We start from the raw sequence: 43068 nt of genomic DNA, 5'->3' as shown, positions 1-43068 counted from the left end.
GCAGCCCCCTCCCCCTACCCCCCTCCCGCAAGGGGAGGGGGGACAATAAAAGAAAACGCCTCAGCACCAATTCTGGTCGTCCGCGACCTCAGCGTGCCCGGCCAGGGCGCCGCGGCCGTGGCCGATGTCGCGCTGGAGGTGGCACCGGGCGAAATCCTGGGCATCGCCGGGATCGACGGCAATGGCCAGGCGCAGCTGGCCGAGGCGCTGGCCGGGCAGCGGCCCGCGAGCGGCGGCACCGTCCTGCTGGATGGCCGGCCGATCGACCGGCTGGATGTCGGCGCGCGGCGCCGGCTGGGGCTGCGCTATGTCACCGACGACCGGCTGGGCGAGGGCACTGTCGGCCCCTTCCCCGTCTCGCTGAATCTGCTGCTGAAGCAGATCGGCGAGGCGCCCTTCTGGTCGCGCGGGCTGGAGCGGCCGGACGAGATCGACCGCCATGCCCGCGCCCTGGTCGCCGCCTTCGACGTGCGCACCCCAGGCATCCGCACCCCGGTCAGCCGCCTGTCCGGCGGCAACATCCAGAAGGTGCTGCTGGCGCGCGAGCTGTCCGGCGCCGCCCGGGTCGTGATCTACAGCAAGCCGACCTACGGGCTCGACCTGCAGACCACGCTTGCCGCGCGGCGGCGGATCCGCGACGCCGCCGATGCCGGGGTCGCCACCATCCTGATCTCGACCGACCTGGAGGAGTTGCTGGAGCTGGCGGACCGGATCGCGGTGATGTCGCGCGGCCGCATCGCTGGCACTGTCGCCAATGACGACCGGGCGCGGCAGCGCGTCGGCGAGCTGATGATCGGGGCGGCGTCATGACGGCGGACGCGGTGAACGGCACGGCCCCCGCGCAGAAGCCGCCCGCAACCCCCGGCGTGGCCGCAGCCGCGCTGCATTGGGCGCTGGTCACACTGGTGCCGATCCTGGCGGCGCTGCTGCTGTCCGGCGGCGTGCTGCTGGCGCTGGGGACGGACCCGCTGGCCTATTACGGGCTGGTCCTGCAGCGCGGCCTTCTCTCCTGGCTCGGGCTGCAGGCGTCGCTGTCGCGGATGGCGCCGCTCTTGTTCCTGGCCGCCGGGCTGATCGTCGCCTTCCGTGCCGGCATCTGGAATCTCGGCACCGACGGCCAGTTCCTGCTGGCCGCGGTGATCGTCGCCGCGGCCGGGCCGCCGCTGGCGGCGGCGCTGCCGGGCTGGATCGCCCTGCCGCTGTGCCTGGTCCTGGCCGCGGCGGTCGGCGCCGCCTGGTCGCTGCTGCCGGCGCTGCTGCGCGCCTATCAGGGGGTGAACGAGATCATCACCACGCTGATGATGACCTTCCTCGGCACCTCCTTCGCCAATGTGCTGGTGAAGCTGGCCTTCCGCGACCCCGCCACCACGGTGCCGCAGACCCGGACCCTGGCGGTGGACGACCGGCTGCCGCGGCTGTTCGGCAGCACCATCAGCGGCGGGCTGGTGCTCGGCCTCGTCGCCGTCGTACTGGTCCATCTGATGATGACCCGCACCGCCTTCGGGCTGAAGCTGCGGGTGGTCGGCGCCAATGCCCGCGCCGCCGTGCATGCCGGGCTGCCGGTGCCGCGGTTGACCGTCGCCGTCTTCGCCATCTCGGCCGGGCTCGCGGCCATGGCGGGAGCGGTCGACATCATCGGCGTGCAGGGCAATGTCCGCGCCGACTGGAACCCGGCCTATGGCCTGGCGGTGATCCCGCTGGTGTTCCTGGCCCGGTTCAACGGCTTCGCCAGCATCGCCTTCGTCTTCCTGTTCTCCGTCCTGTCGATCGGCGGCGAGAGCGCGGCGCGGCGGCTGGGCGTGCCGCACTACTTCACCCTGGTGGTGATGGCGATCCTGCTGATCGCGCTGGCGCTGGTCGAGTTTGTCGACCACCGGCGCCGCGAGCGGATGAGGGCCTGAGCATGGACGGGCTGCTGACCCAGGCCTTCCTGACCTCGCTGGTGCTCGGCGCCATCACCGCCGGCGTGCCGCTGCTGCTGGCCGGGCTGGGCGAGCAGATCTCGGAGAAGGCCGGCGTGCTGAATGTCGGCATCGAGGGCATGATGCTGGCCGGCGCCTATCTCGGCTTCCTGGTCGCCTATTCCAGCGGGTCGATCTGGCTCGGCTTCCTCGGCGGCGCCGGCGGCGGCCTGCTGGTGGCCCTGCTGATGGCGCTGCTCTGCGTCCGGCTCGGCCTCAACCAGATCGTCATCGGCATCGCCCTGACCCTGGGCGCCGAGGGGCTGACCGCCCTGCTCCACTTCTTCCAGTTCGCCCAGAGCTATCCGCGGCTGGAGGGTGCCGCCACCCTGCCGATCCCGCTGCTATCGGCGATCCCGGTGATCGGCCCGGCCCTGTTCGATCGCCACCCGGTGGTCTATCTCGCGGTCGCGCTGGTCTTCGTCCTGGCCTGGGTGTTCCGGCGCACCGCGCTCGGCCTCGACCTGCAGGCGGCGGGCGACAAGCCGGCGGCGCTGGATGCCGCCGGGGTCGACGTGATCGGCATCCGCACCGCCGCGGTGCTGGCCACCGGTGCGCTGGCCGGCATCGGCGGCGCCTTCCTGGCCAATATCGGCGCCGGGCTGTTCATCCCCTTCATGACCAACGGCGCCGGCTTCATCGGCATCGTGCTGGCGATGCTGGCGCGCGGCCGGCCGGTCTGGGTGCTGCTCGGCGCCCTGCTGTTCGGCGCCTGCCTGTCGCTGACCACGGCACTGCAGGTCGCCGGCGTCGACGTGCCGACCGACGTGATCCAGATGCTGCCCTTCGCCGCGGTGATGGTGGTGCTGGTGCTGTTCGGACGGCGCGCCAGCCTGCCCGCGGCGCTGGGCCTACCCTACGTCCGAGGCGCCCGCTGACCCTTCCGGAGGAACCCATGACAGACACCAAGGTCTTTCTGCTCGACGGCGGCTCGCTCGTCCTCGACGGCTACCACGTCTTCTGGAACCGCGGTCCCGGCGGCGAGATCCGCTTCCCGGTCTATTCCATCCTGGTCGAGCATGCCGAGGGCCGCTTCCTGATCGACAGCGGCTTCGACTACGACCATGTGATGAAGGTGCTGCCCTTCGAGAAGCCGCAGCAGACGAAGGAGCAGACCATCCCCGGCGCGCTCGGCCTCTTGGGGCTGGAGCCGAAGGATGTCGGCACCGTCGTCAACTCGCACTTCCACTTCGACCATGTCGGCGGCAACAAGTACTTCCCACATGCGAAGAAGCTGTGCCACCGGGACGAGATCGCCCAGGCGGCGACGCCGCAGCCCTTCGAGGTGCTGGGCTATTCCGACCTGAGCTTCTCGGCCGAGGCCGCCGCGGCGCGCGGCAAGAGCGACCAGCTGCTGGCGGGCACCACTGACGCCAATTCCCGCTTCGAGACGGTCGAGGGCGATGTCGAGCTGGCCAAGGGCGTGCACCTGCTGTTCACCCCCGGCCACGCCATCGGCCATTACAGCCTGCTGGTCGAGTTCCAGACCCGGCGGCCGATCCTGTTCACGATCGACGCCGCCTACACCCAGAAGAGCCTGGAGACGCTATGCCAGGCCTCCTTCCACATCGACCCGGTCGCGGGCGTCGCCTCGATGCGCCGCCTGGCCAAGCTCGCGGAAGAGCGGGAGGCGGAGCTGATGTTCTCGCACGACCCCGCGAACTTCCCGAACTACCAGACCGGCCCGAAATTCTACGGCTGAGGTCATTCCCATGCCCGACCAGACGATCCGCGAGCCCGTCTTCACCCTCACCTCCGGACCGGTCGACGCCTATCCGGCGGTGCTGCGCGGGCTGTCGCGCACCATCCACTACGACTACGACCCGGTGTTCCAGGCCTTCTACGAGCAGGTGACCGAGAAGGCCCGGACGGCGATGCGCCTGTCGACGCCGCCGGTGATCCTGCATGGCGAGCCGGTGCTGGGGCTGGAGGCGGCGGCGGCCTCGCTGATCGCCCGCGACGACGTGGTGCTGAACCTCGCCTCCGGCGTCTACGGCAAGGGCTTCGGCTATTGGGCCAAGCGGTACTGTGCCGAGCTGGTCGAGATCGAAGTGCCCTACAACGAGGCGATCGACCCGGACGCCGTCGCCCGCGTGCTGCAGGCCCGGCCCGACATCCGCATCGTCTCCGCCTGCCACCACGACACGCCGTCCGGTACGATCAATCCGGTCGACGCGATCGGCCGGATCGTGGCGGAACACGGCGCTTACCTCATCGTCGACGCGGTGTCGTCCTTCGGCGGCATGGACGTGCACCCCGAGGCCTGCCACGCCGACATCTTCGTCACCGGCCCGAACAAGTGCCTGGGCGGTGCGCCGGGCCTGAGCCTGCTTGGCGTCAGCGACCGCGCCTGGAGCAAGATGAAGGCCAACCCCGACGCGCCCCGCGCCTCGATGCTGAGCATCCTGGACTGGGAGCACGCCTGGAAGCACGACCGGCCCTTCCCCTTCACCCCCTCGGTCGCCGAGGTCAACGGCCTCGACGCCGCGCTCGACCAGTATCTGGCGGAGGGGCCGGAAGCGGTGTGGGCCCGCCACGCGCTGACCGCGCGGGCCTGCCGGGCCGGTCTGCAGGCGATGGGGCTGGCGCTGTGGCCGGCGCACGAGGCCATCGCCTCCCCTACCACCACGGCGGTCCGGGTGCCCGACAGCGTGGCCGACGAGGCGCTGCGCGGGGTCGCGCGCGACCGCTACGGTGTCGCCTTCTCCTCCGGCCGCGGCGAGACACTGGGGAAGCTGGTGCGCATCGGCCATATGGGGCCAACCGCCCAGCCGCTCTACGCCGTGGTGGCGATCAGCGCCCTCGGCGGGGCGCTGGGCGCACTCGGCCACAAGGTCGATATCGGCCGCGGCGTGGCGGCCGCGATGGCGGCCATCGACGCCGGCTGACTCACCAACCAACAAAGGAACAGGGACATGGCTTCGGATCTTTCGGGCAAGGTCGCGATCGTGACCGGGGCGGCGCAGGGCATCGGTCGGGCGATCGCGGAGCGGCTGGCGGCCGACGGCGCGCGGATTGTCGTCGCCGACATCAATGCCGACGGCGCCGCAGCCGTGGCCGCGGCGCTGGGGAACGACAGCTTCGCCGTCGCCTGCGACGTCTCCGATCCCGCTTCGGTGGCAGCGCTGCACGAGACGGTGGCGGCGCGGGCCGGCGGGGTCGACATCCTGGTCAACAACGCCGCGATCGTGCCGTTCATCGCCTGGGACGAGGTCGACCTGGCGCATTGGAACAAGATCGTCGCGGTCAACCTGACCGGCGTGTTCCTGATGTCCCGCGCCTCCTCCGACCTGATGCGGCGGGACGGACGCAAGGGCCGCATCGTCAACATCTGCTCGAACACCATCTTCGCCGGCACGCCGAACATGGCGGCCTATGTCGCGGCCAAGGGCGGCGTGTTCGGCTTCACCCGGGCGCTGGCGACCGAGCTGGGCAAGCACGGCATCACCGTGAACGCGGTGACGCCGGGGCTGACGGCGTCGGACGGGGTCATGGCCAGCCCACACGCCCAGGCCTTCGGCTTCGTCGAGATGCTGCAGGCGATCCCCGGCCAGGGCCAGCCGCGCGACATCGCCCCGGCGATCGCCTTTCTCGCCTCCGACGAGGCGCGCTGGATCACGGGGCAGACGCTGAATGTCGACGGCGGGATGGTAAGATGGTGAGAGCACCACCCGGGTCCACGACGGGACCCGGGTGGTGCGGCCCGTTCAGGGCTTCTTCGTGTGCATGTGCCCCTGCTGGAGCTGGAGCGGCGGCGCCGCCGCAGCCGCCGCCGAAACATCCCCGTCCGGCAGCACGATCGCGACGTTCTGCATCATGCCCCCGTCCTCATGGTCGAGGATGTGGCAATGCAGCACGAACTCGCCGATGTAGCGTTCATAGCGGGTCCGGACCGTGATCGTGTAGAGGCCCTTCTTGGGATCGGTGATGTCCTTATTCGGGAGCAGGCTCTTGATCCAGAGCGTGTCCTTCCACACGCCCTTCAGGCCCGGATATTGGGGATCGGCCACGTCCGGCTTGCCGCCATCGTTGTCGAGGGCTCCCGGGAGGCTGACGTCGTGGCCAGCCGGATCGATGATCGAGACGATCTGGAACGGATTGACATGGATGTGGAACGGATGGCTGACGAAATGCGATTGCATCGTCCACTCGTCCACCCCGCCCAGCTTGAGCACCCGGTCCAGCCGGTCGGGCTTGTAGGGCTCGGCCTGGGCCTCGCTCAGGGTGTTGCTCACCTCGAACTTGGTATTGTCGGGGTCGCTGACATCGATGAAGAAGGTCAGCTCCTGATGGCCCGTGACCTCGCCGTCCGCGATGTCCGGATGGGGGACGAAGAGGGAGAATCTGAGGCCGTTCCTGAGGTCGGCGACCACCGCCGGTGCGATATCAGCGGGCATCTCGGCTTCGGCCGCAGCCGCCAGGGTATTGACCACATAGCTGGTGAGGTTCGGGACCTCCGTGCCCGGTTCGACATCCACGAAGCCGAGGAGCGACGGGTTGGGGTTGTCGCCGTTGACCGACCCAGCCTTCGGCGAGGATGCGTCGATCAGGCAGTAGCGGCCCGCCTCCGGGAACACCGTCAGCGTGTCCCAGCGGTAACCGGGCTGGAACACCGTGAGGTTCGAGCCCTGCGCCTGCGCCAGGGTCAGCCCGTCCGCCGCGACCCGATAATAGGTGATGCCCGAGTCGTTACAGGATTGCTCGATGAAAGTCTGGGCCTCCGCCTGGCTGAAGGTCGCGGCGATCTGGGCCGAGGGCTTCATCTTCACGATCCTGAGGCTGATCGTGTCGCGCACGCCGGCATGGATCATCCGCCAGCGCTCGATCTGACCCTGGGTGGCCTTGAAGGTGGGGAGGACGACGCCGTTGATCGACGTGTAGCGTCCCGAATCGGGCCATTCCCCCGGGGAGAACAGGTCGTAGTTTTCGATTTCGCCGACATCGTCGGCGTCGCAGATATAGGGACCGTCGGTTCCCTCGCGCTTGATCGTTCCGTCCGGGTTGCGGCAGGCATACTGGATCTGCTGGAACACCATCACCCGCTCCGGGAAGCCGTCCAGCAGCGTGTCGAGGTCGCCCTTGGTCGAGCCGGTGGGCAGCCGGTTGCCGCGGATGATCAGAGCCCCGGCCATGCCGCTGGAGACCTGCAGCGCGGTCGAGCCGTGGCGATGGGTGTGGTACCAGAACGTCCCTGCCGGATGGTCGCCCGGGATGTTGTATTCGTATTGGAACTTGACGCCGGGGTTGATCGACAGCAGCACGTTGTCGCCGTTGCCCGACGGGTTCACCCACAGCCCGTGGCTGTGCAGATTCGTGCCGTTGAAGCAGTGCCCCCCATTGTGCTCGTGATCGGGCGCGCAGCTCGGGTCCGCCGGCAGCTGGTTGTGCAGGTTGACCCGGATCGTGTCGCCCGCATCGACGTCGATCGTCGGCGAGACATACGGCGCCGTCGGGTTGACATCGGTGCCGTTGTAGCTGCGCAGATGCACCTTGTCGTAGCGGCCCGTCGCCGGGTTGTACAGCTGCCCTTCGGTGTAGACGATGTTGAGATCCAGCACCTGCTCATGCGGCAACGCCTCGGCCACCCGCGGCCTCAGGCTCGTCGGCGGAGAGACCCCCGCACCGAGGACCCGGGGATTGCTGACCAGCCGCTCCGCGGTCTGCGCCCCGGCCGGTACCGTGCCGAAGGCGGCCCATGCAAGGCCGACGAGCAGAAGACGTCCAATGGAGACCTTGGTATCGACAGCCATATCCTCCTCCAAAAATTGTTCGCACTATCGAAATCGCAATAAATCCACCCCGTGAGGGGCTGGCCCGTCAGGGACCGAGGAGCACCGTCACGCGCCGGACCTCCTCCCCGGTCGGGTCGCGCGGCGGCGCTCCGACCTGGGTGATGCTGAGCCGGACGACGACGCGGTCGCCCTCGATCGCCTCTGTCGGAACAGGAAGCGGGTAGGTCCCGGCCTCCTGCCCGGTGCGGATGGCAAAGGGCGAGATCACGCCGATGTCCCGGCCCGATGCCGTTGCCACGATGACCTCCTGGCCCCGGCCTATCCGGCCGACCTCCACCTGCAGCCAGGCGATCTCGCCCGGCCGCAGCGGGCGCGGCAGGGGCAGCGTCAGCTCCTGCGCCGCCGCGCTGCCGCCGAGGACCAGGATTGCGAGCAATCCGAAGGCCGCAGCGGCGAGGCTGAGCGCCGCTCTACTGCGTCGCCAGCGAGACGGCCTTGAGCGCGACGGCCGGCTTGTTCTGTCCATGGGACGGCACCACCCGGATGTTCAGCGTCGCCTCCGCCGCGGCGCCCAGTTCCGTGAAGGCGCGCAGCGTCTTCGGCAGGGGCACCGCGAAGGTCAGGTCCATGTCGCCATGCCCGTGCATGCCCGGCGTGTGCGCGCCGAACAGGGCGAAGGTGCCGGCATAGTAAGGGCTGTCGGCCAAAACCTGAGTGACGCCCTCGGGCGCGTTGACAAGGATGTCGAACTCGCGGGTCGGGGACGGCCCCGACGGCTGAGGCAGCGTGATCTGCGCCACCAATGGCCGCCCACCCGTCGCGGCAAGATGGCCCCGGACGGCGGCCGCCGGCACCGCCACCTTGCCGACATTGGCCACCACTGAGCCTTGGATGGGCTGCGGCGGCGCGGCGGCGACCAGCCCGTCGCCGGTCTTCGGGACGATCTCCTCCCCCGACCCCGGCTCGTAGTCGTAGTCGAACACGCTCATGTCGAAATAGTCGCCGGCCTTGGCCGGGCCGACAGGCTTGCCGTCGCCGTCGATGTAGAACAGGAACGGTTCGTTGTTGAAGGTCGCGGCATCCGGGTCGGCTGGACCGATGGGCCCACGCTCACGCATCTGTTTCCGCGTCCAGACATCCCACAGCCGGTCCATGTTCGCGTGATGCAGGAAGAAGATCGGGTCGACCGGCGACAGGTTGTTGGTCATGTTGCCGTAGGGGCCTGGGTCGGTCCTGCTGAAGCCGCCGAGATAGTTGTGCGTCTTATTGTGCGGGAACCCTTCGAGCAGGGAGAACACCTTCGAGTTGGGCGGCGCCGTGTTGTGCGAGGGCGTCTTGGCGCTGGTGAAGCTGAAGGGAGCGAAGGCTTCGTTGAAGTGCTTCGGCAGCAATCCTGCGATGATCATGAACAGCGAGACGTCGACGGCGGTCTTGTCGTCCAGCTTCGGGTTGTCGCGCGACAGGTAGCGGGCGCTGGAGGTCACGCAGAACGCCTGGTTCTCGGTGACGGCGTAACCCCCCGATTTCGGCTCCGCCGGCGGCGGCGGCTGCGGCGGGATATAGCCGGTCACGTCGTTCCACATGTCGCCGAAGGCCTTGTAGCCCCGGTTGTTCAGCTGCGTGAGCTGGTCGGGCGACAGGCTGTCCCAGTATTTCGTCAGGGCCGGCGTGACGAAATCGGAGAACCGCGCCAGGTTGCCGGTATAGGGCAGATAGGCCGAATCCGTCGGGGTCAGGGGGCCGTCGAACATCCCGTCCGGGATCTGCGGCAGCTGGGTCCAGTCCCAATAGGGCAGTGCGAAGTCCGGGTCGCCGCTCAGCGTGCGGATGGTGCGCTCGAAATAGCCGATATAGCCGCGGTGCCAGACATAGAACCACCAGTTGCCGTGCGGGCAGTCCATCATGTGGATGAACGCGTTGCGGAACCAGTTCTGCGGGTGGTCGGCCGGCAGGTCCAGCATCGCCTGCACGCCCTTGGCGTAGCTGGCCAGCATCCTCTGGCCGGCGGGGCTGGTGACATTGGGGCGGGTGTATTTCGCGGCCGCCCGCGCCGGCCGAAACGGCACGGCCGCAGCGCCGGCCACGGCGGCGGCTGCCACCAGAACATCGCGGCGCGTCAGGTTGAAATCCGTTCTGTCCATGCTGTCCTCCCGATAAATCTGCCAATCGAAACATCTCTTCCAAAATCGATCGCCATCCACCAAAATGCGACCGAATTTGCAACCAACGATACCTCATGATTGACAATCATCACCAATAACAATCACGAAATACCTTCAGCAAAAACGAACAAACCATATTCTTCTTTTATAGATATTTCTGATATCCTTTTTTATATTAAATAAATATTGCGAAACTCAGAATCACTGTCGTAAAAAATGAACAGACATCATCGGTTGCATACTACGCGACACATCCATCCGATTCCGAACTACGGAACCTATATCTGACATTATTTCGATCCCGAGCTGATCTGCAATTGTTATTGTATGATTTAAATTTGCAACAAGATCGAACCGAATTACCGGAAAAATCTATGCTTTGCAGTGATCTGGTGACTGAGATCTCCGTGCAGCGTCTCGTCTTCCGAACTTCTCGGCCCGGTCACCGCCGGTTGATGTGGTGGTCGATCAGCTGCCGCAGCGCCGCCACGTCGCGGGCGCGGATGGCGGCGACCATGGCGTGGTGCTCCTGCGCGCTGAGGCGCAAGCCCGCCAGGGTGAACCAGCGGCCGGTGGTGCCGGACTGGCCGCGCTCGCGCATGTCGTGGATCAGCGCCGCCAGCACAGGGTTGCCGGCGATGTCGTAGAGCCGGCGGTGGAAGGCGTAGTTCAGCTCGGTCCGGGTCGGCGGGTCGGCGGTCTCGATCGCCTGCCCGAAGCGCGTGGCGATGTCGTCGAGCTCGGCCAGGTCGGCGGCCGTCGCCCGCGCCACCACCGGCTCCGCCGCGCCGGTCTCGAGGATCGTCCGCACCGCCTTCAGATGCAGCAGCTCCTCAGGGTCGGGCGCCGCCACCCGGAAGCCGCTATTGACCTTGTGCTCGACCAGCCGGCGGTTCTTCAGCTCGACCAGCGCCTGCCGCACTTCGAAGCGGTTGGCCTCGTAGCGCTCCTGCAAATCGATCTGCTTCAGCCACTCCCCGGCCCGATAGACGCCGTAGAGGATGTCATCCCGGATCGCCTCGACCAGCGTCTCGACCCGCCCCCGATCCATGCCCTGCCGCTTCATCGTTCTTCGGTGTCTCGTTCCGTCCGCGCCCGGCGCGCCAGCAGTCTTGTAGCATGCCGGGTTGCCGTCTGCGATTTTGACGTCTATCGTCACGGAAAAATTGGCGCCAATTTTGGAGAATGCCAGATGGCCGATGGCGGCGTGCTGAAGGCGGATCTCGAAACCGGGCGTGCGGCGGTCCCCGGAGCGGTGGTGCGACCGGCGCCGGCGGGTCCGCGACGGACGGGCACCACGCCGGTGCTGTCCTGCCGGGCCGATCCGCGCTTCGGCTACAGCCTGTTCGTGCCGCCGCGGCTGCGCCGCACCGAGCGGGTGCCGTTGCTGGTCGCGGTGCATGGCAGCCTGCGGGGCGTGGAATCGAGCCGCGACGCCTTCGCCGACTTCGCCCGCTGGCACGGCGCCGTGGTGCTGGCGCCGCTGTTCCCGGCCGACCCGCTCGGCGACGGCAACGAGGACGGCTACAAATACATGGCCGAGGGCGACATCCGGTACGACCGGCTGCTGCTGGCCATGGTGGCGGAGGCCGAGGCGCGCATCGGCCTGGGCTTCGACCGGTTCTGCCTGTTCGGCTTCTCCGGCGGCGCCCATTTCGCCCACCGCTTCCTCTACCTGCATCCGGAGCGGCTGCGCGCCGTGTCGATCGGTTCCCCGGGGTCGGTCACGCTGATCGACCCGAAGCGCGACTGGTGGGTGGGCACGCGGGACATGGAGCGAATCTTCGGCCGCGCCCCGGACCTGGAGGCGATGCGCCGCGTGCCGGTGCATCTGGCGATCGGCGACAGCGACCTGGAGACGGCGTCGATCACCCACCGGCCCGGCAGCCGGCATTGGATGACGGACGCCAACCGGGCCGGGGCCAACCGCATCGCCCGGCTGACCAGCCTGCGCCGCAACCTGCAGGCGCACGGCCTGGCGGTGCGGCACGACATCATCCCCGGCGCCGCCCACGATCTCGCAGCGGTGGCGGAGCGGGCGCGCGACTTCTTCCACGACGTGCTCGGCCCCGGCCGGGCATCCGCCTTCGGCGCATAACCACAAACAGACAGGGGGCAAAATGAACCGGCTCATGCTACTGGCCGCGGCGGCGGCGCTGGCGGCGGTCCCCGCCGCGGCCGAGACGCCGCGCGGCGGCACCATCAGCACCGTGCTGTCGGCCGACATCCGCAGCACCAACCCGGGCGTCGACCGCGACGGCGCCACCGACATCGTGCACCAGCACATCGTCGAGGGGCTGGTCGGGTTCCGCGAGGACCTGGAGGTCGGGCCGATGCTGGCCGACCGCTGGGACGTGTCGGACGACGGCAAGACCTACACCTTCCGTCTGCGCCGCGGCGTGAAGTTCCAGAACGGCGCAACCATGACCTCGGCCGAGGTGAAATGGTCCTGGGACCGGCTGATGGACCCGGCCACCAAATGGCGCTGCCGCGACGTCTACACCGGCGACAACGGGCTGAAGGTCGAGAGCGTGACGGCGCCGGACCCAGACACCGTGGTCTACGTCCTGGACCGACCCAGCGCCGGGTTCCTCTATAACCTGGCGCGGATGGATTGCGGCGGCACGCCGGTGCTGCACCCATCCTCGGTCAAGCCGGACGGCAGCTGGGACAAGCCGGTCGGCACCGGCCCCTTCATTCTGTCGGACTGGCGCCCGGGTCAGTACATCGAGCTGAGCCGCTTCGACGGCTACACGCCGCGCAACGATGCCATGAGCGGCTATGTCGGCCGCAAGGAGGTGTTCGTCGACAAGGTCCGCTTCAACATCATGCCGGATTCGGCGGCCAAGCTGACGGCGCTGCAGGCCGGCGCGCTGGACACGGCCCCGCTGGAATCGCAGGACCGGATCCAGATCCGGGACAACATCGCTTTCGAAGTCCAGTCCAGCATCACCCCGGGCTGGGAGGCGCTGATCCTGCACTCCGGGGACCCGATCCTGCAGGACAAGCGGGTGCGGCAGGCGATCGTGATGGCGCTGGACCGCGCCGCCATCGCCGAGGCCGTGACCTTCGGCGGCTCCAAGTTCCAGGCGACGCCGGTGCCGGAGTTCAGCCCCTATCACTCCCAGGCCCAGACCGACGCCCTGCCCTACGACCCGGAGCGGGCCAAGGCCCTCTTGGCCGAGGCCGGCTACAAGGGCCAGCGCATCGTCATGACCGCGAACAAGCGCTATGCCGAGATGTATGATTGCGGCGTGCTGATGCAGGACATGCTGCGCAGCGTCGGGCTGAACGTCGAGCTCGAAGTGCTGGAATGGACGGCGCAACTGGACGCCTACCAGACCGGCAAGTTCCAGACCCAGTCCTTCTCCTACTCGCCGCGGCTCGACCCGCTGGGCCAGTGGGAGCGGATCATCGGGCCGCAGCCGCGCAAGATCTGGAAGGACCCGCGTGCCATCGACCTGCTGGCCCAGGCCAACGCCACCACCGACCGGGCGCAGATGCAATCGGTGCTGGACCAGATCGGCCGGCTGTTCACCGAGGAGGCGCCGGCCGCCAGCCTGTACCTGCACGCCTCCGACTACGCCGTGGCCAAGCGGATCCAGGGTTTCAAGGTCTGGCCGGCCGACGCGCCGCGCTACTGGAACGTCTCGGTGGCCAAATGACCGTGATCCGCGCCGCCTGCATCCAGCTCAATGTCGGGCCGGAGGTCGGCCCCAACCTCGCCGCGGCCGGCGCCCTGATCCGTGACGCCGCGTCGCGCGGGGCGACGCTGATCGCGCTGCCGGAGGTGGCGGATGCGATCATCGAGGACCCGGCGCTGCTGCAGGAGAGGGCGCAGCCGGAGGAGCGGCACGAGGCGCTGGCCAGCTACCGCGCCCTGGCCCAGGAGACCGGGACGGTGCTGCTGCTCGGCTCCGCCGTCGTGCGCACCGAGGGGCCGCGCTTCGCCAACCGCTCCTACCTGCTCGGGCCCGACGGCGCGGTGCTGGCGCGCTACGACAAGATCCACCTCTACGACGCCGACCTCCCGGACGGCGAGGTGCATCGCGAGAGCGCGCAGTTCGCCCCGGGCGGCACCGGGGCAGTGGCGCGGCTGCCGGGCGGCGGCAGGCTGGGGCTGACCATCTGCTACGATCTGCGCTTCCCGCAGCTGCACCGCGCCCTGGCGAAGGCGGGGGCTGAGATCCTGGCGGTGCCGGCGGCCTTTGCCTGCGCCACCGGCGCCGCGCATTGGGAGGTGCTGCTGCGGGCCCGGGCGATCGAGACCGGCTGCTTCGTCCTGGCCCCGGCCCAGACCGGCACGCATCATTTGGGCCGCCGCACCTGGGGCCATTCGCTGATCGTGTCGCCCTGGGGCGAGGTGCTGGCCGATGCCGGGACCGAGGTCGGGCTGATCGTGGCCGATCTCGACCTCGACCGGGTCCGCGCCGCCCGCGCGGCCCTGCCGACGCTGACGCATGACCGGCCGTTCGAGGTGGCGGCGGCCGATCCCGTGTGACGCCGCCCGCCGATGGCCGATCAGAGGCTCGTTTTCAGGTCGGCCAGCGTGATCATCAGCGTCATCGGATCGAGCGGCGAGGGTTCGAAGCCGATCCGCTCGTAGAACGTCCTGGCTTCGGCTGACAGCGCGTGCACGATCATCCCGCGAATCCCGACGATGTCGGCTGCCTGGATGACCCGCAGGCCCGCATCCCTGACCAGGGCGCGGCCGAGGCCGCCGCCCTGTCGGGACCGGTCCACCGCGAGCCGACCGAGGACGACCACCGGGATCGGGTCCGGCATGTTGCGGCGGAAGCCGCCGGGTGCGGCGTCGATGGCGATCGCGCTCGACGCCAGGGCGTAATAGGCCAGCACGCGGCGGCCCTCACAGGCGACGAAGGTGCGGGACGCGCCGGTCGTCTGGTTCTTCAGGGCCCGGCGCTTCAGCCAGTTGTCCAGGCTCTCGACGCCCGATCCGAACCCCTCGGTGTCGTGATGCGACGGCAGCGGCTCGGGCGCCGAAACCGTCATTCCTTATCCCACGGAGCTTTGGTCCGCATCGTCCGGCGCAGCCGCTCATTGGGCTGGGGCGGCATGTCCAGCCGGGCCAGGAATGCAGCATAGGCCTCGGGGCTGACCACGATGACGGTCTGGTCAAGCAGGGCCTCTTCGGCGGCTGCGCGCGCCGCGTCCAGCACGAAGTCCGTACGATTCTTCCCTCGTGCCTTCGCCGCCCGATCGATCAGGCTGCGTTCTTCGGGCTTGATGCGGATGTTCAGCGTTTCACGCTTACCGGATGCGGCGCCTGGCGTGGGCATGGCTCGACCTCCTACAGGTCAAGCCATCATAGCACAGCCGTAGTGTCAACGTCATTACGTTGCGTGCGGCACCCTACCCCGCCGCCCGTCGCGTTTCCTCGATCACGACGCGGCCGGGCTTGCCCAGGGCCTTGGCCACGGCTTCGAGCCGGCGGTCGACGGCGAGGCCGGTCAGCGCCTCCTCGTCGGCCGGCAGGGTCAGCACCACCGCCTCGCCCGACACCGTGAGGCTGGTGCGCTCGAGCAGCGAGGTGGCGCCGCCGGTCAGGGTGTGGGCCAGGCGCAGGGCTTGTCCGAGCAGCAGCACCCGGCTGCGCATCGCCTCGGTCAGCAGCTCCAGCACCGGCCCGGTCAGCGCGTCGCCCAGGGTGCCGCCGTAGCGGACATAGACCGCGGCCGCCAGGAACACGCGCTCGGCATGGTCGAGCCCGGCGACCGGCATGCGCAGCACCCGCAGCCAGGCATGCTCGGCCCGGTAGTCGGGATGCTCGAACCAGCCGATGTCGGACAGCAGGCTGGCCGCCTGGCGCAGCCGCGCGTCGTCCGCCGTCTCCTCCGGGAACACCGAGCGGGTCCATTCCGCCACCACCTCGGCATGGCCGAAGCGGTCGAGCCGGTGCGCCAGCTCGGCGGCGGCGTAGATCAGCGGATCGCGCGCCTGGTCTTCCGGCGACAGCAGGTCGAACAGATGGCCCTCACGCAGGCCGAGGGCCGAGAACACCACCCGCGCCGGCTTCAGGGTCTTCAGCACGCCTTCCAGCACCAGAGCGGCCATCGGCAGCATCTCGACCCGGCGGCGGGAAATCGAGGCACCGGAGAGGGCCCCCTTGCTCTGCTTCGCCACCAGGCTGACGAAATCGGCCAGCGCGCCGGTCGGCACCGTGTACTGGTGGATGATGTGCAGCGGGTGGTTCACCCGCTCCATGAACAGCTTGGCGATGGCGCGCCAGGCGCCGCCGACCGGGTAGAAGCTGCGGCCGGCATAGGCCGGCAGCCAGTCCTGCTGGCCCAGCGTGTCGAGCACGACGCTGCGCGCCTCCTTGCGCGCCCCGGTCTCGTCCATCAGCCGGAACGGACCGAGCGGCAGGGTCACCTGCTCGTCGATCTCGCCGCGGTCGAGCCCGACCAGCTCGAGCGAGCCACCGCCGAGATCGCCCATGACGCCGTCGACGTCGCGGATGCCGGAGATGACGCCGAGGGCGGACAGCCGCGCCTCCTCGACGCCGCTGATCACCGTGACCGGCAGGCCGCAGCGGCGTTCGACCTCGGCGACGAAATCGGCGCCATCCTCGGCCTCTCGCACCGCCGCGGTGGCGAGCACGTCGACCCGGTCGACGCCCATGCCTTCGAGCAGGCGGGTGAAGCGCGAGAGGTTGTCGAGCGCCTGGACCAAGCCCTCGGGCGACAGGCGGCCGGCCTGGCCCAGCCCGCGGCCGAGGCCGCACATCACCTTCTCGTTGAACACCGGAACGGGCGACCGGGTCACCCGGTCATAAACGACGAGGCGGATCGAGTTCGAGCCGATGTCGATGACGCCCACCCGCCCCGGCCGGGACGGCACGATCGGTCCGATACGGAACACCTGATCTCAAATCCTCATTCCGCGGGCTTGGCCAGGCGGCGCGGCGCCCGTTTCGCATCCTTCAGAGCACTGCCCCGGCCGGACAGGCTGGGGTTGGTCATGAAGTACATGTGTGCGCTGAAGGCGTCCTCCGGCGCGTCGATCCGATGATAGCGGCCATCGGGGTCGAGCATCCAGGTGTTCGATTCATCCTTCAGGTTGGCCAGCATGATCTGCTCCATCACCTGCTGGCGGACGGTGGCGTTCTCGAGCGGTACCAGGCTCTCGATCCGGCCGTCGAGATTGCGCGGCATCCAGTCGGCCGAGGACAGGAGGACCTTGGCCTGGCGCGAGGGCAGCTTCTGGCCGTTGCCGAAGCACAGGATGCGAGCGTGCTCGAGGAAGCGGCCGACGATCGAATGCACCCGGATGTTCTCCGACAGGCCGGGCACGCCGGGCCGCAGGCAGCAGATGCCGCGGATCACCAGGTCGATCTCCACCCCGGCCTGGGAGGCCTGGTACAGCTTGTCGATGATGGTGGCGTCGACCAGGGCGTTCAGCTTGACCCAGATCTGGGCCGGCTTGCCGGCCTTGGCATTGTCGATCTCGGTCTCGATCAGCTCCATGATCCGGCTGCGCAGGAACAGCGGCGCGATCGACAGCTTCTCCAGCTTCGCCGGCTTGGCGTAGCCGGTCATGTAGTTGAACACCGCCGCGGCGTCGTGGCCGAGTATCGGGTCGCAGGTGAAGAAGCTGAGGTCGGTGTAGATCTTGGCAGTGATCGGGTGGTAGTTGCCGGTCCCGAAATGGGTATAGGTGCGCAGGCCGCCCTGCTCCCGCCGCACCACCATCGAGACCTTGGCGTGGGTCTTCAGATGGATGATGCCGTAGACCACCTGGGCGCCCGCCCGCTCGAGGTCGCGGGCCCAGCGGATGTTGGCCTCCTCGTCGAAGCGGGCCTTCAGCTCGACCATCGCGGTGACCGACTTGCCGGCCTCCGCCGCCTCGACCAGGGCCTGGACGATCGGCGAGTCCTTCGAGGTGCGGTACAGCGTCTGCTTGATCGCCACGACGTCGGGGTCCCGCGCCGCCTGGCGCAGGAACTGCACGACGATGTCGAAGCTCTCATAGGGGTGGTGGACGACGATGTCCTTGGCCCGGATCGCGGCGAAGCAGTCGCCGCCGAAATCGCGCACCCGCTCCGGGAAGCGGGCGTTGTAGGGCGAGAACAGCAGCTCCGGCCGCTCGTCGACGATCAGCTTCCTGGTGTCGCTGAGGCCGAGCAGCCGGTCCATGGCGAAGACGTCGTCGTCCTTCACCTTCAGCTTCTCGCAGACGAAGCGGCGCAGCGAGTCCGGCATGTCGGCGGAGACGGCGAGGCGGATGACGATGCCCTTGCGCCGGCGCTTCAGCGCGCTCTCGAAGGTCTTGACCAGGTCCTCCGCTTCCTCGTCGATCTCCATCTCGCTGTCGCGGATCACCCGGAACACGCCGCTGGCGTGCAGCGTGTAGCCGGGGAACAGCCGGTCGAGGAACAGCTTGACGATGTCCTCGATCAGCACGAAGCGGATCGGCGCCCCGGGCAGGCGGGTGAAGCGGTCGAGCTGCGGCGGCAGCGGCACGATCGCGTCCATCTCGTCCTGCGTCTCCTCCCCGGTGTTGACCAGGGTCAGGGCCAGGCACAGGCCGAGATTGGGGATGAACGGGAAGGGATGGGCCGGGTCGATGGCCAGCGGCGTCAGCACCGGGAACATCTCGTTGAGGAACCGCTCCTCGAGCCAGGCCTTCTCCGACTTGGTCAGTTCGTCCGGCCCGACCACGGCGATGCCGGCGGTGCGCAGCTCCTCGCTCAGGACGCGCCAGCAATGCTGCTGGTCGCGCATCAGCTCCTGCACCCGGGTGGTGATCTCGCCGAGCTGCTGCGCCGGGCTGAGCCCGTCCTGGCTCGGCGAGGCGACGCCGAGCGCCACCTGCGCCTTCAGCCCGGCGACGCGGACCATGTAGAACTCGTCCAGGTTGGAGGCCGAGATCGACAGGAAGCGCAGCCGCTCCAGCAGCGGGTAGCGGGTGTTGTAGGCCTCCTCCAGGACGCGCTGGTTGAAGGCCAGCCAGGATAGCTCGCGATTGATGAAGCGGTCGGGCGAATCCGCCGGGATGGACGGCAGGACAGGCGCGCGGACAACCTCCGGCACCTCGGTGAGGACGGCCTCGGCGGTGCTCTGCAACATGCTCACGGGTCGTCTCCGAACCTTCATCGATCGCAACAAAACTGTAATATCAAGCGCTTGCCGCGCTCGATTTCAGCGCCACTATACACAAGCCCGAATAGGAAGCGCCATTCAGTAGCGCTGTGGCACGTAGAGTTCGGCCGGCAGCGTGCGGCGCTCGTAATTCGGATCGAACACCCGCTCCGGCAGGGTGATCTCCTCATGCGGCACTTCCCCGTACGGGACCTTCGAGAGCAGGTGCGAGATGCAGTTCAGGCGCGCCCGCTTCTTGTCGTTGCCCTCCACGATGTGCCAGGGCGCCTCGGGAATGCTGGTGCGCTCGAACATGGCCTCCTTGGCCTTGGTGTACTGCTCCCAGCGCACGCGGGACTGCAGGTCCATGGGCGAGAGCTTCCACTGCTTGATGGGATCGTGGATGCGCATAAGGAAGCGCAGCTGCTGCTCCTCGTCGGTGATGGAGAACCAGTACTTCACGAGGATGATGCCGGAGCGCACCAGCATGCGCTCGAACTCCGGCACGTCGCGGAAGAAGTCCTCCACCTGGCTTTCGCTGGCGAAGCCCATGACACGCTCGACGCCGGCGCGGTTGTACCAGCTGCGGTCGAACAGCACGATCTCGCCGGCGGCCGGCAGATGCGGCACGTAGCGCTGGAAGTACCACTGGGTCTTCTCGCGGTCGGAGGGGGCGGGCAGCGCCACCACCCGGCAGGTGCGCGGATTGACGCGCTGGGTGATGCGCTTGATGGCGCCGCCCTTGCCGGCGCTGTCGCGGCCCTCGAACAGGACCACCATCTTGAGGCCCTTGTAGTGCACCCAGTCCTGCAGTTTCACGAGCTCGCTCTGCAGGCGCAGCAGCTCGTTGAAATAGGTGTGGCGGTCGATGGTGTTCTTCCTGCGCGTCTCGAGCAGGGCGCGCAACTCGGGCGGGACGCGGGCGTCGTCGACCGCCTGCTCGAGCTCCTCGTCGATGTCATCCTCGAGTTCGATCTCGAGCCAGCTGCGGGTCTCGGTGTCTTTCAGCTCGGTCATGTGCCTGTCTCCTGCTGCTCACCCCCCGTGTACCCGGAAGCTTATGCAGTTTGGTGACAGCGGCCGCCGGTCGGGCGGGTCCGGCCACTTCTGCCTGGCGTCGCCTCCCTTCCCGCGTCAGCCCATCGCAAAGACGGGCATGCGGTCGGCGACGCCCCGGAGCGTCAGCGCCTGAGGCCGGGCTTCGATCCCGCGCGACGAGAGCAGCCGGACCGACTCCGCGTCCCGGACCACCCCCTGGGTGGCGAAGATGCTGTCCTCGGTGGCCAGCGCCTGCACCCGCGATGCGATGTTGACGGTCTGGCCGAAATAGTCCTGGCGGTCGTTGAGGCTCACCGCAAGGCACGGCCCCTCGTGGATCCCGATCTTCAGGATCAGCTCCTCCGCCCCCTGCCGCGCGTTCAGCTGCCGCATGGAGTCGCGCATGCGCAGCGCGGCCGAAACGGCCCGGTGCGGCGCCGGGAAGGTCGCCATCACGGCATCGCCGATGGTCTTGACCACGGCGCCGGCTTCGGACCCCACGATCTCGTTCAGGATCTGGAAATGGGAGCGCACCAGGTCGTAGGCGACGAGGTCGCCGACCCGCTCGTACAGGTCGGTCGACCCCTTCAGGTCGGTGAACAGGAAGGTCAGGCTCATGATCTTGAGCCTTTGCTCGACGTCGAGCGTCTCGGTCCGGTAGAGGTCGCGGAAGGTCTGGTTGGTCAGCAGCCGCTTGGCGGTCAGGAACGGGCGGCGGCCGCCCAGGAGCCTTTCCAGCTCCGGCCCCGCCACGAAGACGCCCACCAACACCCGGCCCTCGGTGCGATTGTCCAGCAGCAGGCGGAGCGGACCGGGAGACATGGTCGTGTGGCCCACGCCGGCAGGGGCGCTGGTGAAGACCATGGACAGTTCCCGGCGCTCCGGCGTCGGCTCGCCCGCGCTCTCGATCAGATGGGCCGTGTGGGTCACGGGATCAAAGATGATGACGGGGTGTGCCGGAAGCTGCAGGGCCAGGATCATGCGTTCGCCGGCCTGCAGTTCGACCGTCTCCAGCATGATCTTGCGGCTGAGTTCGTCGAACGCGCCGGGCTCGGGGAACGCCAGGCCCGATCCGAAGAAGACCTGCCGGTAATAGTCCCAGAAGCCGAGTCTGCCCGGGTCATGGGCGGCGATGCTGCGACTCCGGGGGCTCACCGTGAAGCTGACCTCCACCGTGTCGTCGAGCGTCGGCTCGCTGGTCAGCGCGCAGAAGGCGCAATGATAATCCTGCTGCCGCACGCTCTTCAGCGTGGCGTTGGCGCTGAGGACACCGCCGCAGCTCGGGCACAGGATGTTCCAGGACATCTCGAACAGGCCCAGCCGCGAGGCGTGCAGCAGGGCCGCGATCATCGCCTCCTCGTCCAGGCCGCGGTCGGCCGCGAAGGCCAGGGCGTTGACGCGGGCGAGCGCCTCGTCGCGGCCGTTGCGGACAAGATCGTCGACGGCATCGACCACGCCGGGGTCGGCCGAGCGGCGCAAGGCGTCGAGGAGGGCGTCGTTGTCCTGCATGGGCGGAGCATACCCCAGCCGCCCCCGTGGCGGACAGGGGGGCTCGCCCCTACGGCAGGACGCCTCCCGCCGCGCGGCCCGTTAGCGCCGGCCGCCGAAGAGCGAGCCGAGAATGCCGCGGACCACGGCGCGGCCGATGCTGCCGCCGATCGTGCTGGCGCCGGAGCCGCCGACGCTGCGTCCGAGGCTGCGGCCGAGCTGGGTGCCGACCGAGCTGCCGGTGTTGCGGATCACGTCGCGGAAGATCGACTCCGCCATGCTGGGGCCTTCCTTGGCCTCGGCCTTCGCCTGGGCCTTGGCTTCGGCCGCCGCCGTCGCCTGCTGCTGCGCCTCGGCCGCCTTGATGCTCAGCTTCTCGTAGGCGGAGTCGCGGTCGATCGCGGCCGCGTATTTCGCGGCCATCCCGCCGGCCGCGATCGCCGCCTGGCGCTCGGCATCGGTGATCGGGCCGAGGCGCGAGATCGGCGGGCAGACCAGCGCCCGCTCCACCACCTCGGGGATGCCCTTGCCGTCGAGGAAGGAGACCAGCGCCTCGCCCACCGCCAGCTCCTGCAGCGCGCGGGCGACGTCGAGTCCGGCCTCGGTGCGGAAGGTGTCGGCGCTGGCCTTCAGCGCCTTCTGGTCGCGCGGGGTGAAGGCGCGCAGCGCGTGCTGCGCCCGGTTGCCGAGCTGTGCCAGCACCTTGTCCGGCACGTCGATCGGGTTCTGGGTGACGAAATAGACGCCGACGCCCTTGGAGCGGATCAGCCGCACCACCTGCTCGACCTTCTCGACCAGCGCCTTGGGCGCGTCGTCGAACAGCAGATGCGCCTCGTCGAAGAAGAACACCAGCTTCGGCTTGTCCGGGTCGCCGACCTCAGGCAGGCGCTCGAACAGCTCGGACAGCAGCCAGAGCAGGAAGGTGGCGTAGAGCCGCGGCGCCTGGATCAGCGTCTCGGCCGCCAGCACGTTGATCACGCCGCGCCCGTCCGCGCCGGTGCGGATCAGATCCATGAGGTCCAACGCCGGCTCGCCGAAGAAGGCTTCCGCCCCCTGCTGCTCCAGCACCAGCAGCTGGCGCTGGATGCTGCCGACCGAGGCCTTGGAGACGTTGCCGTAGACGCCGGTGAACTTCGAGGCGTTCTCGGCCATATGGGCCAGCAGCGCCTGCAGGTCCTTGAGGTCGAGCAGCAGCAGCCCTTCCTCGTCCGCCGCCTTGAAGGCGATGTTGAGCACGCCTTCCTGCGTGTCGTTGAGCTGCAGCAGGCGGGACAGCAGGAGCGGCCCCATCTCCGCCACCGTGGCGCGGACCGGCGTGCCCTGCTTGCCGTACAGGTCCCAGAACACGGTCGGATAGCCCTGATACGCCAGGACGCCGAGGCCGAGCGTCTTGGCGCGCTCCTCGATCTTCGGATTGGCCGCGCCGGGCTGGCTGATGCCGGCGATGTCGCCCTTCACATCGGCGACGAAGACCGGCACGCCGGCCTGGCTGAAGCCTTCGGCCAGGACTTTCAGCGAGACGGTCTTGCCTGTGCCGGTGGCGCCGGCGATCAGCCCGTGGCGGTTGCCGAGGCCGAGCAGCAGCCGGTGCTCGCGCTGGCCCTTGGCGAAATAGAGTCCGTCGGTCATGTCCGTCTCCTCGGCCCGCGGCCCGGCATAACGGGCGCATCATCCGCATGGTGCCTCGCGGCTGGACGCGGCGCCAGATGTTGCGCAGGGTATGCCCGCGAGGAGGCGCGATGAAGACCCTGATCCTGCTGCGGCACGCGAAATCCGACTGGGCCGACCCAACGCTGGGGGATCACGACCGGCCGTTGGCGGCGCGCGGCCGCGACGCCGCGCCGAAGATGGGCGCCTGGCTGAAGGCGCATGGGCCGGTGCCGGATCTGGTGCTGTGCTCGACCGCCACCCGCGCCCGGCAGACCCTGGCGTTGGCGCTGGAGGCGCTGGGCGCCGCCCCCGAGACCCGCTTCGACCGTGGTCTCTATCTGGCCGGCGGCGCCGGGGTGCTGGCCCGGCTGCGCCAGGCGCCGGACGAGGCCGCGACGGTGCTGCTGGTCGGCCACAACCCGGACCTGGAGCAGCTGGCGCGCCGGCTGGCGACGACGGGCGACAAGGCGGCGCTGGCGCGGCTGGCGGAGAAATATCCGACCGCCGGCTTGGCGGTGATCGAGCTGCCGGTCGAGCGCTGGGCCAAGGCCGACGACGGCGGCCGGCTGGTCGCGTTCGAGACGCCGAAGTCGGCGACACACTGATTGCCTCAATTTCGCCCAGATCAGCGCCAGACGATCCGCCAGGATCGTCAAACGATCGAAGATCGGAACCGTTCCTGTCTTTCCGATTATTCATCTTTTGCAGAATCCGTGACGGCCGATCGGCCACACCACGAGCCGATTCTTTTCGATGAACTCATCGTAAGCTGACAGAGACTGGCGACAGGCCAACATTCCCCAAGCGTGGAAACAGTGTCGCGCCCGATCGGGCGCGGATGTCAGCAGAGGATGTTCGCCATGTCGCGTCTCTCCGCCCGCCTGCTCAAGACCGGTGCGGCCCTGATCGCAGCCGCCTCGCTGGCGGGCTGCGTCGTCTATCCCGCCTATTCGCGCCCGGTCTACTACCATCCGTATTATTACCATCCGTATTATCACGGCTGGTGAGCACGAGCCCCCGGCAGGGCCTGGATACCCATGCTCTTTGGCTCTCCCGCGTGGCGAGGCCTTTTCGGAATAGCTGAAGCCTGCCCCCTTCCAGTCCCCCTCCCCTTGCGGGAGGGGGGACTCATTTTGCTTCCGGCCGATGTCATTGCGGGTCTCCGGGCGATCCCGGGGACATTCTGAAAAGGCCTGCAAACACCACGCACAGATCCGGCCACGGCGACCGGTCTTCCGGTCGGCCGTGCCGGTGGATGTGGGCGGGCATCTGCAGGTGGCGTGTTGCGCTCGTCGTCCTGCGGCGGCATTCGGCCCGTCCGGCGCCGGCCGATCAGGGCGGCCCGCGGGGGCGGAGCAGGATCGGGCGCGGCTGCCGGCCCGGTGCCGCCGGCCGGCCGGTCGTCCCCGGGCGGCGCCGGGACAGGCTGCCGCTTCCGGTCGAAGTCTCGCCGGTGGCGAGGTCGTGCCGGCGGCGCTCGCCCTTCGGGCCGGCGCCGGCATGATGGGCCCCGGACTTCGCGGCGGCGGGGCCGCTGGCCGGAGGAGTCCCGGGAGGCGGCAGGCCGAGGGCCCGGCACAGGCTGGCGATCAGGGCCTCGATCGGCAAGGCGGTGTCGGCGAGGTCGACGTCGATGCGCTCATCCTCGGTCAGCTTTTCCCGGAGATCGGCGGTCAGTTGCTCCCGGGCCTCGGGGTCGGGAACCGCGGCGATGGCAGCGGCGACGCCCTGGGCGACGGCGTGGCGCCGGCCGTCCGCCTCGTCCTGCCGGGTCTTCCGCCGGAGTTCGGCCTCGCGCTGTGCCTGCTCCCGCTGCTGCCGCAGCCTGGCCTTGAGCGCAATGGCGCGGCGGATGCCGAGGAACAGGCTGCTGAAGCGGGTCTCCGCATCCCCGGCGCGGTCGAGATCGCCGGCCGCGAGAGCGGCGAGGGCCTGGGCGTGAAAGCCGCGGGCCAGCTCCTCCGCGAGCTCCATCAGCTCGGACAGCATCGGGGCGTCGGCCTCGATCGGCGACGCGGCGGCCAGTCCCTCCCGCCGCCGGCGGAGCTTGAGCGCCACGGCGCGGCGGATGGCGAGGAAGAGGGTGCCGAAGCGGCTTTCGGCCTTGCCGGCGCGGTCGAGATCGCCGGCGGCGAGGGCGGCGACCGCCTCGGCCTGGAAGGTCCGGGCCATCTCCAAAGCGAGCTTGGTCAGCCCGGACAGCACCTCGGCCTCCCGCTAGGGGGGCTACAATTAATTTAGAGCGGCTGGAATTGCTCTGAGCGACGGAAGATGGCTGGAACGCTGCGTTTGTGCTGATGTCCTAATAAAATTCGTCTCAACGAAAAGATGAGCAAAAATGAGAATCTTTGAGCAGAGGATGGCTTCGAATCGATCGGAAGCTCGCAACTTTTAAGCCCATCCGCTCGCAGCATTGCGAGGATCACTCACGGCTGGGAGGGCCTTGCAGGCCCTCTTGGAGCGGACATTCCTACCGACCCGGCCCGCGCAAAGCCGGTCACATCGGCAAGAGGCAGGTCGGTCCCCATTGCTAACCTCCGGAGGCCTTCCAGGGCGCTCCGAACCGGACCTCCCTCTCGTTGCCGCGGCTCCCAAAGCCTACGAAAGGGCGGCTGCCGGTCGTCCCGGCCTAGCTGAGACGACGGCGACGCAGTTCAGATAGCCTCGGATCGCCACGCGTTTCGGAGGCATCCGACAGAACGTCGAGCACATCTTCGATCTTGTAGGGCCACAGCGTCGTGTCTTCAGCGAGGATGACCCACAGCAGGTCCAGCATTGCCGCCGGATAGGTCGAGGCAAGGTGGTTCTCGGCTTCTTCCCGCAGCATGAAACCTCGCAGCATTCCGCTGCGTACAGGCACAAGCCGCGGCAAGATCGAGTCGACGATCTGCGGGAACAGATTGCCGCTCGCGAACGCCAAATCGACAAGGCGGGTCGACATCTCCGGGGTACGCAAGGCGCGATGGTTCGGCCACACGTCCTTCAGAAACGGAACGAGCCGTACCCGCCACTTTCCATTGGCTTCCGCCGACCAATGTTCGAGGTGCCAAAGAATCTGGGAACGCAGATCATCGTCGCTTTCGACCAGAATCTCGCGCAGCTCGGAGCTGGTGACCAGTTGCTCCGGCGGATCGGCATTGGGATCGCCGCCCCAGCCAGCGAGCAGGAAGCCCCCGATGACGTTGGCTTCGGCACGTCGCCGCACCGGCGACATCGCGCGCGCGACCAGGCCGGGCTTGAGCAACTCGTACAATGGCCGGCTCGGCACTCGCGCCGCCCATAGGATCCCGTCCCACAGCGCATCCCCATCGTCACCTTCGTCCGTAACGACCGACAGAAGATGCAGCTCGGTCCATTGCGGCGCGTAGGCGAAGAGCCAACTGATCTGGAATCCGAGCATGACCAGCGCATGCCGCCGCATGTCGCCGGGCAGCGCCAAGAGCTGTTCCTGCTTTGCCGTCCAGGCCGCGGGAAATCCTTCACCAAGCTCGCGCCCCTTGGTAGTGGGATCCTTCATCAGCAGATCGGCAAGCTTCCCGACAGGGGCGTTGAGCGCATCGTTCGTCCAGCTGCTATCGACATGGTGCTTCCGGTTCTCCTCGCGGAGCGGCAGCGCCGCGAGGAGTGGTCCCCACACGAAGTCGAGCAACGGAGCGAGTTCGCCGTAGACACGATCGCCGAGACCTTGCAGCCACTCGGCTACCGGATAGGCGATGGAGGTAAGTGCATGGGGCGATAACGATGCGAGGCGCGCGGCGATCGCACGCACGAGACGCGGCCGGTCGGTTTTCCGCTTCTCGGCATAGAGGAAGGCGGACCAGAAGGAGACCGGCACATCACCGTTTCGCGCCGCCTGGCCAAGCGCGGCGAGCGCGCGGGCCGGCTTCGCCTCCGAGAGACCGGCGAAGGGACGATGCTCGACGAAGTCGAAGAGGTCCGGTTGTCCGGCTTGGCGCGCTCGGTCCAGAATCTCGCTGACCGCTCCGTGCTCCAGCGCGCTCGGATCGGCGTCGGTATCAATGCTGCGAACGACGGGTGCGTCAGAAGCCGCGGCTTCCCGACCCGATCGCTCGTTCCAGTCCTCAGCGACCGACCTGAGCGCCGCCATCTCGGTGTCGACATCGAACGAGAATCCCACGCCCTGGCCGGTCAGCCAATGCAGGCGGTCGAGGCGGGAATGCGCTTCGGCACGTGCCTTGCCGCCTCGGGTGCTCTCTGGCCAGGGAAACGAGGTTGTACGAAGCCGCTCTTCGAAACGGGCGCGATCCGCGTCCGAAAAGTCGTTCCAACGGTCACGCATCACGTAAAGCAGATCGCGTTGCTGCTTCGATCCCCAGAAGACGTCGTCGGGGAAGCCCAGCAGCATGTCCGCGGCTTCGGCCGGTGATGTGAACTTCGATCCGGCCGCCCAGATTCGCAGTCTCGCAAAAATATGGCGATCATGCGCGGGCCAGCGTGCGGCTTCGGCCCGCGCGGCTTCCGGCGCGACCTCGACAAGCCGATCCATAAGCTGCTGGAACAGCGCGATCGGGCCAGTTATTCCAAAGCTATCGTAGGTTATGGGCGGGGCCCCGTCGCCGGCGCGCGTCGTTTGCATGAAGATCTGGTCGTTGCCAGAGATCTCTGCTTCGAGCGAGCGCGCGAGGTCGAGGTTTTCGCGGAAGCGGCTGACGGCATAGGCGAGATGCTCATCGGGGATGGTCAGTAAGCCGTAGGGGTGCGGATAGTCGACGTCCAAGGATAGCAACGGATTGGGACGGTCGGTGTCGATCCACGACAAGGGATGCCGGAGGCCAAACTTGCGCTCGACCTTGAGTTGCGGACGGAAGAGATCAGCATATTCCCTTACTCTAGCCTCAGACCACCCTTCACGCTGGACACGATGAGTGAGATCGAAGAAGCCCTGGCCGGGTTCGACACGGCGGTCGGACCAACTCGCGACCAGGAAGCGCCAACCGCGTCGGATATCGTCGGGCCAGCGATCAGGATCCTGGCGAAGCCAGAAGCTGATCATATCGACGATATGTGGATGGAGCGGCCCGCGACCGGCTGCCCATCAGAGCGCCATGGGCTGGTGGGCAATACGCTGAAACCAGATGCCGAGGTCTTTGAGCCGCGAAGTCAACACGCCACTGCTTGCGGCACGGTCGCCGCAAAAGTCGCCGAAGCTCGGATGTTGCGCGTCATCCTGATCGAATTGCGTCGGACCGAAAACCTCCCACGAGCCATCGGGGATCGCACGATCGCGCAAGGCATCTTCAACGCCTTCGTCAGGCTGCGGCGGCGTGTCGAAGTCGAGCGAAAGGCTTGCATAGGGATCGATGCGCTCGGTCGACTCACCATAAGGATCGACCAGGCCGGGCTTCCCAAAGCGTTGACGCGCATCGAGCACGAGCAGCCACGAGGCAGGCAGCGGCGTATCGGCGATGCTGGCGCGCCTGGCACCTTCGCGGGTGGAGAGAACGTGGGCGATCTGTCCGCGCACATGGGGATCGAGGTTGGCTGGGCCGACGGCCGCGGTCGCAAGCAGATTGGCGTACCAGCCGTCCACGTCGCGCGCGCGTTCGGCCCACGCGGCGAGGCTGTCCCAAAGCGGATCGAAACCGTGACTGTTGTCGAACGAGATCGCGCGGACGCCGCGGTGCTCCCAGAGCGCCGCGGCGTCCATGTTGTTGCCAGGCTGAAATGCGAACAGACGGCTGCGATTGCCGGCGTGCAGGTTGAGTGCCTCGAGCAGGTACTGAACGGGCGGATCGTCGGCGGCGTAGCCGACGAAGACGATCTGAAAGCGATCAAGCAGCGATTGCATGAACCGTGTCGCCCAGCCATTCGATAGATAGGCGCGACCAAAGTCCGCTCTCGAGACGATGAACTCCTCGTCGCCCGGTCCTGTATAGTCGGCGTTAACGCGGCCATGGAGGTGAATGATTCCCCCGAAGGATGCGCTGCGCGGATCGGGCAGCATCGGTGGCCCCGAGGAGGCGACACCGTCGGCACATTGCTCGAACAGTCGGTCGAAATTGGTCGTGATCAGCCGTACCGTGCCGTCTCGGCCGCGCGACAGGTCGATGAGGGTGCGATGGGCGCTCAGGTCGACCCCGTCGGCGGGGCGTATGGCCCGTGCAACCTTCTCCTGGATATCCTTCTGCTCGAACTCGCGTTCGAGCAGGCTGAAAATCTGATCGGTGGCGACGAGTCCACCGACACCATCCATTGGACCAATCTCCCGGATGCGCTGGAACAGCTTGCGCGCCAGGCTCCTTTGGCCGGCGCCGAGCAAGCCGATCACGTCACCCCCAAGCTTGAGGAAATCAGGGAGACCGGCGCGATGCCGCGACACTCCCGCGCCGCAGAAGAAGATCACATCGCCGGCGTCGCGCGCGATCAGGAGATCATCGGGGATCGAGGGGCCGTTAGCTAGAAACCGCATACGCCAACCTAACTCGCTCGGCCGGAATGCTCACCAGGAGAATAGCCCGGATAGCCATCGGGCACGGGTACCAGCTAGTCCTCTCCGACATAGGCGCCGAAACCGCGCAACACGCCAGTTGCCATATTCGAGTTCGTCTGCTGTTCGGTGTCGCCGCTCAGCATGCCACTGAAGAATGTACCCATCGGCGATCTGCTCTGACACTGACGGTGGTGACCACACTCGGCCGTCATCGTTGGTGGTCGCCCGAGCCGGGCGGTTCTAAGTCAAAGATGCAATCGACCCTGGTTCAGTCTTGTGAATCGCCTTGTCAGGTCGTAGACTGCGTTCTCCACCGGTGATAGTTGTTCCCTTGCGCTACTTCGGCGATTATTCTCCAGAGAACTGGTTATTCCGACCGCTCGACGGATTGCCGCTACGCGCCCTTCTCGATGCAAACGTTATATTAGACACTATATTAATGGCGGACAGTCTCGGAAAGTTTGTTCTCTCTGAGGTGATCAATCGGGGCTGCTCGTTACACACCAGCAAGCAGGCCTTGGAGGAAGTGCGCGCCCGATTGACCAAATTAACCCGCAAGAATCTGAGTCCCCTGGTCGATGCATTTGTAGAACAGTCCGGCGTTCTTATACATTCCGGTGCTGGAGAATTCAGAGGCATCAGAGCACATGATGGGCATCTTGCGGCTGCCGCCGGAGAGGCAGATGCGTTCGTCTTGTCTGAGGATCTGCCCTTCCTATTCGACGCGGACAGAGCTAAAATTCATGCAAGAAGTCTTCGCGAAGCCGCAATTGCGCTAATAACACCCCTGCATGAACCCGCCCAAGAGCTTACCGTATTTGGGTTGGGTGCGGGTGCAGACGGTCACATTTTTATTAAATTTATGCCTGACCTGGGGTCACTAGGCGGTGCCAATCCTAAGATGTTTCTTTTTGATGCACCCGAGTTCGGCTCGCTTCATTATAATAAGACGAATGATTATTTAATATTTTCTCCCGTGCAAGGGCGAGAAATTGTGATGCGAGCAGAACTTGCTCACGACAGGCAACATACTATGGTGATAAATTACTCCGTTGGCTCCGATATGAGATTGACGATGAAGCTTCGCCGACACGGTGACGATTCGGAGATTTCGGTCACAGGTATGGCTCCGCCTCCAATTGGCAGGCCAGCCGGCTCGATAGTCATACTGAACTCGCGCGATAGAAATGCAGACTGGAGTGGAACTATACAAGCCTTTACGTTTGGCCCATATCAGTTGAGCAAGAAAGCCTGGAAAGCCTCGTATTCGCTCATTGGCGTCGCTCCCCCAACACTTACGGCTGATCTTGCCTTCACCGCGGCCACCCTGACACAAGTGGACGGCGATAGAGTGGGAATTCCGCTCAGAAGGAACGTTCTCGAACTTGCCAATATGTCTATACCGGGTTTTTATCCAGGTCGCCGCCTGAATGAACGTTCGCAGAAGTGGTTTGAGTAAAGCTTCTTATGTAGACGGCGCGGTTTTAATAGTTGGCAGCCAGCATCCCCAAATGGCCCTGTCCGGCCATGTCCGCTTCGAGGAGCTGGTTGAAACGCCCGGTTACACGCGTGCTAGCCGGGCCGCATCGGCCGGAAAGTGCTGAATCTATATCCGCTTGGTAGATGTCGATGTCCGCTGTCGGGGCGCGACTGGATGACCGCGTTGGCGCACCCGAGCCGGAGAAGGTCGGCCGCAAAGGCCGAGAAGCGGTCATCGCGCAGGGAACCCGAGAGCGGAAATAGCTCGATTCGGCCCCTCTGCCGCAGTTCCATCTGATGCCCCCGACCAGCAGGTATGTTTCCCAAGGCGAAGTTGGAAGTGTCGGCTCTTTTATCACAGCCCCTCAGAACTCGCGTTGGAGCCGAGCCCAGTCGCGGAGGTGTGACGTTTCAGCCGCCCCCTCCACAAGATCGATCAGATGCTCCCAGACACGTGAGAGATCGGCGAACTCGTCGCGCGCAGCGCCGGCCCTGTCAAAAGTGGTGATCTGCGCTTGAAACGCTTTCAACACCTCTCTCTTGCCTTCGACTTCGCCCTGATAGGCGTCGATGCCTTCAACATAGGCCCCCCAGCGAACGGGCCTCAGTTGGCCATTTTTCGTCAGCGCCGTTTTGCCCAGGTACATCTCGATTCCCGCCGCCAAGCCATTCACATCCATTTCGTGGAAACCCTGCGGCCCGATGGTTGGATATCGCTTGGCGATCTCACATACAGGCAAGCAGGTCACGATAATGTTCGGGGGAAGCGCTAGAGCGTTGACCTGCCTGAAGTGCTGCCAACCGGTTGCATCATTGTCAAATACGGCGACCATTCGCGTCGTGATGTTGGCAGCGGCGAAGGCCTTCAAGAACTTCACCAAGAAGCCGGCTCCGCCGTCGACACTGAGCTCGGCGTGGTTGAAGAAGGAAAAGTAATCGGTCAGCTCCGGGTGCAGCACCGGCAGAGAATCGCGCAGGACGGCGATGTCAGTGCTGCCTTCGGCCAGGATCAAAGTCGGAGTCAGTGGGTTGTAAGCCGTGAAGACATTGAGCCGAGCCTCCGTGTCCAAGGGGCGTTCGCCTTCGTAGTACCCACCCTCAACGAGGTCGGTCATATCGAGCGTGATTACCTGGACATCCTCGCAGGCGTCCAGCAAGGCCCTCAACGACAGTAGCGACCCGTAGTCATTGAGCCAGAGCCATTCTCCATTGAGATCTCTGAGTTGCCGGTCGATCTCATCCAACGGACTGCGATCGAGTGCATCCTTTGCGTAGCGCGTGGCCAGGACCACCGGTACGCGGCGACACCACTCTTCGAAGCTCAGCTGCTGGATGGCCTGGCCGATCTCCTCGCCCCAGTCGCTAGCATGGTCCGCCCAGCGCTCGCGTTCCTCCTTGAGCCAACGATCGAATGTCTCTTCGGCTGCTTCGCGCGTCGCGCCCAAAAGTGACAGCCGTCGCAGGATCGCTTCGCGCGAAGCCGTGTAGCGGTGGCGTGGGCGATCGACCTCGTCCTCGCCTTGCTCGTCACCCGGCCGCTGCGGGTCGCGATCGGACTCCTGAAACAGCGCCGCAAAGTCGTCAGGAACGACGGACTTCGAGATGCAGATTTCCATGCTGTCGAAGGTGATCGCGCAATAGCTTCCCATGACGCCTAGATGCCACGCTGATGGCAGTCGTGCCACGGGCGGGGGATTAACGCCACATGCGGCCCGATTAACTATACCGTATTAAAGGCGCGATGTCCGGTGTAGCTGCGAGCGTGTTCTGTCCCGCACCAGCCAGCAGATCGTCGTTGACAACTGGCTGCTTTCCGCCCTTCTCGGACAGCCAGGGCGACAGACCGGCGCCCAAAAGCGGCCGTCGCACTCGGCTCCGGAAAGCGGATCTGACCCGATTCGACCCGTTACCGAAGTTCGAGCCGGGGCAGGGGAATGACCGCTTAGTCCCCTTGCTGACGATCGAAGGCCTTTCTGGCCTCTTTGGAGCGGACTTTTCCCGTCGACCAGCGAGCCCGCAACCGGTCATTGCCTGACAGGCCGTTCGGTCTCCGCTAGAGACCCTTTCAGAAACCCCAAAGATCCTCTGGACCCGCCGTTCCCGTTGGCTTGTTCGCGTCTGAAAGCGGACCTAATGCGGGAACAGCACAATCAGATCCTGATTGGCGCGCAGCCATGCCCACACTGGACCAATTCGACTTCGCCGGCCATACTTGTACAAGCGTTGGGTTTGCAACGAGTTGTCGGCGACACAGGCCTTCACTGATCGGATCGAGACTTTGGGGAATGTTCTTTTTTGTTCGACCGCAACCACGGTAGTTCACAGATCGTGAAGGTCGGTCTCGATCAGATCCGTCAGCGGCTGCAAGGCATCGATCAGCGTCGGTGGTACTATGAACACAAGTCCGAGCAGCGAAACCGCTTGAGGCGCCACGAGGTGTGGCGCCACACCTATCTGGCTTATCCATATTTGATCGGCGCGCCCGATGATCGCGTGGCCGAGCGTTTCCGCAATATTTTCATGAACGTGACCGAGTTGGGGCCGGACGGCAAGGTATGCCCCGTTCCGCTCACCGAGACAGACGAGTATATGCAAGTCTTCACGCACATGCTGGAGGAGTACGGGTTCCGTTCGGGGGGGCCTCCGGCGGAGCTGATCGAGACCGCCCGAGAGCCAATTTTTAGGTATTTTGAGAACGGAACGCCGATCGGCGTCACCATGTTTGAAGGATACAGGCCTCCGACCACGCCAATTCTTGTCAAATACGGAAAACGTCAGTTCCTTGAGCCGATGCTCCGGAGCGGCGAGCTTCGTCTCGCCAATGCTGGTCTTTACAACGACGCAGGGTTTCTCAACGCTGTTAGGGATGACGAAACGAGCCGGACATTCTTTATACCTACATACAGAGAACGGCTCAAAGGAATGACCCACATTCAAATTCAGGGAAAGCGTGTAGAATTCAATGATGATGATATAGTGCTTCCACTCGTATTCAATGATTACTATCTTTTCAGCTTGTGCGAGGCCATACACTATCGCATGCCGACAGACTTCAACTCCGACGCTGCGATTATTATTAAGGACCCGGTCATTTTCAAGCAGCGCCTGATTTCGACCTTTCTGGCGCGCTTTCCAGATTGGGTTCCGATGGAAGGAAAGGTGACATATTACGATCCATATCGCGACTACACGAAATTTAATGTCCCCGAAATGGCGAAGCATTTCGGCTACGCGTATCAAAAAGAAGTTCGAGTCGCCTTCCGGCCCCGCCACCTCTCGACAAACCTCGAACCGATGTTCCTGTCCATTGGCTCAATGAAGGACTACGCTGACATGGTTTATATCTAAGAAGCTAAAGCGCGCCGTTGATATGTTTCAATATGTCGTGGCCTTAGATCCTTGCAGATTCGGGCTGACTTTGGAGTTCGGTTCTGCGGGCGGCCCGGCCGGTGTGCTGAATCGTACAGGCGGCTTTGCTGAGGATTGAGCTATCTGATGGGCCGGCCACGTCCGCTTTCAGGTTCGGGACAATGACCGCTATCGCGTCAACGTCATCGGGCCGGCTCAGTCGGAGCGGGCCGGGTTCCGCGGTTTCGAGTGATGTTTGCTATTGGTCGGCAGCATGGTGACCGCTTATGGCGCATCTCCGTTATTGAGCCAGTTGGGGCGACATAACCGCTTTCCACCCGTCTCGGCCGGTCTGACCGGTCGGATCACGCGCAAAGCCGCCGCGGTGCAGCCTTCCCCTGACACTCGCACATGGGCCGCAAGATTGGGATTGATGACAGTCCGATCGTTCCGTGTGCCGTGTCCGCTCCCCGGAAGGATTGGATCGCCGGAGATGTCCGCTCCAGAGAAGCCAGCAGGCCCGGCGACCGTCCGGGCCGAGCCACGTGCGGCCACGACCGCTTTGGGAGCCAGATGAAGCAGGCGGCGAACATTCTCGCCGCCTCTCCGCCGCGATAGTGCTGCCGGCGTCCGCCTCGGAAATCTTCAGCGCCAGGGCCGAGCCCTTTTCCTACTGTCCCGGCCCGTCGTCGACGGATTTGGTCCGCTTCGCCCCACCCTTGGCGTCGATCTCTGTCGCAATCCGGGACAGGAATTCCTCCGCGGTTTCGCTGTCGTCTGCTCCATTGGCCGGCCAGATTGTGCGTGTGACGGAACGATCGGATGCTCCCTCGACTGGGCTCGGCCGCGTCTCGCGCCAGCTGATCTCCACATGAGACAGCCGCTCCATCAGCAGGGGTCGCCCGGGCAACCGACGCTTCAACAGACGCAGCGGGCGCAGGCGCCGCTCGACCATGGCCAAGGCCTCGTGCTGGAACGCGATGAAGAGCGCGTCCGCGACCACTGCGTGCAACTCGCCGTTGACGGTTGCGATGCGTCGCTCGGCGTCGTCGCGCTCGCTCTGCGCACGCCGCCGTTCCTCCTCCAGCAGGGCGATATCCTGCCGGGCGTCGTCAATCAGAGCCTGCTGGACAGTATTGTGATCGCGCCGGCGCTGAACCTCGGCAGGGTCAGGGCCAGCCGCCGTGCCGCTGAGCAGCGACGCAAGTCGACCGGCCGGCCGTGGGTCGCGCAGTGGGAGCTTGCCGGCTTCCGCCGCTGCAACCATCGCCGCCAGTTCCTCCAGGCGCCGGTCGACCAGGCCGATATGGTCCTTCGCCTCAGCCCGCTGCGCCTCGACGACGCGCCGCCGTTTCAGTATGGCGCGGATCTCGTCCCGCGCGCCGGAATCCGTGATCAGATCTCCGCTCGGGCGGATGTCATCTACCATGTCTTCTCTCCATGTGAGCCGGGCCATGCCCGGCGAGTGTGATTTCGTGGGACGGCCGAGGGGTGCTCTCGGGAAGCCTGCGGCACCCATCCCCGCGCCCGGCCGGTGTTCGGCCGTCCTGTCCCCGTTAGCCCCCCGTTAGCGGCGACGCCGGACGGTAAGCCTCGCCATCGCCGGGCCGCCAACGCTTCGACCCGCCCTGATTGCGGACACTACGGACCCATTGCTCCGACGTCTGCAGGTCCCTCGCGCATTCGGCGGTTCCACCCGGATGCGCGAGGATGTTGCGCATCTTCGAACCGACACCGCCGCGGAGCGGCACATACTGGCGAGTGCCGCCCCAACGTTGGGAGACGGCTTGGGCCGCCGGCAGCCCGATCAGCCGCGTCAACGCGCTGGCGTCGGTCAGCCGATCGCGGAGAGGGATATCGATCGTCCGGCCGCCCCTGGCTTCGGAGAGGGCCGCCGCCTCTTGCACGAAGCCGGCACGCGCAAGCTCGTACAGGATGCCCGGGAACCATTCCGGCGTGATCGGCCGCTCATCCATGGGCGGCAGCGTCCCAGCGTGTGAACGGCTCCATTCCGATCGTGGCGCGGACGCGACGCACCCACTCCTCAGATGCGCCGGTCTCCTGGGCGATCTCGCGTGGGCGTAAGCCTCTGTCCAGGGCGTGAACGATCCGCGCCTTGAGATGGCCTCGGTCAGCACCGCGTGCGAAGTAGAGGTGCGACGGGCCGAAGGCTTCGGCGAGGACGCGCGCGGCCTCATATCCGATCAGCCTGGCGAGCGGAGATGTCGGACGCAGGTGGTCCACGCCGGGGACGTAGCGCTTCAGGCCACCCCATTTCTGGGCCAGTCGTTCGGCTTCGGCCCTAAATCCCGCTTCGATCAGCGGCATGTAGACTGCGCCGAAGTATCTGGGGCGACTAGTATTGCCGTCTTCATTCATGAAAGATCGCACCCTCTCTCAGATTTTGTCCCAACAGTTTGGGGGAGAGTGGCGATAGATAATTGACCCAACAGTTGGGCCAGATGCCGAACGGGTTTCGGGATTGTCGGGCCTGAGAGTTTATATTCAGATTTGATTGCGTGACCGAAGCTGAGGTGACGTGATTAGGGACTCTTCGCCCCTTGGTCGCCCGATCCACCGCGGGTCGGGCGACCTTCTCTCCGGCCCAATCCAGCGCTATATGGCCAGTGGCTGCCACGACTGAGCCGCACCGTCCGGCGTCGTTAAGGCGTGGGGTCGATCAGGGGACGGGTGCCTGGTCAGTCGTCGCGATCGGGCCGCCCGCCCGTGCACCCGAAAGTCGCGAGGCAGGCCGGGGGGCGGGTTCCCGGCCGATTCCCGACATAAGAACGGCCCCGTTCAGGGGCCGTCGTGAGAACGAGATGTGATAGGCGCCTTACGTTGGCTGGCGACGCTGGGCCATTGCCGTGAGGGCTGCGATCACCCTGGGTGCGGCTGCGGCGGTGACGAAGCGGATCGAACTCACCTTGAACTTGCGGTCGAGCCACACGCCAAGGCTCTTGTCGGCCGCCTCCGCCCCCGCGAAGTCCTGCCACAGCTTGCGGATCAGCTGGACCTGGCCGGCCGAGGCCATGCCGGTGCGGTTGCCGAACGCCTTCCGCGCGGCGTCGCTCTGGAAGCCGCAGCGCTCGAACGCCTTCATCACGGCGGTGAAGCCGGCAGCATCAAGGTGGCGGCTGCTCTCGACACCACCGACTCGGCGCAACAGGGCACGGTAGTCATCCTCGGCCATGGCGACGCGATCCTTGGCGACATGGATCAAGGCGATCTGCTCACGCGACAGCGGCATGAGGAGCCTCCGTCCCGTGCTGGTCCTGTTCCCTGCTTATGTGCCGAAGGTCGGCCGAGCCGGACTGTCGTCCCCTCGACGTCGCCCGAACTGCCTCTTGCCCCTCGCGGACGCCTCGCTCGTATTCGGCGCCGGCGAACCGCATCCCTTCCATCCGGCCCTTGCGGAAGGGTTCTTCGATGCGATCCCGGACGACCGGCTCCAGCCCCTCCAGCATGCAGGTGAGGCCGTTCAACAGGTGTTCGAGACCCTCGGCCGCCCTCCCATCGACACCGTCGGACATGGCCTGCGGCAGGTATGACAGCGTCCGCGCCACACGGGCCGCGGTTTCCAACGCCTCCGTCGGGTTGGAGAACCGCGATCCGTTGATCATGAAGGGAGCGTCGGTCATGCCTCGCCTCCAAGCATTCGCAGACCATCCTTGAGGTGCTTGACCCGGATCGCCCCGGCCGACCCCGCCAACTTCGCCGCCATCTCGATCAGACTGTCGACCAGGCGAAGCGCGCCAACCGTCCGGGACTGCGTCACGAGGAAGGAGCGGGCCGCCGGGTCGTGCACCTCCCGTTGGGCGCAGATGCTGTCCACATCGGCGGCGTCCGGATGCTCCAGGACAATGCGGATGCCGAGGCGGGACGTGATTTGACCGAAGCCGCGCCGTTCGTTGTTGAACCGGGTCCGGAAGTACGCGTTGCCGCAAAGGAGAACGCCGGCTCGGGTCTCGTCATGGATGCAGCGCAGCGCCTCCAGCGCCTCGTCCGACAGGTGCTGCGCCTCGTCCAGGATGACGAGCCGGCCATGTCGCCTGCCCAGCCCTCGCTCCAGGATCTCGTAAGTCTCCCGCGCCCGGCCGCCGGGATAGCAGCCGATCTCCTGCGCGATATGGCTTAAGGCGGCGTGCAGCGTTCGCAGCGTGGGGTTGATGGTCACGAAGTGGACACCCATCGTGCTTTGGGTGAAGTGGCGCAGCGCCGTCGTCTTGCCGATGCCGGGCTCGCCGACGACCAGCCCCATCCGCTGATTGACGAGGCAATAGCGGGCCGCGTTGATGATCGTCGCCGCGGTCGGGGTTTCGCAAAATCCGTCTGGGGATCCCTGGTTGAACAACGGGATAACGTCTGTCACCTTTCCTGCCTCCATCCCTTCCGTTGGAGAAGTGCCGGCCCTGCCGGCTGCGTGGGGGTCAGCGGCTGCCACCGCCGGCCCCCACGAGTTTCTGAAGTGTCTCGGCGATCTCGTGCCGATAGGAGCGCTCGGCCTCGGCTTCGCGGTTCCGCCGCGCGGCTGGCGTCTCGGCGAGTGCCTTGCCGGCCTTGGTCTGGTTGTGATCGAACCGGATCACGCCGGAACGTTCCGGCACCAACGCCGAGGCCGCGCGCGCAGCCTCGTCCCGTAGAAGCGCCACGCCGTCGATCGGGACGATGTCGCGGCGCAGCTCGGCGACGCGAGCCTGCGCCACCTTCCTGCGTCGGCCGGCCTCGACCGCGCCGGAACGATCGTCATGGGCATAGGGCACGTCCGGAGCCGCCGCGCAGAGGAAGGTTCCGCGCGCATCCCACACCGCAATCCTGCCGGCGCCAGGCCATTTGGGGATGCCGATCTCGACCCGGCTGCCGGCCGGCAGGCGAGCCAGGGCATCGTCGTAGTAGGAGCGGCCGTTGAAGGAGATGGCGCCCTTGGCGACCACCCGGATCTCCTTGCGGCAGAAGGCTGCCAGGAGATCGGCCTCGGCTATGTCGGTGCGGCCCCATCCGTCCTCGACATGCGCAGCGAAGACCTGGTCCGGCGACCGGCCGGCCAGCCGCCCCCGCTGTTCGGTCGCGTTGTATGCGGCCACGGCATCCCGGATCGTCTCCGCCAGCGCCGCCGGGCTGCCGGGGAACGGTGCCGGCGGCTTGCCGACATGTGCCGTCTTCTTCCGCATCCGGTCGCCGCCGACCCAGCCTGAGACCATCGACAGGAAGCGCTGTTCCAGGTTGGAGAAGGCTCCTTCCAGGACGCCCTTCGCCGCTGCGTTGTAAGGTTGAGCGCGCGTCACCGGCGAACCACCTGCGTCGGCGGTCTGGCCGGAGAAGTCAATGCGCATGCCCGTCAGCTTGAGGGCGTCCTCGACGAAGCCGGTCCAATCGTACTCGCTGCCGTTGTCGAGATAGAGCCCGGAGGGCATGCCCCAGAGGGTATCGCCTGCCATCTCGATGAAGGATTGGATGACGTGCTCCTGGCGCACGCCTTCGCCCTTCTCCAGGAACACGGGGAGCACCCGGAGGCGGTGGTTGGCGACGTCCAGCCACGCGATCAGCTTGGCGGTGGCCGTGCTGCCGTCCGCGCGGGTGTAGTAGATGTCGGCAGGGTGGACGTCGCCGATCACCTGTTGCATCGGCCGCATATGATCGACGGCGCGGCTGATGCGGGGGCGCTGGTCATCGTCGAAGGCCTTCCGGTCGCGACCATGAACCCCGACCACGCGGTAATGCCGCTCCCGTTCGACGAACTCCCTCGGGACCCGGCACACTCCCGGAGTTGCCGCCGGATGGTCGGTTCCGAGCGCGGCGACGGTCAGATCGTATAGTCGGTCAGAGGCCAGCTTCGCGATTCGACGCCATCCGGCGAAGGTCGCCGGGCCGGCCCACAGCGAACGGACATGGCGCCGTACGGCCTCGACAATCTGTGTCTGATTCTCCACGCCGAGCCCGGCCCCGTCGGTCGCTCGATCCCATTCACGCGAGACTGCGGTGCGCGACTTGCCACGATCGGCCCGGCCTTTGCGGTTTAGCCCGCCGACGCCGCGCGTCTCGTACCGGCGCAGCCACTCCCGGATGGTGTTCTCGCTAAATCCCCGCAGGCAGCCGTCGCTGTCGACGTGCTCGGCTTCAACGATCGCACGGATCGCCGCGCTTCGGCCTTTGGAGCCGGCGGGATGCGCTAGTGCCGGACGGATGATTGGCAGGCGCCAAGACCACGCGGTATGGCCCGAATCGGATAGAGGACGGCTATGAGTGAACGACGCGCAATCGCCAGCCTCTTCTCGCAGGGCCAACCAGCGCGTCTGCACCGCGGCTGGCAGGCTATCTAGCCGAACTTCATATTGGAGTCCGGCGGCACCCCCACGACCCGCCGCCGTGCGAACCAACAGCAAATGGCCACGCCAAACCTTCGCCTCGTTGCATGCCCTGGCGAGAGATAGTCTCGCTTTGCTAACGTTTATAGCGGCACAATCGGCAAACTCTCTGCTACCTATCCAAATCTGAGCCGGCGTCACGGTCTGTATCCGGCAGCGGAGCAGACCTCTTCACGCAAACTATTGGCCCTCGGCCCATTGGTTTTTCCGTTAAGAACTTTCTCTATGTACTGGCGAGCTACTCCTTTTTCCTTACACCATTTGTGGAGCGATGTGCCGCTGGCAATGAAGCCTGCCCTCACAGCCCTATACAAGTCCGGGGGGAACTCTTGCATTTGTGGTCCCAAAGCCCATAGTGCGGTGTTTCCAAACGCACCATGCGTTGCGTTTTGAAACATGTCAACGCCGAAGGTTGCTTTATGAAACATATGGACGTCGAAGGCGCGCTCAAGAGAGCGAAGTCCGTCCTGGGCATCGAGACGGATCAAGACCTGGCATATGCTCTTGGAGTGCCTCGGCCGACGATTGCCTCCTGGAGACGACGCGGCTCAATCCCCGTGAAGTATATTGCTATGCTTGCTGGTGGAGAGACGTCGATAGACTGGATATTGACAGGAAAAGGTGATCAGAGCGCGGTTGATGACATAGGAATCAGCAAGCGCTCCAGTGACTTAGACAACGAATGTCTTTGGATATCAATATGCCTTGCCGCCAGGTGGTTGACCGAACTCGATAATCCACAACTCACCATAGATCTGACCAGCAAACACGATCTTACTAGCCTGCATGCCTATGTGAAATCCCAGTATGACAAGATTGTTGCCTCGAAGAAGGCATGGGAGCGAGCGAAGATTACATCGGAGAAGGATATCTATAAGGCGCTCCTAATCGAGTACCATCTTGATGACTCCGACATCGCAGACCCCCCATGGTGGGAAGACAGCTCGATCATCTGAAGCCGTTGGGGGAGGGGCGCAATCGGGGCGCAATCGGCGCGCAATGAGCCTCGTCAACTTGCTGTCGGTCATTAACCCATTGATTTTGCAGCCTTCCCTAAACGCAACGGGGACGCAGCCTGTCCAGCAGTTGCGCCCCGCTTAACCGGTTGATCAAGAATGAATTTTAAGTGAGTTGCCGCAGGTTAATTGCCACCGGATCGCGCAGAATAATTTTTGCCCCTCCACCGCTCGTCCGTGGACGGCGAAGCGGCGGAGGGAGTCCCGGCTGGGTTGGCATCGACCATGCCTATATCAGAACAAAATAGGAACATGCAGTCAAGCGGAATCGCCCACCTATCTCAGGGCAATCGCTTGGAAGCAGCGCGGCGTCGACGTCCCTGCATTGCCTCTCCCGCCGGACGCGGGAGAGGTCGGGCTCGCGCAACGAGACCGGGTGAGGGCTGGTCCCGGCCTCGACAAACTCCCCCTCACCCGGAGCCGCTTCGCGTCTCCGACCTCTCCCGCGTGGCGAGACCCTTTCAGAATTCGATCACCTGAGCCGACGCGTGCTTTCCACTCTCCCCCTCCCCCCGCGGGAGGGGGTAGGGGGAGGGGGTGTCGACGACGGGAGCCGGCGTGGAATCGGCCAGGATTTCTGCGGGGCCGGTGGTGACGCTCGACATCAATTCCAGCGGCGCCAAACCCCTCCCCCTGCCCCCTCCCGCAAGGGGAGGGGGAGGATGAAAAGGATAGGCCGGCCCAAACGGCGGTGTTTTGAAAAGGTCCCGCAAGCGGGAGAGGCAATCGGACTGTGTCCTGTCCGTTACCAGAGGCGCTTCAAGCGGAATCGCGCTCCGATCGAACCGCATCGCAACGTCGGGCCGGTGCCTGCTGGATGGCCACACCCCGGCGGGGCTCGCCATGACGGCGTCTGGAATTCTGAAAGGTTTCGCTCGCGGGAAGGTGCCTTACGACCCCACCACGAAGACCGGGTCGCCGATCACTGCCGGGTCCGGGGTCACGCCCAGGCCAGGGGCGGTGCCGGCGGCCATCCGGCCATGCTTGCGGCGCGGCGCGTCGGGCGCGGTCGAGACGGTGACGTAGGAGTTGAAGTCGGTCGCCGAGAACAGCAGCTCCGGCGGGGTCGAATGGGCGAGATGGGCGATCGCCGCAGTCGCGACGTCGCCGCCCCAGGTGTCCTCGATGGTCATGGCAATGCCGAGCGCAGCGCAGAGGTCACGGATCTGCCGCGCCTTGGTCAGGCCGCCGACCTTGGAGATCTTCAGGTTGATCACGTCCATGGCGCCGTCGGCCACGCCGCGCAGCACCGCCGGCAGGCCGTCGATCACCTCGTC

The 43068-nt window shown here is 66.1% G+C and carries 37 protein-coding genes (1 of these 37 running past the window's edge); 14 read left to right on the top strand and 23 right to left on the bottom strand.

Annotated features, from left to right (window positions below):
* The first annotated feature begins 93 nt into the window (after positions 1–93).
* From AAHM41_RS02605 to pldH, 6 genes are read left to right on the top strand one after another with little or no spacing between them, the layout of a single operon-like run.
* Entirely contained in the window at positions 94–810 is a 717-nt protein-coding gene (locus AAHM41_RS02605; RefSeq protein WP_342234941.1) for an ATP-binding cassette domain-containing protein, read from the top strand.
* On the top strand, positions 807–1901 hold the full coding sequence (locus AAHM41_RS02600) for a putative B6 ABC transporter permease subunit 2 (RefSeq protein ID WP_342234940.1): 1095 nt from the start codon (positions 807–809) through the stop codon (positions 1899–1901). Before AAHM41_RS02605 ends, AAHM41_RS02600 begins: the two co-directional genes overlap by 4 nt.
* 2 nt (positions 1902–1903) lie before the next feature.
* Positions 1904–2839 (top strand): putative B6 ABC transporter permease subunit 1, encoded by a 936-nt coding sequence (locus AAHM41_RS02595; protein WP_342234939.1) that lies wholly within the window; start codon positions 1904–1906, stop codon positions 2837–2839.
* Positions 2840–2856: 17 nt separating this feature from the next.
* Positions 2857–3663, top strand: coding sequence for a 4-pyridoxolactonase (gene pldA / locus AAHM41_RS02590; protein ID WP_342234938.1), 807 nt, complete (start codon positions 2857–2859; stop codon positions 3661–3663).
* A gap of 10 nt (positions 3664–3673) precedes the next feature.
* Positions 3674–4849, top strand: a complete 1176-nt coding sequence (gene ppaT / locus AAHM41_RS02585; protein ID WP_342234937.1) for a pyridoxamine--pyruvate transaminase — start codon at positions 3674–3676, stop codon at positions 4847–4849.
* 27 nt (positions 4850–4876) lie between these two features.
* The gene (gene pldH / locus AAHM41_RS02580; RefSeq protein WP_342234936.1) at positions 4877–5623 is read left to right on the top strand and encodes a pyridoxal 4-dehydrogenase, SDR-type; all 747 of its coding nucleotides are present in this window, start codon (positions 4877–4879) and stop codon (positions 5621–5623) included.
* Positions 5624–5668: 45 nt separating this feature from the next.
* On the opposite strand, the gene AAHM41_RS02575 is transcribed toward pldH, so the two are convergent.
* From AAHM41_RS02575 to AAHM41_RS02560, 4 genes are all read right to left on the bottom strand, one after another.
* The gene (locus AAHM41_RS02575) at positions 5669–7711 is read right to left on the bottom strand and encodes a multicopper oxidase family protein (protein ID WP_342234935.1); all 2043 of its coding nucleotides are present in this window, start codon (positions 7709–7711) and stop codon (positions 5669–5671) included.
* Positions 7712–7778: 67 nt separating this feature from the next.
* Positions 7779–8129, bottom strand: coding sequence for a hypothetical protein (locus tag AAHM41_RS02570; RefSeq protein ID WP_342234934.1), 351 nt, complete (start codon positions 8127–8129; stop codon positions 7779–7781).
* A gap of 34 nt (positions 8130–8163) precedes the next feature.
* Entirely contained in the window at positions 8164–9834 is a 1671-nt protein-coding gene (locus AAHM41_RS02565; protein ID WP_342234933.1) for a tyrosinase family protein, read from the bottom strand.
* A gap of 463 nt (positions 9835–10297) precedes the next feature.
* Positions 10298–10906: a GntR family transcriptional regulator gene (locus tag AAHM41_RS02560; RefSeq protein ID WP_342234932.1), complete on the bottom strand. Its 609-nt coding sequence runs from the start codon at positions 10904–10906 to the stop codon at positions 10298–10300.
* 141 nt (positions 10907–11047) lie between these two features.
* Between AAHM41_RS02560 and AAHM41_RS02555 the strand changes: the two genes are divergently transcribed.
* From AAHM41_RS02555 to AAHM41_RS02545, 3 genes are read left to right on the top strand one after another with little or no spacing between them, the layout of a single operon-like run.
* Positions 11048–11953 carry an alpha/beta hydrolase gene (locus AAHM41_RS02555; RefSeq protein ID WP_342234931.1) on the top strand — a complete coding sequence of 302 codons (906 nt, stop codon included), beginning with the start codon at positions 11048–11050 and terminating at the stop codon, positions 11951–11953.
* Between the two features lie 22 nt (positions 11954–11975).
* Complete coding sequence (locus tag AAHM41_RS02550; RefSeq protein ID WP_342234930.1) at positions 11976–13520, top strand: ABC transporter substrate-binding protein; 1545 nt, start codon at positions 11976–11978, stop codon at positions 13518–13520.
* The gene (locus tag AAHM41_RS02545) at positions 13517–14356 is read left to right on the top strand and encodes a carbon-nitrogen hydrolase family protein (protein ID WP_342234929.1); all 840 of its coding nucleotides are present in this window, start codon (positions 13517–13519) and stop codon (positions 14354–14356) included. The genes AAHM41_RS02550 and AAHM41_RS02545 overlap by 4 nt, the downstream gene beginning before the upstream one ends.
* A 20-nt stretch (positions 14357–14376) precedes the next feature.
* Here AAHM41_RS02545 and AAHM41_RS02540 read toward each other — a convergent pair whose 3' ends face one another.
* From AAHM41_RS02540 to AAHM41_RS02510, 7 genes are all read right to left on the bottom strand, one after another.
* Positions 14377–14868, bottom strand: coding sequence for a GNAT family N-acetyltransferase (locus tag AAHM41_RS02540; RefSeq protein WP_342234928.1), 492 nt, complete (start codon positions 14866–14868; stop codon positions 14377–14379).
* Positions 14865–15155 carry a type II toxin-antitoxin system TacA family antitoxin gene (locus tag AAHM41_RS02535; RefSeq protein ID WP_342234927.1) on the bottom strand — a complete coding sequence of 97 codons (291 nt, stop codon included), beginning with the start codon at positions 15153–15155 and terminating at the stop codon, positions 14865–14867. The genes AAHM41_RS02540 and AAHM41_RS02535 overlap by 4 nt, the downstream gene beginning before the upstream one ends.
* Before the next feature lie 73 nt (positions 15156–15228).
* Positions 15229–16737 (bottom strand): Ppx/GppA family phosphatase, encoded by a 1509-nt coding sequence (locus AAHM41_RS02530; protein WP_342234926.1) that lies wholly within the window; start codon positions 16735–16737, stop codon positions 15229–15231.
* Between the two features lie 14 nt (positions 16738–16751).
* Entirely contained in the window at positions 16752–18944 is a 2193-nt protein-coding gene (locus tag AAHM41_RS02525) for an RNA degradosome polyphosphate kinase (protein WP_342234944.1), read from the bottom strand.
* 111 nt (positions 18945–19055) lie between these two features.
* Positions 19056–19973 carry a polyphosphate kinase 2 gene (gene ppk2 / locus AAHM41_RS02520; protein WP_342234925.1) on the bottom strand — a complete coding sequence of 306 codons (918 nt, stop codon included), beginning with the start codon at positions 19971–19973 and terminating at the stop codon, positions 19056–19058.
* 117 nt (positions 19974–20090) lie between these two features.
* Positions 20091–21503 (bottom strand): adenylate/guanylate cyclase domain-containing protein, encoded by a 1413-nt coding sequence (locus tag AAHM41_RS02515; RefSeq protein ID WP_342234924.1) that lies wholly within the window; start codon positions 21501–21503, stop codon positions 20091–20093.
* A gap of 81 nt (positions 21504–21584) precedes the next feature.
* Positions 21585–23111 carry a helicase HerA-like domain-containing protein gene (locus AAHM41_RS02510; RefSeq protein ID WP_342234923.1) on the bottom strand — a complete coding sequence of 509 codons (1527 nt, stop codon included), beginning with the start codon at positions 23109–23111 and terminating at the stop codon, positions 21585–21587.
* 110 nt (positions 23112–23221) lie between these two features.
* Between AAHM41_RS02510 and AAHM41_RS02505 the strand changes: the two genes are divergently transcribed.
* Together AAHM41_RS02505 and AAHM41_RS02500 are read left to right on the top strand one after the other, a co-directional pair.
* Positions 23222–23737 (top strand): SixA phosphatase family protein, encoded by a 516-nt coding sequence (locus AAHM41_RS02505; protein WP_342234922.1) that lies wholly within the window; start codon positions 23222–23224, stop codon positions 23735–23737.
* A 255-nt stretch (positions 23738–23992) separates the two neighbouring features.
* On the top strand, positions 23993–24139 hold the full coding sequence (locus AAHM41_RS02500) for a hypothetical protein (RefSeq protein WP_342234921.1): 147 nt from the start codon (positions 23993–23995) through the stop codon (positions 24137–24139).
* Between the two features lie 325 nt (positions 24140–24464).
* Here AAHM41_RS02500 and AAHM41_RS02495 read toward each other — a convergent pair whose 3' ends face one another.
* The 3 genes from AAHM41_RS02495 to AAHM41_RS02485 all read right to left on the bottom strand — a co-directional run bounded on the left by AAHM41_RS02495 (position 24465) and on the right by AAHM41_RS02485 (position 29562).
* Entirely contained in the window at positions 24465–25337 is an 873-nt protein-coding gene (locus AAHM41_RS02495) for a hypothetical protein (RefSeq protein ID WP_342234920.1), read from the bottom strand.
* 424 nt (positions 25338–25761) lie between these two features.
* Positions 25762–28146, bottom strand: coding sequence for a hypothetical protein (locus tag AAHM41_RS02490; protein WP_342234919.1), 2385 nt, complete (start codon positions 28144–28146; stop codon positions 25762–25764).
* A 42-nt stretch (positions 28147–28188) separates the two neighbouring features.
* On the bottom strand, positions 28189–29562 hold the full coding sequence (locus tag AAHM41_RS02485; RefSeq protein ID WP_342234918.1) for an SIR2 family protein: 1374 nt from the start codon (positions 29560–29562) through the stop codon (positions 28189–28191).
* Between the two features lie 352 nt (positions 29563–29914).
* Here AAHM41_RS02485 and AAHM41_RS02480 point away from each other — a divergent pair, with 352 nt between their 5' ends.
* On the top strand, positions 29915–31042 hold the full coding sequence (locus AAHM41_RS02480; RefSeq protein ID WP_342234917.1) for a PIN domain-containing protein: 1128 nt from the start codon (positions 29915–29917) through the stop codon (positions 31040–31042).
* A 385-nt stretch (positions 31043–31427) separates the two neighbouring features.
* On the opposite strand, the gene AAHM41_RS02475 is transcribed toward AAHM41_RS02480, so the two are convergent.
* The gene (locus tag AAHM41_RS02475) at positions 31428–32711 is read right to left on the bottom strand and encodes a HEPN/Toprim-associated domain-containing protein (protein ID WP_342234916.1); all 1284 of its coding nucleotides are present in this window, start codon (positions 32709–32711) and stop codon (positions 31428–31430) included.
* Between the two features lie 646 nt (positions 32712–33357).
* Between AAHM41_RS02475 and AAHM41_RS02470 the strand changes: the two genes are divergently transcribed.
* Positions 33358–34410: a hypothetical protein gene (locus tag AAHM41_RS02470; protein WP_342234915.1), complete on the top strand. Its 1053-nt coding sequence runs from the start codon at positions 33358–33360 to the stop codon at positions 34408–34410.
* 670 nt (positions 34411–35080) lie between these two features.
* On the opposite strand, the gene AAHM41_RS02465 is transcribed toward AAHM41_RS02470, so the two are convergent.
* The 7 genes from AAHM41_RS02465 to AAHM41_RS02435 all read right to left on the bottom strand — a co-directional run bounded on the left by AAHM41_RS02465 (position 35081) and on the right by AAHM41_RS02435 (position 40709).
* A complete protein-coding gene (locus AAHM41_RS02465) occupies positions 35081–35839 on the bottom strand; it encodes a hypothetical protein (RefSeq protein ID WP_342234914.1) in 759 nt (252 codons plus the stop codon).
* A gap of 127 nt (positions 35840–35966) precedes the next feature.
* Positions 35967–36386, bottom strand: coding sequence for a hypothetical protein (locus tag AAHM41_RS02460; protein WP_342234913.1), 420 nt, complete (start codon positions 36384–36386; stop codon positions 35967–35969).
* On the bottom strand, positions 36379–36789 hold the full coding sequence (locus tag AAHM41_RS02455; RefSeq protein WP_342234912.1) for a hypothetical protein: 411 nt from the start codon (positions 36787–36789) through the stop codon (positions 36379–36381). The genes AAHM41_RS02460 and AAHM41_RS02455 overlap by 8 nt, the downstream gene beginning before the upstream one ends.
* A gap of 457 nt (positions 36790–37246) precedes the next feature.
* Positions 37247–37660: a regulatory protein GemA gene (locus tag AAHM41_RS02450; protein ID WP_342234911.1), complete on the bottom strand. Its 414-nt coding sequence runs from the start codon at positions 37658–37660 to the stop codon at positions 37247–37249.
* Positions 37644–38051, bottom strand: a complete 408-nt coding sequence (locus AAHM41_RS02445; protein WP_342234910.1) for a hypothetical protein — start codon at positions 38049–38051, stop codon at positions 37644–37646. Before AAHM41_RS02445 ends, AAHM41_RS02450 begins: the two co-directional genes overlap by 17 nt.
* The gene (locus tag AAHM41_RS02440; protein WP_342234909.1) at positions 38048–38782 is read right to left on the bottom strand and encodes an AAA family ATPase; all 735 of its coding nucleotides are present in this window, start codon (positions 38780–38782) and stop codon (positions 38048–38050) included. The genes AAHM41_RS02445 and AAHM41_RS02440 overlap by 4 nt, the downstream gene beginning before the upstream one ends.
* Positions 38783–38840: 58 nt before the next feature.
* Positions 38841–40709, bottom strand: a complete 1869-nt coding sequence (locus tag AAHM41_RS02435; protein ID WP_342234908.1) for a Mu transposase C-terminal domain-containing protein — start codon at positions 40707–40709, stop codon at positions 38841–38843.
* A gap of 485 nt (positions 40710–41194) precedes the next feature.
* Between AAHM41_RS02435 and AAHM41_RS02430 the strand changes: the two genes are divergently transcribed.
* Positions 41195–41731, top strand: a complete 537-nt coding sequence (locus AAHM41_RS02430) for a helix-turn-helix domain-containing protein (protein ID WP_342234907.1) — start codon at positions 41195–41197, stop codon at positions 41729–41731.
* A gap of 950 nt (positions 41732–42681) precedes the next feature.
* Here AAHM41_RS02430 and AAHM41_RS02425 read toward each other — a convergent pair.
* Positions 42682–43068: the final stretch of a cis-3-hydroxy-L-proline dehydratase gene (locus tag AAHM41_RS02425; RefSeq protein WP_342234906.1), read on the bottom strand. Its footprint extends 720 nt past the window's final position; the window shows 387 of its 1107 coding nt (coding positions 721–1107); the start codon falls outside the window, past its right edge; its stop codon occupies positions 42682–42684.

The organism is Inquilinus sp. OTU3971 (genome assembly GCF_038440215.1).
The sequence above is the reverse complement of the archived record's forward strand: the minus strand, read 5'-3'. Positions and strand labels throughout refer to the sequence as shown.

Excerpts from the sequence above, each read along its gene's own strand:
- AAHM41_RS02600 (WP_342234940.1), top strand. The coding sequence starts at position 807 with ATGACGGCGGACGCGGTGAACGGCACGGCCCCCGCGCAGAAGCCGCCC.
- AAHM41_RS02595 (WP_342234939.1), top strand. The coding sequence starts at position 1,904 with ATGGACGGGCTGCTGACCCAGGCCTTCCTGACCTCGCTGGTGCTCGGC.
- pldA (WP_342234938.1), top strand. The coding sequence starts at position 2,857 with ATGACAGACACCAAGGTCTTTCTGCTCGACGGCGGCTCGCTCGTCCTC.
- ppaT (WP_342234937.1), top strand. The coding sequence starts at position 3,674 with ATGCCCGACCAGACGATCCGCGAGCCCGTCTTCACCCTCACCTCCGGA.
- pldH (WP_342234936.1), top strand. The coding sequence starts at position 4,877 with ATGGCTTCGGATCTTTCGGGCAAGGTCGCGATCGTGACCGGGGCGGCG.
- AAHM41_RS02575 (WP_342234935.1), bottom strand. The coding sequence starts at position 7,711 with ATGGCTGTCGATACCAAGGTCTCCATTGGACGTCTTCTGCTCGTCGGC.
- AAHM41_RS02565 (WP_342234933.1), bottom strand. The coding sequence starts at position 9,834 with ATGGACAGAACGGATTTCAACCTGACGCGCCGCGATGTTCTGGTGGCA.
- AAHM41_RS02560 (WP_342234932.1), bottom strand. The coding sequence starts at position 10,906 with ATGGATCGGGGGCGGGTCGAGACGCTGGTCGAGGCGATCCGGGATGAC.
- AAHM41_RS02555 (WP_342234931.1), top strand. The coding sequence starts at position 11,048 with ATGGCCGATGGCGGCGTGCTGAAGGCGGATCTCGAAACCGGGCGTGCG.
- AAHM41_RS02550 (WP_342234930.1), top strand. The coding sequence starts at position 11,976 with ATGAACCGGCTCATGCTACTGGCCGCGGCGGCGGCGCTGGCGGCGGTC.
- AAHM41_RS02545 (WP_342234929.1), top strand. The coding sequence starts at position 13,517 with ATGACCGTGATCCGCGCCGCCTGCATCCAGCTCAATGTCGGGCCGGAG.
- AAHM41_RS02540 (WP_342234928.1), bottom strand. The coding sequence starts at position 14,868 with ATGACGGTTTCGGCGCCCGAGCCGCTGCCGTCGCATCACGACACCGAG.
- AAHM41_RS02535 (WP_342234927.1), bottom strand. The coding sequence starts at position 15,155 with ATGCCCACGCCAGGCGCCGCATCCGGTAAGCGTGAAACGCTGAACATC.
- AAHM41_RS02525 (WP_342234944.1), bottom strand. The coding sequence starts at position 18,944 with ATGTTGCAGAGCACCGCCGAGGCCGTCCTCACCGAGGTGCCGGAGGTT.
- ppk2 (WP_342234925.1), bottom strand. The coding sequence starts at position 19,973 with ATGACCGAGCTGAAAGACACCGAGACCCGCAGCTGGCTCGAGATCGAA.
- AAHM41_RS02515 (WP_342234924.1), bottom strand. The coding sequence starts at position 21,503 with ATGCAGGACAACGACGCCCTCCTCGACGCCTTGCGCCGCTCGGCCGAC.
- AAHM41_RS02510 (WP_342234923.1), bottom strand. The coding sequence starts at position 23,111 with ATGACCGACGGACTCTATTTCGCCAAGGGCCAGCGCGAGCACCGGCTG.
- AAHM41_RS02505 (WP_342234922.1), top strand. The coding sequence starts at position 23,222 with ATGAAGACCCTGATCCTGCTGCGGCACGCGAAATCCGACTGGGCCGAC.
- AAHM41_RS02500 (WP_342234921.1), top strand. The coding sequence starts at position 23,993 with ATGTCGCGTCTCTCCGCCCGCCTGCTCAAGACCGGTGCGGCCCTGATC.
- AAHM41_RS02490 (WP_342234919.1), bottom strand. The coding sequence starts at position 28,146 with ATGATCAGCTTCTGGCTTCGCCAGGATCCTGATCGCTGGCCCGACGAT.
- AAHM41_RS02485 (WP_342234918.1), bottom strand. The coding sequence starts at position 29,562 with ATGCGGTTTCTAGCTAACGGCCCCTCGATCCCCGATGATCTCCTGATC.
- AAHM41_RS02475 (WP_342234916.1), bottom strand. The coding sequence starts at position 32,711 with ATGGGAAGCTATTGCGCGATCACCTTCGACAGCATGGAAATCTGCATC.
- AAHM41_RS02465 (WP_342234914.1), bottom strand. The coding sequence starts at position 35,839 with ATGGTAGATGACATCCGCCCGAGCGGAGATCTGATCACGGATTCCGGC.
- AAHM41_RS02460 (WP_342234913.1), bottom strand. The coding sequence starts at position 36,386 with ATGGATGAGCGGCCGATCACGCCGGAATGGTTCCCGGGCATCCTGTAC.
- AAHM41_RS02455 (WP_342234912.1), bottom strand. The coding sequence starts at position 36,789 with ATGAATGAAGACGGCAATACTAGTCGCCCCAGATACTTCGGCGCAGTC.
- AAHM41_RS02450 (WP_342234911.1), bottom strand. The coding sequence starts at position 37,660 with ATGCCGCTGTCGCGTGAGCAGATCGCCTTGATCCATGTCGCCAAGGAT.
- AAHM41_RS02445 (WP_342234910.1), bottom strand. The coding sequence starts at position 38,051 with ATGACCGACGCTCCCTTCATGATCAACGGATCGCGGTTCTCCAACCCG.
- AAHM41_RS02430 (WP_342234907.1), top strand. The coding sequence starts at position 41,195 with ATGAAACATATGGACGTCGAAGGCGCGCTCAAGAGAGCGAAGTCCGTC.